General features: G+C 55.5%; 43 protein-coding genes and 2 pseudogenes. 16 read left to right on the top strand and 29 right to left on the bottom strand.

The annotated features are described in order from the left end of the window. Positions 1 to 114: 114 nt before the first annotated feature. On the bottom strand, positions 115 to 450 hold the full coding sequence (locus HY308_09365; protein ID MBI3898489.1) for a type VI secretion system tube protein Hcp: 336 nt from the start codon (positions 448 to 450) through the stop codon (positions 115 to 117). Positions 451 to 999: 549 nt separating this feature from the next. Here HY308_09365 and HY308_09360 point away from each other — a divergent pair. Together HY308_09360 and HY308_09355 are read left to right on the top strand one after the other, a co-directional pair. Next, the gene (locus HY308_09360) at positions 1,000 to 2,523 is read left to right on the top strand and encodes a hypothetical protein (GenBank protein MBI3898488.1); all 1,524 of its coding nucleotides are present in this window, start codon (positions 1,000 to 1,002) and stop codon (positions 2,521 to 2,523) included. Between the two features lie 426 nt (positions 2,524 to 2,949). Next, positions 2,950 to 3,720: an SDR family oxidoreductase gene (locus HY308_09355; protein MBI3898487.1), complete on the top strand. Its 771-nt coding sequence runs from the start codon at positions 2,950 to 2,952 to the stop codon at positions 3,718 to 3,720. Between the two features lie 168 nt (positions 3,721 to 3,888). Here HY308_09355 and HY308_09350 read toward each other — a convergent pair whose 3' ends face one another. Beyond that, positions 3,889 to 4,143: a hypothetical protein gene (locus tag HY308_09350; protein ID MBI3898486.1), complete on the bottom strand. Its 255-nt coding sequence runs from the start codon at positions 4,141 to 4,143 to the stop codon at positions 3,889 to 3,891. Positions 4,144 to 4,548: 405 nt separating this feature from the next. Between HY308_09350 and HY308_09345 the strand changes: the two genes are divergently transcribed. After that, complete coding sequence (locus tag HY308_09345) at positions 4,549 to 6,348, top strand: response regulator (GenBank protein ID MBI3898485.1); 1,800 nt, start codon at positions 4,549 to 4,551, stop codon at positions 6,346 to 6,348. A gap of 61 nt (positions 6,349 to 6,409) precedes the next feature. On the opposite strand, the gene HY308_09340 is transcribed toward HY308_09345, so the two are convergent. Together HY308_09340 and HY308_09335 are read right to left on the bottom strand one after the other, a co-directional pair. Then, positions 6,410 to 7,126 carry an HAD-IA family hydrolase gene (locus HY308_09340; GenBank protein ID MBI3898484.1) on the bottom strand — a complete coding sequence of 239 codons (717 nt, stop codon included), beginning with the start codon at positions 7,124 to 7,126 and terminating at the stop codon, positions 6,410 to 6,412. Between the two features lie 22 nt (positions 7,127 to 7,148). Continuing rightward, a pseudogene (locus HY308_09335) lies at positions 7,149 to 8,210 on the bottom strand (zinc-binding dehydrogenase). Positions 8,211 to 8,401: 191 nt separating this feature from the next. Here HY308_09335 and HY308_09330 point away from each other — a divergent pair. From HY308_09330 to HY308_09320, 3 genes are all read left to right on the top strand, one after another. Further along, positions 8,402 to 8,599, top strand: a complete 198-nt coding sequence (locus tag HY308_09330; GenBank protein ID MBI3898483.1) for a hypothetical protein — start codon at positions 8,402 to 8,404, stop codon at positions 8,597 to 8,599. 461 nt (positions 8,600 to 9,060) lie between these two features. After that, positions 9,061 to 9,930, top strand: coding sequence for a hypothetical protein (locus tag HY308_09325; GenBank protein MBI3898482.1), 870 nt, complete (start codon positions 9,061 to 9,063; stop codon positions 9,928 to 9,930). 2 nt (positions 9,931 to 9,932) lie between these two features. Continuing rightward, positions 9,933 to 10,343 carry a hypothetical protein gene (locus tag HY308_09320; GenBank protein MBI3898481.1) on the top strand — a complete coding sequence of 137 codons (411 nt, stop codon included), beginning with the start codon at positions 9,933 to 9,935 and terminating at the stop codon, positions 10,341 to 10,343. Here HY308_09320 and HY308_09315 read toward each other — a convergent pair. The 5 genes from HY308_09315 to HY308_09295 all read right to left on the bottom strand — a co-directional run bounded on the left by HY308_09315 (position 10,303) and on the right by HY308_09295 (position 16,505). Continuing rightward, positions 10,303 to 10,647, bottom strand: a complete 345-nt coding sequence (locus tag HY308_09315; protein ID MBI3898480.1) for a hypothetical protein — start codon at positions 10,645 to 10,647, stop codon at positions 10,303 to 10,305. The two genes, HY308_09320 and HY308_09315, sit on opposite strands and share 41 nt — an antisense overlap. Positions 10,648 to 11,204: 557 nt before the next feature. Beyond that, positions 11,205 to 11,693 carry a hypothetical protein gene (locus HY308_09310; protein ID MBI3898479.1) on the bottom strand — a complete coding sequence of 163 codons (489 nt, stop codon included), beginning with the start codon at positions 11,691 to 11,693 and terminating at the stop codon, positions 11,205 to 11,207. Positions 11,694 to 12,037: 344 nt separating this feature from the next. Further along, complete coding sequence (locus HY308_09305) at positions 12,038 to 14,494, bottom strand: PKD domain-containing protein (protein MBI3898478.1); 2,457 nt, start codon at positions 14,492 to 14,494, stop codon at positions 12,038 to 12,040. 98 nt (positions 14,495 to 14,592) lie between these two features. Beyond that, complete coding sequence (locus HY308_09300) at positions 14,593 to 15,879, bottom strand: Ig-like domain-containing protein (protein ID MBI3898477.1); 1,287 nt, start codon at positions 15,877 to 15,879, stop codon at positions 14,593 to 14,595. A gap of 32 nt (positions 15,880 to 15,911) precedes the next feature. Beyond that, entirely contained in the window at positions 15,912 to 16,505 is a 594-nt protein-coding gene (locus HY308_09295; GenBank protein ID MBI3898476.1) for a hypothetical protein, read from the bottom strand. Positions 16,506 to 16,892: 387 nt separating this feature from the next. Between HY308_09295 and HY308_09290 the strand changes: the two genes are divergently transcribed. Continuing rightward, positions 16,893 to 17,282: a VOC family protein gene (locus HY308_09290; protein MBI3898475.1), complete on the top strand. Its 390-nt coding sequence runs from the start codon at positions 16,893 to 16,895 to the stop codon at positions 17,280 to 17,282. 551 nt (positions 17,283 to 17,833) lie between these two features. Further along, positions 17,834 to 18,535 (top strand): YebC/PmpR family DNA-binding transcriptional regulator, encoded by a 702-nt coding sequence (locus HY308_09285; protein ID MBI3898474.1) that lies wholly within the window; start codon positions 17,834 to 17,836, stop codon positions 18,533 to 18,535. Positions 18,536 to 18,810: 275 nt separating this feature from the next. Here the strand turns inward: HY308_09285 and HY308_09280 are convergent, their stop codons facing one another. Next, positions 18,811 to 19,287 carry a KUP/HAK/KT family potassium transporter gene (locus HY308_09280; protein MBI3898473.1) on the bottom strand — a complete coding sequence of 159 codons (477 nt, stop codon included), beginning with the start codon at positions 19,285 to 19,287 and terminating at the stop codon, positions 18,811 to 18,813. A 239-nt stretch (positions 19,288 to 19,526) separates the two neighbouring features. Here HY308_09280 and HY308_09275 point away from each other — a divergent pair, with 239 nt between their 5' ends. Then, a complete protein-coding gene (locus HY308_09275; protein ID MBI3898472.1) occupies positions 19,527 to 19,916 on the top strand; it encodes a tautomerase family protein in 390 nt (129 codons plus the stop codon). A 203-nt stretch (positions 19,917 to 20,119) separates the two neighbouring features. Here HY308_09275 and HY308_09270 read toward each other — a convergent pair whose 3' ends face one another. From HY308_09270 to HY308_09260, 3 genes and pseudogenes are all read right to left on the bottom strand, one after another. After that, the gene (locus tag HY308_09270; GenBank protein MBI3898471.1) at positions 20,120 to 20,983 is read right to left on the bottom strand and encodes a serine protein kinase RIO; all 864 of its coding nucleotides are present in this window, start codon (positions 20,981 to 20,983) and stop codon (positions 20,120 to 20,122) included. Between the two features lie 500 nt (positions 20,984 to 21,483). Next, on the bottom strand, positions 21,484 to 22,839 hold the full coding sequence (locus tag HY308_09265; GenBank protein MBI3898470.1) for a HAMP domain-containing protein: 1,356 nt from the start codon (positions 22,837 to 22,839) through the stop codon (positions 21,484 to 21,486). Beyond that, a pseudogene (locus tag HY308_09260) lies at positions 22,836 to 23,543 on the bottom strand (response regulator). Before HY308_09260 ends, HY308_09265 begins: the two are co-directional and overlap by 4 nt. 197 nt (positions 23,544 to 23,740) lie before the next feature. Between HY308_09260 and HY308_09255 the strand changes: the two are divergent. Beyond that, complete coding sequence (locus tag HY308_09255; protein MBI3898469.1) at positions 23,741 to 24,688, top strand: hypothetical protein; 948 nt, start codon at positions 23,741 to 23,743, stop codon at positions 24,686 to 24,688. Positions 24,689 to 24,862: 174 nt separating this feature from the next. Here HY308_09255 and HY308_09250 read toward each other — a convergent pair whose 3' ends face one another. After that, the gene (locus HY308_09250; GenBank protein ID MBI3898468.1) at positions 24,863 to 25,297 is read right to left on the bottom strand and encodes a helix-turn-helix domain-containing protein; all 435 of its coding nucleotides are present in this window, start codon (positions 25,295 to 25,297) and stop codon (positions 24,863 to 24,865) included. A gap of 74 nt (positions 25,298 to 25,371) precedes the next feature. On the opposite strand from HY308_09250, the gene HY308_09245 reads away from it, so the two are divergent. Then, on the top strand, positions 25,372 to 26,253 hold the full coding sequence (locus HY308_09245; GenBank protein ID MBI3898467.1) for a methyltransferase domain-containing protein: 882 nt from the start codon (positions 25,372 to 25,374) through the stop codon (positions 26,251 to 26,253). 1,258 nt (positions 26,254 to 27,511) lie between these two features. Here the strand turns inward: HY308_09245 and HY308_09240 are convergent. After that, positions 27,512 to 28,924, bottom strand: a complete 1,413-nt coding sequence (locus HY308_09240; protein ID MBI3898466.1) for a hypothetical protein — start codon at positions 28,922 to 28,924, stop codon at positions 27,512 to 27,514. Positions 28,925 to 29,031: 107 nt separating this feature from the next. Beyond that, positions 29,032 to 29,514, bottom strand: coding sequence for a lipocalin-like domain-containing protein (locus tag HY308_09235; protein ID MBI3898465.1), 483 nt, complete (start codon positions 29,512 to 29,514; stop codon positions 29,032 to 29,034). A gap of 192 nt (positions 29,515 to 29,706) precedes the next feature. On the opposite strand from HY308_09235, the gene HY308_09230 reads away from it, so the two are divergent. Beyond that, a complete protein-coding gene (locus HY308_09230) occupies positions 29,707 to 30,612 on the top strand; it encodes a LysR family transcriptional regulator (protein ID MBI3898464.1) in 906 nt (301 codons plus the stop codon). A 661-nt stretch (positions 30,613 to 31,273) separates the two neighbouring features. On the opposite strand, the gene HY308_09225 is transcribed toward HY308_09230, so the two are convergent. From HY308_09225 to HY308_09200, 6 genes are all read right to left on the bottom strand, one after another. Beyond that, on the bottom strand, positions 31,274 to 31,945 hold the full coding sequence (locus tag HY308_09225; protein MBI3898463.1) for a DUF799 family lipoprotein: 672 nt from the start codon (positions 31,943 to 31,945) through the stop codon (positions 31,274 to 31,276). Then, a complete protein-coding gene (locus HY308_09220) occupies positions 31,942 to 32,307 on the bottom strand; it encodes a DUF4810 domain-containing protein (protein ID MBI3898462.1) in 366 nt (121 codons plus the stop codon). Before HY308_09220 ends, HY308_09225 begins: the two co-directional genes overlap by 4 nt. Next, positions 32,304 to 32,975, bottom strand: a complete 672-nt coding sequence (locus HY308_09215) for a CsgG/HfaB family protein (GenBank protein ID MBI3898461.1) — start codon at positions 32,973 to 32,975, stop codon at positions 32,304 to 32,306. The genes HY308_09220 and HY308_09215 overlap by 4 nt, the downstream gene beginning before the upstream one ends. Positions 32,976 to 33,209: 234 nt before the next feature. Continuing rightward, complete coding sequence (locus HY308_09210; protein MBI3898460.1) at positions 33,210 to 33,521, bottom strand: hypothetical protein; 312 nt, start codon at positions 33,519 to 33,521, stop codon at positions 33,210 to 33,212. Next, on the bottom strand, positions 33,518 to 33,919 hold the full coding sequence (locus HY308_09205) for a phage holin family protein (protein MBI3898459.1): 402 nt from the start codon (positions 33,917 to 33,919) through the stop codon (positions 33,518 to 33,520). The genes HY308_09210 and HY308_09205 overlap by 4 nt, the downstream gene beginning before the upstream one ends. After that, entirely contained in the window at positions 33,916 to 34,269 is a 354-nt protein-coding gene (locus HY308_09200; protein MBI3898458.1) for a hypothetical protein, read from the bottom strand. The genes HY308_09205 and HY308_09200 overlap by 4 nt, the downstream gene beginning before the upstream one ends. A 376-nt stretch (positions 34,270 to 34,645) precedes the next feature. Here HY308_09200 and HY308_09195 point away from each other — a divergent pair, with 376 nt between their 5' ends. Then, positions 34,646 to 35,848: an AI-2E family transporter gene (locus HY308_09195; GenBank protein ID MBI3898457.1), complete on the top strand. Its 1,203-nt coding sequence runs from the start codon at positions 34,646 to 34,648 to the stop codon at positions 35,846 to 35,848. Positions 35,849 to 35,970: 122 nt separating this feature from the next. On the opposite strand, the gene HY308_09190 is transcribed toward HY308_09195, so the two are convergent. Further along, entirely contained in the window at positions 35,971 to 36,762 is a 792-nt protein-coding gene (locus HY308_09190; protein ID MBI3898456.1) for a serine protease, read from the bottom strand. A 133-nt stretch (positions 36,763 to 36,895) separates the two neighbouring features. Here HY308_09190 and HY308_09185 point away from each other — a divergent pair, with 133 nt between their 5' ends. Then, the gene (locus HY308_09185) at positions 36,896 to 37,429 is read left to right on the top strand and encodes a transposase (protein ID MBI3898455.1); all 534 of its coding nucleotides are present in this window, start codon (positions 36,896 to 36,898) and stop codon (positions 37,427 to 37,429) included. Positions 37,430 to 37,605: 176 nt separating this feature from the next. Here the strand turns inward: HY308_09185 and HY308_09180 are convergent, their stop codons facing one another. Together HY308_09180 and HY308_09175 are read right to left on the bottom strand one after the other, a co-directional pair. Continuing rightward, positions 37,606 to 38,457: a hypothetical protein gene (locus HY308_09180; protein MBI3898454.1), complete on the bottom strand. Its 852-nt coding sequence runs from the start codon at positions 38,455 to 38,457 to the stop codon at positions 37,606 to 37,608. 733 nt (positions 38,458 to 39,190) lie between these two features. Next, the gene (locus HY308_09175) at positions 39,191 to 40,852 is read right to left on the bottom strand and encodes a cytochrome C (GenBank protein ID MBI3898453.1); all 1,662 of its coding nucleotides are present in this window, start codon (positions 40,850 to 40,852) and stop codon (positions 39,191 to 39,193) included. A gap of 751 nt (positions 40,853 to 41,603) precedes the next feature. Between HY308_09175 and HY308_09170 the strand changes: the two genes are divergently transcribed. Beyond that, positions 41,604 to 42,695, top strand: coding sequence for a fatty acid desaturase (locus tag HY308_09170; protein MBI3898452.1), 1,092 nt, complete (start codon positions 41,604 to 41,606; stop codon positions 42,693 to 42,695). 297 nt (positions 42,696 to 42,992) lie between these two features. On the opposite strand, the gene HY308_09165 is transcribed toward HY308_09170, so the two are convergent. The 4 genes from HY308_09165 to HY308_09150 form a co-directional block, all read right to left on the bottom strand. After that, positions 42,993 to 43,388 (bottom strand): MAPEG family protein, encoded by a 396-nt coding sequence (locus tag HY308_09165; GenBank protein MBI3898451.1) that lies wholly within the window; start codon positions 43,386 to 43,388, stop codon positions 42,993 to 42,995. 46 nt (positions 43,389 to 43,434) lie between these two features. Continuing rightward, positions 43,435 to 43,734 carry a hypothetical protein gene (locus HY308_09160; GenBank protein MBI3898450.1) on the bottom strand — a complete coding sequence of 100 codons (300 nt, stop codon included), beginning with the start codon at positions 43,732 to 43,734 and terminating at the stop codon, positions 43,435 to 43,437. A gap of 580 nt (positions 43,735 to 44,314) precedes the next feature. Further along, positions 44,315 to 44,896: a hypothetical protein gene (locus HY308_09155; protein MBI3898449.1), complete on the bottom strand. Its 582-nt coding sequence runs from the start codon at positions 44,894 to 44,896 to the stop codon at positions 44,315 to 44,317. 43 nt (positions 44,897 to 44,939) lie between these two features. Further along, positions 44,940 to 45,836: a hypothetical protein gene (locus HY308_09150; GenBank protein ID MBI3898448.1), complete on the bottom strand. Its 897-nt coding sequence runs from the start codon at positions 45,834 to 45,836 to the stop codon at positions 44,940 to 44,942. Positions 45,837 to 45,981: 145 nt separating this feature from the next. Between HY308_09150 and HY308_09145 the strand changes: the two genes are divergently transcribed. After that, complete coding sequence (locus HY308_09145) at positions 45,982 to 46,329, top strand: hypothetical protein (protein ID MBI3898447.1); 348 nt, start codon at positions 45,982 to 45,984, stop codon at positions 46,327 to 46,329. Positions 46,330 to 46,591 lie beyond the last annotated feature (262 nt).

Here is a 46,591-nt window from a genome sequence, read left to right as displayed (position 1 = left end):
TACTACCCCGCGCCATGACGGCGCTTCGTTACATTGTTAGGATCGCTACTTGATTCAGATCCCTAGCTTCACCGGGTGACACCGGTGGTTTTCTCCCTCCTTGGGAAAACAACTTCACGACACAGCCTCGTGTCGCACCAGCTTGTACTCCATATACACGTCAGCGCCCGACCCTGTGCCGGTCTTGGTGAGGTGGATAACGACGTCCTTGCCCGTCCCACAGCACGCCTCTAAAAAAATTTTCGAGGTCGATGAGTCCATCCATTTGTGGATTTTAATATCTGAGATGCGAGCGTTGGTTGACTCACGGTCTCTCTGGGTCGAGGTGGCGGACGTGATCTTACGGCTTGAGCCCCATTCGAACTGACGGATTGGAATCCAGTTTTTATGTCCGGCGGCGTCACTGGCATTCCCCTGCGTGATGCCCGAATAAAACATGAACATGGACATTTCGTTTTCTCCTTAGTGGTCGCAACAGCGAGTCGTCGACACGGGCGACGCTGCGGTTGCCTATCCTTATTGTTGAAAGCAAGCCGACGTGCGGCGAAGCCACATCTGTCGACTGCCGATAGCGGAAGGTTAGCGAAACCCGACGGTGGAATCTGGCACTCACTTCTCCCTGAAAAGTCCTTGTTGTAACGGCGCGCGGCCAGCGAAAAAACAACACGCGCGCCGAGCTATTTTTACCGGCGTCTCACTGATGTTCAAGTATTTCGAACGCAGGCAGCATGCGTGCACTCAAAGAAAGGGCTTAGCGCTTTATTTACGTGAAATCACTGATTCAATCAGCCCCACGAGACTGGTTATACTCCATGGCCATGCTAACCAGGTTTATCTTTTAGAAGCGCGGTAATCTCCGAGCCTCGGAACAACCGCCCGCCCTTCTCTACTCACCTTTCACCCACGTCTCGTCGAGTTCGCCGACAGCAAGCTGTCATTGCTGTCCGTTAAACACGAACGCGATGCGGTATTACAACCAACAACTCTGAGTACGGAGCTATGAACGGAAACTCCAACCTGAAGAAGTTACTCCACCGACTAAGCCGAGCGATTGCCACGGCCACCGTACTTTTCGTCGCCGCATCACCGCCGCCCGTGGCGGCAAACGATGTCGCGCCCGCCGCGGATCGCATTCAGCCGTACCCGAAAAATCCCCGTTACTGGCAATACCAGGGGAAACCGGTGGTACTGATTGGCGGCTCGAAGCAACACAACCTGTTTCAAATTCCCGACCTTGAAGCGCATTTGCAGCTGCTCGCCTCGGTCGGCGGCAACTACATCCGTAACAGCATGAGCTCGCGCGAAGACGGAAACGTTCAGCCGTTCGCGAAGCTAGCCAACGGACGCTATGACCTCGAGCGCTGGAACCCGGAATACTGGCGTCGATTCGAGCAACTGCTGAAGGTGACACAGCAGTTGGGCATCATCGTTCAAATTGAAGTTTGGGACCGATTCGATTATTCGCGCCAACAATGGGATGTGCAGCCGTTCAACCCGAAAAATAACGTCAACTACACCTACGCCCAATCGGGATTCGCCCAGGCCTATCCCGATCATCCGGGCGACGACAAGCAGCCGTTTTTCTTCACCACGCCCAAGCAACGGCATAACACCGTCGTCCTTCGGTACCAACAGCGGCTAGTCGACGAGATGTTGCGCCGCTCGTTGCGTTACCCGAACGTAATCTATTGCATGGACAACGAGACATCGGCCGATGAAGCCTGGGGTGCTTACTGGGCAGACCATATTCATCAGCGCGCGCAAGAAGCCGGCGTGCGCGCATTCGCCACCGAGATGTGGGACGACTGGAATCTGCAGGGGCCGCATCACCGCTACACGCTCGATCATCCGGAGCACTACGATTTTGTCGAGCTATCGCAGAACAATCATCAGAACGGCGACAGCCACTGGAACAACTTCCATTGGGCGCGCGACTACATCGCTGCCACGCCGCGGCCGATCAATAACGTTAAAACGTACGGCGCCGATAACGACCAGAACACGACCATTCATTACCGCTTCAAGCGCTGGTTGTTACGTTTGATCGGCCGTGCACCAACTATGAATACCTCGAGCGACTACGGCACCACGCAAGACGGCACTGAACGCTGGTGGCGCCACTTGATCGGCGGCGCAGCGGCGGTGCGTTTCCATCGGCCGACGGCGGGGATCGGCTTGAACGATGACGCGCAACATCACATTCGCAGCGCGCGCTTGTTCTTGAACGAATTCGACATGACGCGTTCCACGCCGGACGCCAAGTATGCGTTGCTATCGGATCGTAGCAACAACGAAGCCTATGCCACGCAAATCGAAGGCGAGGCGTACGCGGTTTATTTTCCGGACGGCGGCGACGTTAAGCTGGCGGTTTCTCCAACACAGACGTTCCATGTGAAGTGGTTGGAGATCTCCACCAGTCGTTGGACCGACGGAGCCGACGTCAACGGCAGCAGCGCTGTCCGGCTCAACGTACCGGGCGATGGCCAATGGCTGGCGCTGGTGAAAAAGAAGCGCTCGAATTAACGGGGACTTGGCGAAGCGAGCCGAACGTTAGTTCGGCTCGCGGCGGCGAGAAAGGTGTCGGAATGGAATGGCACTTACTTATATAGATTCACCACCATCACAGCAGCGTTCCCTCTCCCCTTGCGGGAGAGGGACAGGGAGAGGGGAAACCTTATCAACGTTATATCACCCCTCTCCCCGGCCCTCTCCCGCAAGGGGAGAGGGAGTGGTTGCGGATAGGGCTTCGGCTTTTGCTTAAGTGCCATTCGTGTCGGAATGATTAAAGTTTAAGCAATCAACTGGCTGTTTACTTATTAATCACTCCAACCACTTCTACTCTTTCATCCGTTGTGCGCGTTCGGTTGAATTAACAGCAAGAATCGGGTCGCGATCAGCACTGTGTAGTCGGCACACTACTCCCACACAATCGATAAAGAAGGAGTGGGAATGAAAGTACTTGCCGATAAGGTTGCTATCGTCACCGGAGCAAGTTCCGGCATCGGCCGCGTAACCGCCAAGCTGTTCGCGCGGGAAGGCTGCAAGATCATCGTGACCGCGCGTCGCCAAGTTGAGCTCGATACACTGGTCGAGGAGATCCAAGCAGCAGATGGCCAAGCCGTTGCCATTGCCGGCGACATAAGGGATGAGAACTTGGCTAAAGCTCTGGTTGAAACGGCCGTCGGCCGCTTTGGCGGTCTCGACGTCGCTTTCAATAATGCCGGTTCGATGGGTGAGATAGGACCCGTTTCCGCCGTGTCGCTGGCTGGATGGCGCGACACGCTTGATACCAACCTGACGAGCGCTTTTCTTGGCGCGAAGTATCAGGTGCCCGCCCTGATTGCGCGCGGCGGTGGTTCGCTCATCTTCACCGGCTCTTTCGTGGGCTACACCGTCGGCATGCCCGGCATGACGGCCTATGCGGCTAGTAAGGCAGGACTGATCGGCCTGATCCAGGTATTAGCAACCGAGTTCGGGCGGAAAGGCGTTCGAGCAAACGCCATTCTCCCCGGAGGCACTGACACGCCGGCGAACATCGCTAACGCGCCGGGCGCCGCCCGCGACGTGCGCACCTTTGTCGACGGTCTTCATGCCCTCAAGCGCATGGCACAACCCGACGAGATTGCACGCTCAGTGCTACACCTCGCGTCGGATGCATCAAGCTTCATCACGGGTGCAGCGATTCTTGTCGACGGTGGGGTGTCTATCAATCGAACTTGATTCGACAAACGAGTAACAAGGGATTGGCGTGCAATGTCTTACTTAAGGACGCCACGATTGTAGGATGGGCGTAGCCCATCAAGATATGACAACGATGGGCTGCGCCCATCCTAGCGGATATGCAACCAATAGATCGACCCACTCCTTTTTTAGTCCACCGTCATTGTTTCATATGCGTGCATGCCGCTGTCCGTTCAGCGGATAGACGGACGAGGCATCGCCGAAGGCGGTATCGAAATACGGATTCCGATACTTGTTGATCAACCCTTCGATGTGACTCGCCGAGTATTTATAGGGGAACGTTTTGGACCCGAGCAGCGTCTTCAGTCGTCGGCGATAGCCTTCTTTCAAGCTTTGGTGTTGTGCCGCGGTCCCGGCCAGTAAAGAGGTACAGATGAGACAAGCTCCGGATTGTCTCGGCATACTCCGCATCTCTGGCCGCTTCGCGTTTCATGTGCAATCGGGATAGTGCTTGAGTTCAGGGTGGAACCACCTTAGGCAATCACTGCGGCCATGGGAAAAATGTGTAGACATCACCTGACAATGCCTTAACCAACCTTGATAACGGTAGACCTGATTTGTAGCTGGTTCAAAATAAACCGCACTCGCAAGAAAGACCGCGTGCTGACTGATAGCACGACGTTTCCACTCCTACCGTATTCGCAGTCCGCGAATTGCTGTTTGTGCCGAACATGCCTCTAAGCTCGGAGCGATTAGCAATATCGGTAAGACAAATATTGGCAACGGTACATAGAGCCTAGCCGACTATTTATTAACGCTGTCGAGATCTATCCAACTTGAATCGTTTTAAGAAGCAGAGGTGCTGCCATGCAGGGGTCTGAGAACGATCGACATCACAATACCGAAGCACAAGTACCGAGCAGCACCCGCCGCTACCGCACTCTCAAGGAAGATCGGCGCGTCATGCGGCGAGAATTGCAAAATACCGTCGACGCGCGCGAGCTAAGCAATAATGAAGAACTGACGATCGCCAACAACCAACTGCAACTGAAGATGACTCAAGCGGTGGTCGAGCAAATGCCAGCGGCGGTGCTGGTGGCGGAGGCACCGTCCGGAAAATTATTGCTGAGCAACCGTCAGAGTGCGGCACTCTTCGGCCACTCGTTTCCGCCACCGATAGACACGCATTGGACCGGCGCCTACGTCGACTTCAAAGGGTTCCATGCGAACGGCCAAGCATACCAACCGGACGAATGGCCGCTCGCGCGCTCGCTCGCCACCGGCGAATCCATCATCGACGAAGAAATCGAGTTTGAACGCAACGGCGCGCGCGGCACGTTAACCATCAACGCCGCGCCGATCCGCAATCACGCCGGCGAAGTCATCGCCGCGGTTGCAACGTGCTGGGAAATCAGCGAACGCAAACGTACGGCGCAGGCACTGCGCGACAGCGAAGAGCGTTTTCGCCTGCTGGTCGAAAGTGCTCGCGTCGTTGCCGAGAACGCCAGTCGCGCCAAGGACGAATTCGTAGCGGTCGTCAGCCACGAGCTGCGCACACCACTCCATGTCATCAGTCTATGGTCGAGCATGTTGGCGAGCGACAAAGTGCCCAAGCAGAAGTGGGCTGAAGGTTTTCAAACGATCAATCGCGCCGTGCAGGCGCAACAACAGCTCATCGAAGACCTGCTCGACATCTCGCGCATGGCAATGGGCAAGCTGCGGTTAACCATGAGCGAGACGAGTCTCACCGAGGCGATCGAGGGCGCAATCCAGGCGACACTGCCGGCAGCGACAGCGCGCGGTATCGCTATCGAAACGACATTCGCGGACAACATCGGCCTGGTCCGCGCCGATTCGACGCGACTACAGCAGGTGTTGTGGAATCTACTCAACAATGCCATCAAATTCACGCCCGTCGGCGGTAACGTTCGAGTGCAATTACGGTGCGCGAACCGCGGCTTCCAAATCGAAGTCACCGATAGCGGCATCGGCATCGATCCTAAATTCCTATCGCAAGTGTTCGACCGCTTCCGTCAGGCGGACGTCAGCGCGACCACGCGCCAGCACGCCGGCTTAGGGCTAGGCCTCACCATTTCCAAGCAGTTGATTGAGATGCACAACGGAACGATCACTGTCACCAGTGAGGGCGAAGGCCGAGGCGCGACCTTCATCGTCTGGTTGCCGCAGGAAATCCAAGTGGGCAATGCGACGGAAGCGAAGCCGGAACACAAAGAGCCGGCGAATAAAGATATACCGCGCGCAGCAAAACATAGAAGCGGCCTCTCCGGCGTCGACATCCTGCTAGTCGAAGACGAGGCCGCCTCGCGTGACGCCGCCCGGCGTTTGCTCGAAATGCACGGCGCCCGCGTCCGCGCCGTGGAATCGGCGGTGCTCGCACGTGAAGCCTTTGCCCTCTGCCGACCTGACGTGGTCGTAAGCGATATCGCCATGCCGGGCGAAGACGGCTACGCCCTGTTAAAGGCAATCCGCGCCATCGAACGCGAGCACGAAGCGGCGCACGTTCCCGCCCTGGCACTAACCGCCTTCGCCCGCGACACCGATCGGTACAAAGCGCTGGATGCCGGCTTCGATGCGTATCTATCGAAGCCGACCGATGCTAACGAACTGCTGGCGGCTATTTCGAAACTGACCAAGATGGAAACTTGAGTCGTTCCTTAGCCTACGCCACGCGGAATTGCCGGCGTAGCTCAAGGGTGGAATGACGGTTTTATGCGGATCCGAGTAAGTTCGTGGCGAGCTCCGCCAGCGTCGAGTAGTGATAGTGCGGTGTCGTAATCGTTTGCGGGATAGGCGTGGCACCGAAGCCGTGCCGACGGCGGCGCTCAATCAAGCAGACGTGATAGCCCAGGCGTTTGGCAACACCGATATCGTGATACTGGCTTTGGGCGACGTGCAGATAGTCGTTCAACATGAACCCGTGAACGCTTTGCCTCCCGCGACAGTACGCGAACATTTGCGGATCGGGTTTGTTACATCCCACATCGCTGGCAGTAACCGCGTCATGGAAGGGCTGCCCCAGCGTCGTCGCCATATGGTCGAGCGCCCAGTTATCGGCGTTGGTAAGCGCGACCAGTCGATAGCTCGTCTTAAGCCGTCTTAACGCGTCGATCGAATCGGGAAAGGCGGGCCAATTGACGACCGACAATCGAAAGCGCTGCGCTTCGTCGTTCGCTATCGGTAACTCAAGCGTTGTTGCCATGTCACAGTAAATGGGTTCGAGCATTTGCGTAAACGACATGTTGGGTATCAGGCGATGCTGGGCGTCCTCTGCCTGGGCGAACGATTCTAAAATTTCACGATCGGTTAACTCGATAGCGACATTGTCCGCAATCGCGCGGATGCAATTAAGGATGCCCGTTTCAAAATCGATCAAGGTACCGATGACGTCGAAGGTGAGAATCTTGTAAGCGCGAGAAAAAGTCATCATTCGTCCCTAACGACTTTAGTTACGGTGTAACGACAATGTTGCCGAAATGGCGCTTGGCGAGAAACGCCGACTGTGCGTCTGCCTACTGTGCAAGTGGATAGGTCAACGCGCGTAACGGCGTTAGATCGCCGGCGTCGATATGAGCGACCAACTGCCGAAACTCGGTGGCAGTACCGTACGACGAGCCGATGAGCTCCAGGTGCTTCAAGTAAACTGTGCGCAAGTCCAGCGAGACGATCGGCCCAGCGATGGCGCCACAAACCACGTACCGCCCACCGCGGCGTAGCGCTGTCAGTAATTCAGCGAAGGCGCTGCCACCCACCACATCAGCAACGACATCCACCGAACCGCCGGCGGCCTCGCGCAATGCGCCGCCGAAATCCTTTGCATCTCGCGGAACGGTCGCGACCGCACCTAACGCGAGCGCTTGCGACTCCTTTCCGCGCGCTACGACCGCCACCGCCTTAGCGCCGCGCAACCTGGCGTATTGGAGGACGGCCGAACCGACGCCACCGGACGCGCCGGTGACGACGATGCGCTCGCCCGTCTTGAGACGCGCTCTGTTCAACAAGTGCAGTGCGGTTAAGTAGGCGATGGGAAAGGTCGCGAGATCGGCAAGGTCCATGTCCGTCGCCACCGACAACGCGTTGCCGTCGGGCACGACGCAATAGTCCGCGTAGCCGCCGTCTCGTTCCGAACCGAGATAATCGACGTCAGTCGGGTCCTCTGGATCGTTGAGATAAAGCGTCGGGTTTACCAACACCCGTTGCCCTACCCGAGCTCGATCAACACCGGCACCAACGGCGACGATGACGCCGGCGACATCGGAGCCCTGAATGCGAGGAAAACCTGACGCCTCCCGTTTCCAACCGGTCGCTGCACCGGGATCGTCTTCGCGGCCATAGCCACCGATGCGCAGCATGACATCCGAGTTGTTAAGTCCGCAGGCGGCGACTTTGACGAGCACCTCTCCCGCGCCCGGGCGCGGAACCGGAACCTCGACAGGCTGTAGTCGATCGATACCGCCGATCCCTGCCAGAACAATGGCGCGCATAGTTTTGGGCAAATCGCCGAGCGTCATCTCTCCTCCGATATTGATCCATCACCTGCGGCCATTCTGTTGTTCCCATTAAGCCGGGAACAATTGAAATAGATAGTCGGACACTTGACGTTTTTTCATGCATCAAGAAGCTGGAAAGGCTTACGAGGAAGAGGCGCGACGTCTGTTCGATACTTGCTGTCGTCGCACTAACGATAAGGTGAAAGATTTATTTGACTGAAGTCAGTTATGTTGCCGCCGATTCCGAACTTGGCGACGAGTATGGATTTCTCCAAATTCGACATCCCGAAAAGGATGAAACCATTAAAAAGCTCGCCGAACACCAACTAGATAAAGCAGCTAAAGGCGGCGTGCGGCAGAACAATTGCAACAGCGATATGGTCGCGATATCTCGCAATACGGCAACCTAAAAAAGATGCGTTATCAAAACATGTTCGCCGACCCGATGGATCGACCATGACGAAAAATATTTTCGCGTTTTTTCCTTAATGTAACGTGTCGGAAGCATTGCGCCGTAAAAGGTTTCGAAAACCTTCCGGCTTATACGATGACGGATCGAGTGAAGCTTGGAAGAGAGGATGCGCGCAATCTCTCGCCCTTCCAATTAGACGATATTTTTAGACGAGTAGTGACGAACCGCGCATGCGGGTCGCGAATGGCACTGCTCGGGGATGAACGACTAACTGGGGGTGATTGTCTGCATAGCCTTCCTCCCTGGTGTCCTTAGCTGATTCTTCTTAGTAATGCTCGCGCGATTCTATCTGCGGCGCCGCCGGCTTGAAAAGGCACCTTCGTTCATAGGAGCCACTAGCAGAACGGAAGTGCAACCAGGCAGAATGGCCGGCCACAATAACGACAAAGGGACTTTGCGATGTCTACCAGTGCGCCGGCCGCCGCCCAAGAAGAAAAATCCGAGAAGGTTAGGCTTTTCCGCATCACCGATATTCCCGACGTAATGGACACAAAGCTGGGCTGGAAGGTCGGCGCTCAGCTAATGCGCCGGTGGTTTGCAAATCCCGCCTACACGCTAACTCAAGACGAAAAGACAAATCGGGCCGATCCGCGCCACCTTTCGGCGTTTCACTTGGATGAACGCATCGTCACTATGAAGTGGGTGATGGGCTTCTCGCGCGTAAGTAGCGCTTATTATCAGCTGTTGAGTGGCTGGCAAACGCCAGCCGGGCTAGCGCAACTTAAGAGGCGGGTGATTGCAGCACAGCCGCCAATGATCCCGCTTGGCATGACACGCTGGCGCTTCGGCGATCTGTCGTTGCCTGGTAAGGATCTCGACAAAACGTTCCAAGTCAACGTCGCCGAGGTCGGATCCCTCCTGGATCCCCTCGACGATTTTTTTGGCGGCGTCGCGCGGGGACTTTTAAAAATTGCCGTAAGCGGATTAGTGACGCCGCTTAAAAACGGACGCTTTCAGGTTATCGTTGACGAAGTCGGGATCTACTTGCGGGACACCTACGACTTCAACGACGACAGCTACGATCTAATCTCACAGCCGCTGGGTTACTGGGGATTCCAGGGCGTCCAGCGTGACCTGCAACTACGCTGGGACATCGAGATCGACGAGCAATACGTCGACAAGGACGAGGCTCCCGTCGGCCGGTTCTACGCGGTCCAGAATGACGACTTCCGTCGCTACCGTGATAAATATGGCAAAGGCGGCGATTTCATTCTTTATTCAGACGTCCGTCGAGAGCGCCTGATAAAGCCGCTCGTATTGGAGATTTAACGATGGACAAAATCATGGTCGTGTTGTGCAAGCACAAAGGGAAGCTACTCATCATTGGGCTCGCCGTGTGCGCCGCCGTGTTTCTGTATCCTCGATCGCGGCTCGAATCGGTGGTCGCAAGCCCTGACGGAAGTTATCGGTTGGAATATTACGACGTCAGTCTTTTGCAGTGGTTAATGAACCGCGATAAGGCAGATCCCGGATTCGTGCGCTTGTATCGAAATTCGGGCAACCAATATATGGGCGAAAGCGAAGTGGTCGATTTCTTTCTAGGCGCAGATCCGATGTGGTTGATGGCACAGACAGGCGAGGTATCAGTTGGCCGCGATATCGTCTTCAAAGGTGTCCCGCCGGTAAATGCGGTTGGCGAAGTCATGAAGGTTCCAAATCCAACAGCGCCGGCTGCGGAGTAGCGGCTTTTGTGACATCGAGCGGTTCGGTGGTCAAAATTGGAACGCCGACCCACGAGCTGATGTTGGTTGTGGCGTCGTTGACGGCGTCGGCGACCGACCGACCGTGCGCGGCGTAATACTGGGCGAGCGCGGCGGCGAGTTGGGTGTAATACGTGACGTGAACGGTGGTCGATTTGCCAAGCGTGTACGGTGTCACTGCTCGCAGGACTTGCGGAGACTTGAGTGCAATCGCTACTCCCGATGCGTCTTCGGTGTATCGACCCTGACGAAGGCGGCAACGTCGTAACATCAGCATATCGCGCATGATTACAACCTGTCCTTGGTTGCAAAGGCGTTGCATGAAGGGCAGCGCGAAAGGCTCATTAACCATTCCAGCCATCGACCGGTGTCCTTATTGCTGACTGCCTGCCATACCCAATGGGTTCTGCAAACAGGGCAACGGATAGAAAAAAAAGTAAATATAATGCCGATTAAACCCAATAACATTCCACTAAAAATAAATATTGGTTGTAGTTTTGCAAAACCATAAAACATTGTGACCAAACCAACCAACATTAATAAAAATGAACTAACCAATTTCCACCATTGGCCACTTTTTCTTATGATCGAGCTTTCAAACATTGTTGGCTTGACCCATTTAATTAAGTCAAGGGAACCTCTAAAAATTCAAGGTGGGGTGGGCAACGTTGTTCTGCCCAAGCGTTTTTTTGAGATCCGCGTGGGCAAAAAATCGTTGCCCACCCTACGTGTTTGAATTTTTAGAGGTTCCCTCAATATAAATCAGCAACAAAATCGCGCACTGTTTTTCCACAATCATTAAACGGTAGCAACGTAGTAATTGAACAGACAAAAAATTGCCCATCATTCAACTGGCTTTGAATTTTCGAGCTGCAAATAAAAGCCAGTTTCAGTTTCATACAATGTCGAAGACCAGCTTCCCTTCTGAGTCACCCAGTCGCCAACATACATAGTCATATTCTTTATTTTCCCTATTTTTCTATTCGACAGGATTCTATGCAGCGTGCTGTCGGAATCTGTGTGAGTTGGCAGCGATCTAACTTTTGTCGGCACAGCTATCGTCGCTTTCGAATGAATTACCGTTACGTGATACTCGCCAACTTGGCGCCCGGCATCTTCGTCCAACAGTATTTCAGCGTCGGCGGGCAGCTTCATTCCCGTCATTGATTCCATCTTGACCACTTGCTGACGATTCGCGGTCGGATCTAAAGGCTTCTGAGTTTGCGCGTTGCAGCCGGCAGTAAATAGCGGAGTGATTATTAGAGCTATCGATAACGATAAGGTGGACAGATTCATTTTGTTGACTGAGACGCGAATTTTTAAATCTGCCACGATGGCGCTGCACTCACTTAAGGAAACCTCTAAATTCAAACATGTAGGGTGGGCAACGATTTTTTGCCCACGCGGATCCCAAAAAACGCGTGGACAGAACAACGCTGCCCACCCTACCTTGAATTTTTAGAGGTTCCCTTAAGAAATGCGTCATCCACCGCCGAACGGGCACGCGTGATTTTCGTGCGCACCGAGCGGGAACAGCTGGGGTGAGGTTTTGCATCAGCGATCGCAACCCATCCCCATCCTGTCCTTCCCCTTGAAGGGGAAGGGACCTGCTAATAAGTTCGCGCAGAAATGTTGATGTCCAACTGGTATTGGGTTAATTGATGACAGGGCCTAGATTATTGGTAACCGCCGGTAACGGTTTTTAAAATGAGTCCACCCGCTCCAACCGCCCACGCCGTGTCTTTATCCACCGCGGTGACGGATGTCAGGGAGCTTGCGGTACCTGGGTCCTGTCGAACCCAAATGGCACCGCCATCCTCGGTTTTAAAAATAACGTCAGTCCCATTAACCCAGTGGGATCCCACCGCCCAAGCTACGATCCCGCTAACATCGGAATTGGCGTTCTTCGCTACGGCAATAGACTTAAGGGTGTAGTTTTTTTCTAGGCTCTTGCCATCTATTTTGAATTGAATGCCGGTGCTGGTAGTTGTCGTTACAATCTTAACGATCGTCCCGTCAGAGCCCACACCCAAAACCGTATCCTTATCTATAGCGGCCATAGAATACATACCAGAGAACGGTACTCCTTCAGTCACTTCGATGGCCTTGCTCTCCCATTTCTGGTTCTCCAAATTTTGATCGCCGTTTTGCGTCTTGAAAATCGTGCCGTATCCCATCGCCCAAATAGTTTTCGCATCTACAACAGCGATGGCGACGAGAGGATCTGTCCCGATAATCTTCTCCTCTAACGCAAACGTGGCAATGCCATTGACAGTTGTCGTCGTAATTTTGAAAACCGCACTCGCATACACACCCGGTGACAACAGTTTCCTGCTAACTGCCCACGCCGTATTTGCGTCCACCGCAGTAATTGCACGCAAGGGGAGTTCTGGCATAGAGGTACTTATCCAGGTTGTACCGCCATCGGTAGTTTTTAGAATCTTGCCATCCCAAGCAAGCACCCACGCCGTACTCGCGTCAACAACAGCAACAGATACAGCAGAATTTTTAGAGGACTTATCGAGCTGCTCGGCTTTTTGTGGCACCCAAGCATTGCCATTGGGAGTCTTTAGAATCGTACCGTAGTCACCGACAGCCCAGACTGTGTTCAAATCGACGGCCGCAACGGAATTCAATCCTTTGCTGCTTCCGGAATTCTTGTGTTCCCAAATAAATGCGTTGCTGCCGTCATCTGTCGCTTTCAAAATTGTACTGTCTTTTCCGGCCACCCAGATTGCACTGGAATACACCGCAATCGCGCTTAAACTATCCGTCCCAACCTCACTCGTTGTGGCATCTTGAATGCCCAATACATTATTGGAATTGATCGTGATCTTGACAATCGGCGCCGGCGCTCCGTTCCACCCGTACCCCACGGCCAAAGCTGTATTGGCATTTATGGCGGCAATAGACGTCAACGATTTTCCGGTGGAGCCACCCTGTGGATGGAACGTGATGGTGCCATCTGGGGCAGTGTTTGAAGTGATATATAGGGCTCCGTACTCGCCGACGCTACCCACGGCCCAGGCCGTATTTGCGCTCACGGCGACAATGGAACTGAGGTCGGAGGTGATACCGTCAAATCTTCCAAGGCTGAGGGAAGCCCAAGATTTTCCACCATCTTCGGTTTTCAGGATCAGACGGTCTTGCCCATCCGACCCAACTGCCCAGGCAGTATTCGCATCTACCGCAGCAACGGAATAGAGGGTGCCCTGCGTATTAGAAATTTTGCTTTCCCATGGGCCACCATTAATAGTCCTAAGCACCACCACCCCACTGTCACTTTCTCCAACAGCCCAGGCCGTCTCTTTGTCGACGGCGGAAATGGAATGGAGCTTGAGATTGGGTTCAGCGGGCAGCGGAAGGGGTTGCGGTATCCAAGTGGAACCATCAATCGTCTTCAAAATGACTGAGCTGTTGTAATTGTTTCCTGTCGCCCAAGCTGTGTTTGTGTCCACCGCCGCAATGGATGTAACGTCGTGTGACGTACCCGATTTCTGAACCCTCCAATTTCTGCCTCCGTCCGTAGTCTTTACGATGGCCTTGTTAGTTCCGACGGCCCAGATAGTTTGCGGTTCGCTCCCTACGATTGCGGGTTTCACGATCGCAACACTTGCGAAATTCGTCGCTGTTGGCAGCGGATTCTGCACACACCAACCGCGACCCCTCTCACCACTGCAAGCGAGGTGCGACATATCACCGACTCTTGCGGGCTGGACGTTTACAGTAACCGCTAACGATGTTTGTTGATGGAAGGAATCGATACAGGTGACGCTAATTTGTTTGGGGCCTTCGTGTTCATAGAAGTGCTCTGCCGAAACAGCGTCTGAGCCTGGCGAAATTTCCTTCGCCGGTGTTTTTTCGCCATCGCCAAAATCCCAGGTGTAGCTGAGACCCTCTCCAGTGCATCGTGCCGAAAACGTTACGGAGGACAATGCGAACGGTTTGTCGTCTGATACCTTAAGGTCGGTCACGACGGGCGGCGGAGTCTGGCGCGCACCGTCACCACCACCACCGCCGCCACAGGAGGTGAGGAATAGCGAAGGGAGGATTGCAATGATTAGCGTGACTGCGTTTGTTATCAGTTTACGTGAGGCGGCGATGCGTCTGTGGACACAGAATGATGAAGTCACAAAAGCTCCCTATTGATTATTTATTACAAGCTATCCCAGCAACCTATTTCCCAATCAAGCGAGATGTAATCTGGGACTACGTTCACTGAGTGGGATTATCAATTGTTAATTGTTAATGGATTCGCTTTCGCCGCCCCACCGTGACCGAGCAAATTGGTGGCCTCAACATGTAAAGTCCAGTTGGCTCCATTGGGGTAGAGTTTCGAATTTACAGTGCTACGAGGATTGTTCAGGTTCTCAGGCAAGTCGAGAGGAAGAGGAAAGTGAGCGACGGAGTCCGGAAAGGTGAGGTAGAAGTCGACTTTCGTCAGGCCGACAATATCGCTGACCGTCGCACTCGCCGTGAACTCTCCGCTAACTGTACTGCCGGCCGCAGGTGAGATACTGGGAATCTTCGGCCCACCTTCGTCCAGTGGGGTGACTTCCTGCATGCCGAAAATCGGCTGCGTGCTGTCGTTGAATGCTTTGATCGGGTTCACTACGGCGGCGACACTCAACCCCGTGCGGTTACGCGTACCCTGGACCATCTGCAACATGGCGACAGCCATCTTGTGACGATAGACCTCGGCGTTCAGCGCAATGGTGCCCAGTGGGGGAATAGGTCCATTTTTGCCGACTCCATTTAACAGTCCATCGGTGACGAGATCATCAAACGCCAATTGCGCAAACGAGATCGAGTTATAAACGGTGTGATCGGCAATGTTTTGCGTCCGATTGGCGGTGAGCGTCCATTGCGAAACGGCGGCGGTCATGAAGCCATATTTCAGGCCATCGGTTAACGACGTCGACGCGTTTGCGGGGTTTGTGATATCGAGCGGTTCGGTGGTCAGAATCGGCAGGTCGAGCCACAAGCCGATGACCGTATTGGCGTTATTAATAGCGTCCGAGGCTGCCTGACCTTGCGCGACATAATACTGAGCGAGCGCGGCGGCGAGATGGGTGTAATACGTGACGTGAACGGTGGCAGATTTGCCGAGCGTGTATGGCGTCACTGCTCGCAGGACTTGCGGAGACTTGAGCGCAATCGCTACTCCCGATGCGTCTTCGGTGTATCGACCGCCGCTGGTGTTATCGGCGTTCTTACAGCGATCACCGGTAATTTCAACAAGAATGGGCTGCGAGGGGGCGTTAATCGTAATCGCATAGTTTCCGTTGTCGTCGGCGCAACCTTGCCCGAGGACGGCCGCTTCGTCCTTAGCACCGGTCGCGAAGGAATAGAGTGTCACTGTGCCGTTGGCAATACGCCCGTCGTGGGCGACGCCGGAGATTGTTGTGTCGGGCGCAACGGGGGCAACACCGTCGCCACCACCACCGCCACCGCACGCGCCGAGTAGGCAAGCGAACACGAGGCTAATAAGAATCGAAAACGATTGGCGTGCGGTCATAGGGCTAAGTCTCGACGAAGAATGTTGTTTGATTAAAAGTCGTAAAGGACGGCAAGACCCACGCTTGTCACTTGCGTGGTGTCGCCAAAGGGTTGCTCATGTTGAATGTGCAGACCGAGCGACCATTGCTCCGCCAACGACCACTCGGTGGTGGCGGACAGAACCGCGACGAAACCGGCCGGTGATTCCTCCGCAAACGATTGGTCAAGAAAACCATCGGCGCGAATCGTATGGCGATTGCTATGCGATTCGCTGACATAACCGACGCCGAAGCCGATCCATGGCCGCCAGTCGCCCGCCAGATTCCAGCGCCATTGCGTGGAGGCGTTTATGCCGGTGCGTTCGACATCCTGGCCGATATGGTCGGTCGACGGGGCCAACCGAAATTCTTGTTGATAGCCCTGGATGAGAAAGCGCTGAAGCCCTTTTGCCGGCGGAAGCACTAGTACGTTAAGGACACTGGTATCCGTTTCTTTGTCGGTTGGACCGTCGTTATCGTCGACCTTGTTCTGGGTCAGGGTACCCAGCCAGCCCACACGCCAGTTGTCCCCCCAATTTTTTCCAAGGACGCCGGCGGTCGCGGGCGCGCTAATTAAGCAGATGATAAGTATTGTGACGAAGCGCATGGCTCCCTACCTTTATTCTTGAGCTGAAAAACAATTGATGATTCCGCCGACGGTTTGGTACTGGATGGATTCCCAGCTCCGCTAGCATCGGCGAGTCGGTAACGCATAACGTGTTGGCGAGCGTAGTGACAGAAATAAAACTGAAGGCTGCTCCCTGCATTTCGCCATAGGGCTGAATTAAATCAAATCACAATCGAAGGCCGTACTTTCGTTCATCGGTCGTTGCCCTGTCAATTTTGATAAAAGTTTTACGCCTCATCCCCCTATTGTCTAAGTGATTATGTGCTGGGCTTCGAAGAATAAATTCAGAAAAAAATATGGCGGGATGTCTAAACGATCGACGCTTATTCGACTAACCAGCGAACCTAGCCAACTACGGAGGAAAACATGAACCCTGTCGTTCATTTCGAAATGCCCTACGACAATCGAGAGCGAATGGCGACGTTTTATCAGTCAACGTTTGGCTGGCAGACGCAGATGCTGGGTGAGGACATGGGCAACTATGTCGTTGCCACCACCGCGCAGTCGGACGCAAAACCGGGCGCGCCAGCGGGTGCCATCAATGGCGGCTTCTATCCGAAAAAGCCGGACTGGCCGGCGCAATATCCGTCGGTGGTTATCGCCGTTGCTGACATCCACGATGCCATGAAGAAAGTCACCCAGGCGGGCGGCAAAGTTTTGGGCGAGCCGATGGAGATTCCGGAGATAGGGCTATACGTTTCATTCCTGGATACCGAGGGCAACCGCAACAGTATGCTGCAGCCAAACGGGGGCTAAACGAATAACGGTGCTCGGTTCGCTCTGCTTCCGCCGTCACCCTCTCTCTCAGGGGGTGGGGATGGGTTTGACCCTTATATATAGATAGTAGGTATCATTCCGACCCCGGCTCGAATGGCACTACCTTAAGCAAATATCCCCTCTCCCCGCTTGCGGGGAGAGGGCGAGGGAGAGGGGCGCATGAAACATCGACAGTTTTACCTAACCCCCTCTCCCTAACCCTCTCCCCCGAAAAGCACGGGGGAGAGGGAATAGGAAATCGTCGGGTTAGGCCGGGGTGGGGGTGGGTTTTTTGCAGTAGCGACCACAACCCACCCCCATCCTGTCCTTCCCCCTGAAGGGGAAGGAACCTGCTAATAAGTTCGGGGCAGGTCAGTTTAGTAACATAGTCGAGTTAAGTAAGTGCCATTCGGGTTTGATCCTTATATATAGGTAAGTGCCATTCTGGCCCGACTCTATTTACTACCCGACCTCAGTTTTCCGCGCTGTCCTTTATACTATTCGCCGAAATCTTCACCGCAACGCAACGAATCAGGCGAGGGCTTACTAGTATGGGCGCACAGTGGAAAGCGAAAGGTCGGGAATCGGCGGCCAACGCAAAGGGTCGGCTGTTTACCAAGCTGGCAAAAGAAATCATGGTAGCCGCGCGCGCCGGCGCCGACCCGAACTTGAATTCGAAACTGCGCCTGGCCGTGGAGCAAGCGAAGAAAGGGTCCATGCCCAAGGACAATATCGAGCGGGCGATTAAGAAAGGTGCGGGCCTTGCCGACGAAGGAGTTAACTATACGAAGCTCATCTATGAAGGCTTCGCGCCGCACCGGGTGCCGGTCATTGTCGAATGTCTGACGGACAACGTGAACCGCACCGCCTCCAACATTCGCGTGCTGTTTCGCGACGGGCATCTGGGTGCCGAGGGCTCGGTGTCCTGGGATTTTGACCACCTCGGAATGATCGAAGCAACTCCCGAATCGACCACCGCCGACCCGGAAGTCGCCGCCATCGAGGCAGGTGCCCGCGATCTCGAACCGGCGGAGAACGGTGCGACGTTATTCCTTACTGATCTATCCGACCTCGACGCGGTAGCCCGTGCCCTACCGACACATGGATTTATCGTGCAGTCGGCGGAATTACGTTACCGGCCGAAAAATCCGGTGGCACTGAGCGACGCACAGCGCACGGAAGTCGAGGCGTTCTTAGAAGCCGTCGATGCGGATGATGATGTGCAGAATGTGTATCCGGGATTGGCGGGATAATTAATAGCGGCAGTCCTGAATGGCACTGACTTAAGAAATTTCACCGTCATAACAGCAGCGTTCCCTCTCCCCTTGCGGGAGAGGGACAGGGAGAGGGAGAGGGGGAACCATTAGCAACGTTATATCACCCCTCTCCCCGGCCCTCTCCCGCAAGGGGAGAGGGAGTGGCGGCGGATAGGCTTCGGCTTTTGCTTAAGTAAGCGCCATTCGCGGCGGTCCTGATCCATGGTTCCGTCGTTTTTCTGAAGCGATCACTTTGCTGCAACCCTTGCAGGTCACAGCACGAACTGCGCGCCGAGCTCGACGACTCGGTTCGGCGGCAACTTTAAATACGCGGACGGACTACCCGCATTGCGGAACATGGCGACAAACAATTTTTTGCGCCAATGCGCCATCCCTTTCGTTACCTTCAGCAAAATTGTCTCGCGGCCAAGGAAAAATGACGTTTGCATTGGCTCGAAGGACAAATCATTGCCGTTGTACTGATTGAGCACCGCCGGTACATCCGGCTCTTCCATGAATCCAAAATGGATTTCGACTCGAAAGAAACGCTGACTAAGGCGTTCAATCGAGATACGTTGCGACTCGGCCGCGCGTGGAATCGGCAAGACCGACACGGTTACGAGAACTACCCGCTCGTGCAGCGGAAACGCGAGCAACGTCACGACAATGCACGCCGCTACCGTCCAGACATACCGATGAGCCGCACCGATCCTGCGATTGAGTCGTTCTAAAATAAGAATTCGCGCCATCGACAACCCGCTCTATATCCACGCAGTCTAGACCCGAACGAATAAAAAAAGCGTAAAGAGCGGGTGATTAAACCATCAGCCAACCGCCGGAAAGTGAGTCAGATAGCCGTCTAATGGGGATCAACGTCAGCGTGTCGTTTTCCCGCAAATTAAGATTCCGCCGATGCGGTACGATCTCTATATTGTTAGAAGAACCACCTGTCCATCTTTCGTAGTTAGCGCAAGAAAACGGAGACACCGTGCCAGCCGCCACCATTGAAGTCCGAAAGACATACGCCGCGGATCGCGAAGTCGAGATCATCAACGCGGTACACGCCGCCATGATGGAAGGACTAAAAATTCCCGAATCGGAAAAGAACGTCCGTCTCATCGTGCACCCGCCACACCGATTTGCGGCGCCGTCGGACAAAGAGGATCTATTCACTTTTATCAGCATCGACTTGATCGTGGGTCGATCACTCGACGCGAAGAAGACGCTCTATCAGGCAATCGTCAGAAATCTTGAGCGCCTCGACATACCACGTAACCACGTCGAGATAGTGTTGCGAGACATACCGCTCGAAGACTGGGCCGTAAACGGCGGCGTTCCGGCTTCTGAAGTGGATTTAGGATTTGACCTGAAGGTGTAGAGCGAGCAATTAGTAAATATCCCCTCGGCCCCGAATAGCACTTACTTAAGCAATTTTACCGTCATAACAGCAGCGTTCCCTCTCCCCTTGCGGGAGAGGGAGTGGCGGCGGATATGATTCGGCTTTTGCTTAAGTCAGTGCCATTCCCCTCGCCCACCCCGGAAAACACGAGGGAGAGGGAATAAGAGACAACAAGCATCGACTCAATTCCCGTCGGCAAACCTTGCCTCATCGCGACCGCGCTCGCGCCGTATCGCTTCGTCGCGCGCATCGTCGATTGCCAGCATCACATCACCCACGTCAGCCGACATCTCGTCCTTGATGAAGCTCCCGGTGAGCTTAGTGTCAGGCGTCAGCTCTCCCTGGTCGAACAACGCCCACATCTCGGCGGCGTACTGAGTCCCCAGGAGTTCCGGTGCGAACCGACCGAGAGTATCGGTGATGTTCTTCACGTCGCGCGCCAGCATCGTAAACGCGTTGTTGTTGCCGGCGGCGTTCACCGCTTGCGGCAGATCGATGATGACGGGCCCGTGCGACCCGATCAGCACATTGAACTCGGAGAGATCGCCGTGGATCAGGCCGCTGCAGAGCATGCGTACGATCTGGCCGATCAGAAACTGGTGGTACGCGCGCGCCTGTTCCGGTGACAACTCCACTTCACCCAACCGCGGTGCGGTATAGCCTTCGGCATCGCTGACCAACTCCATGATCAGCACACCGCTGAAGAAACCATAGGGCTGAGGTACACGCACGCCCGCCGCCACCAATTGGTACAGCGCGTCGACTTCGGTGTTTTTCCACGCCGCTTCCTGCTCCTTGCGACCGTAACGCGTGGCCTTCGCCATGGCGCGAGCGTCGCGACTGCCACGCACCTTCCGCCCTTCCTGATATTGCGCGCGCTGCTGGAAACTACGCTGGCCCATGTCTTTATAAATCTTGGCGCAACGAATTTCCGATCCGCAGCGCACGACATAGACCGACGCCTCCTTGCCGCTTTTGAGCTGGCGCAACACTTCATCGACAATGCCGTCATCCAGCAACGGTTGTAGCCCTTCAGGTGTTCTCATCGTTACCACAGCGGAATTGAATGGGCCGCTACTTTACAGGGTTTAGGCTAGGTCTAACTAATAACTAAAGAGATCGGGGTGGAATGGCACTTAAGAGATTCCACCGCCATAACAGCAGCGTTCCCTCTCCCCTTGCGGGAGAGGGGGAGTCATTAGCAACGTTATATCACCCCTCTCCCCGGCCCTCTCCCGCAAGGGGAGAGGGAGTGGCGGCGGACACGTTTCGGCTTTTGCTTAAGGTAAGTGCCACTTCACTCCGACCCGAATGGCACTTATAAGCAAAAGCCGAAGCATATCCGCCGATACTCCCTCCCCTTCAGGGGGAGGGCCGGGGTGGGGGTGGGTTTTTTGCAGTAGCGATCACAACCCACCCCCATCCTGTCCTGTCCTTCCCCCTGAAGGGGAAGGGACCTGCTAATAAGTTCGGGGTGAGTCAGTTTAGTAACATAGTCGAGTTAAGTAAGTGCCATTCCACTCCGACCCCGGTAACGCTTTATCGCTTATCGTGGCAACCTCAGTATTGCTTCGAGGCCGCCGATCGAACGGTTGCGCAGGACCAACTCACCGCGGTGTGAATGCACGATATCGCGCGCAATGCTCAAACCCAGTCCGGCGCCGCCGGTTTCGCGACTACGTGACGGTTCGAGCCGGCAGAACGGCTCGAAGACTTGCTCCATCAAACTCTCTGGAATACCGGGACCTTCGTCGGCGACCACGATACTCAGCTGCGTCGCTGAATCTTCCACGCGAATCACGGGGCGCACGCCGTACTTGATCGCATTGTCGATGAGATTGGCGAGCGCACGTTTGAGTGCTATCGGCTTCACCGGATAAGGCGCGTACGCCTGCCCTTCGACCATCACCGATTGGCCCATTTCTTCACGATCGGCTTGCATGCTTTCGAGCAGCGCGTTGATATCCATCAACTGTAACGCCTCACCGTCGTACGCGGTCTGCATGAATTCCAGCGTGGCAGCGGCCATGCTTTCCATTTCGCCGAGGTCGCGTACGAATTTTTCTTTTAGCGTCTCATCGGTGAGCAGCTCGGCGCGCAAACGCAGCCGTGTGATCGGTGTTTTGAGGTCATGCGACACCGCGGCGAGCAGCCGTTCGCGATCCTGCAAATAGCCGCGCAGGCGCGACTGCATGGCATTGAACGCCTGTGCCGCCAAGCGCGTTTCGCGCGGTCCGGTTTCGGGTAATGGCGCACGGCGAAGGTCGCGACCGAGCCCGTCGGCCGCTTGGCTAAGGGCGGCGAGCGGGCGCGTGATCCAGCGCACGGCAATGAACGAAACCAGAAGAACGGCGGCCAACAAAATTCCGAGTGCCGCCAAGAGCCGCGCCGGCCAAGTGAACTGCTCCGGCGGAAGACGCTGAGTAAACACGACCCACTGACCATCACGCAACGGCAGTTGCACGGCAAACGCGGCGCAATGAGTTGTAGTCGCTGGGTAATGCGAAACATTCATTGATTCATCCGGATCGATGGCATCGACGTGCGTCACCGCAACGATGAGCCTGCGCTCGTCGGCAAGCGCGCGATGCAGCAACTGGCGCAAATGCGCGGCGTGGACATCGGTCGTTTCCGCCAGTCCCGGTGTCATTACTTCTGAGACGCCGAAGCTCGTGCTGTTGACGGCCCGCAAGACGACACCTCGTTGGTCGCGAGGAAGCGCCTCCAGGAGTTGCACGACATCGGCAATGCGCTGTGCCGTATGAAAGCCGCTTGCCTCGTAAACCACCGCACCGCGATCACGCAGCAATATGGCAGCGCTGATGAATTGCGCGGCGAGCAAGACGACGAGAAACACGACCATCAGACGTCCGAATAGCGATGCCGGGAACCAGCGCATCATGCGGACTCGGTCACGGTGGCGACCAGCATGTATCCGCCGCCGCGTACGGTTTTTATGAGTAACGGCTCGGCCGACGTGTCGCCAAGTCGCCGGCGTAATCGGCCGACTTGGACGTCGATGCTGCGGTCGAACGGCGACGCCTCGCGACCGCGGGTCAGGTCGAGCAATTGATCGCGGCTCAATACCTGGTTTGAGTGTTGCAGAAATACTCGCAGCAAGCGGTACTCGCCAGCGCTCAGCGGAACCAGTACGCCATCGCCCGCCGTGAGCTGGTGCGCAGCGGTATCGAGCGTCCAGTCGGCGAAACAAAGTTTCGAGTGCCGCGGCGGCAACCGCGATAACGACTGCCCGCGGCGCAGCACCGCTTTGATGCGCGCCAGCAACTCGCGTGGATTAAACGGCTTCGGCAGATAATCGTCCGCTCCCATCTCAAGTCCGACGATCCGATCGGTCTCCTCGCCACACGCGGTCAGCATGATGACGGGGATGCCCGATTGCGTGCGCAGGTTACGGCACAGCGTGAGCCCGTCTTCACCCGGCAACATCAGGTCCAGCACAACGAGGTCGATGTCAGCGCGCGTGAGGGCGGCGCGCATCTCGCGCCCATCGGCGACAACCGTGGCGCGCATACCATTGCGTTCGATGTACTCGCGCAACAAATTGCGGATCTCGGCATCGTCATCGACGATAAGGATATGGTCAGGTTGCACCGTGTGCTCTTTATACCCAAAAAGCCCGCATGGATCAGAAGAAATTTGTAACGCCACTGTAACAGGCACCCATCTGATGTTGTCCCGTTACAAAAACGGCGCTTTTCGTTATCCCGCCGTTACGCGCCGATGTTTTGATTGCGCTTCTCACTAACCCCTCGAAGAGAAACTGAATGAAGGCGCTAAATAGAATGAACGTATTTTCAAGCATTTTCGGAATAGCGATGACGGGTATCGTCGTCAGTCCGGGAGTGGTTTTCGCGGACGACACAGCGACGACGTCGGACACGCCCGCGAATCACGTTCAGCCTATGCAGGGTAATGACGCTGCGGTATCTGCCGGTGCCGACGATATGCTCAGGATTGCACCCCACAATACCAAAGTACTGTTCGAAAACGACCGAGTCCGGGTTCTAGAGACGCGCACGAAACCGGGAGAGAAATTGCCGATGCATTCGCATCCGCCGAGAGTGAACTATTTCCTGAACCCCCTGCAAGAACGAATCACCTACCAAGGAAAACAACCGCAAGAATACAGCTGGAAGGCCGGGGACGTAGCGTTCAGCGAAGCAGTCACTCTGGAAGTTGCAAACATCGGGACCACCGAAGGACGCAACATTGTGGTGGAGCTCAAGGAAACGGCGTCGAACACTGCCGCCAATCACGCGCAACATATGCACGATAACGACGCCACGGTACCCACCATGGTTGGCCAAGACGCCTTTGGCGCCATTCAGGAAATCGTCCGACTGCTGGAGGCCGACCCCAAGACCGACTGGAGCAAGGTCAATATAGAAGCACTACGTGAGCATCTCATCGACATGAACGAGATCGCGCTACGCGCCAAGGCGATCACACACAACGTCGATGGTGGCCTACAAATCGATGTGATCGGCAGTGGGCGCACACTTGCCGCCATCCGCCGCGTGATGCCGGCGCACGCGAGCCAGATGAACGGATTGCCAAACTGGCAGGCAACGACAAAACCGCTTCCGAGCGGGGTACGTTTGGTTGTCACCACCAGCAATCCCGACGATGTCAGCCACCTGCGCGGTCTCGGGTTCATGGGTTTGATGGTGAGCGGCGCGCATCACCAACTGCACCATCTTGCGCTGGCCAAAGGGGAACACGCCCATTAATTAATGCCCGTTTCGCTTTCGCGCCGGCAAAAAGCCGGTGCGAAATTGCGACAGAAAGCTAATCACTATCGGTATTCTGATCACGATGTCGTTCGTGCATCGCATCTCCGTAACCCTCCGGTTGCGTCACCCACCAGTCGCCATCGCTAACATCATCACTTGCCACTTCTGGAACTAGTTCCGCGGTGGCGGCGCCTTCTTCTTTTGCGCTCTACTCGTTCGAAACGCTGTGGCCCGCAGAATGCGACGGAAGGTAGGGCACTCCATGTGGCTCCGCGCGGGGCAAGCAGCGGCGTGCCGCAGGCCGTCGCGCATGGCGCTTAGTTTGCGGATCGTCGCGTCTAGCTCCTGCGCCTTGGCCGCGAGCATCTGCCGGTCGATGCGCGGCCGGCCGTCCGGCGCAAACATGAGCGCAATCTGATCGAGCGAGAAGCCGGCGGTGCGCCCCAGCGCAATCAACGCCAGCCGTTCCAGCACGCCGGGATCGAACAACCGGCGCAGGCCGCGCCGGCCGGTAGACGCGATCAGTCCCTTCTCTTCATAGAATCGCAGCGTCGAGGCTGTAACGCCGGCACGCTGCACCACCTCTGTTATGTCTAGGTCGCTCATTCGCTTGACCTCAAGTCGACTTGAAGTGGCATAGTGTAGCGCTCGATTCTTGAAAGCAAACAAAGGAGACGATCATGAATGTTACGCGCCAGACCGATTACGAGCAGACGACGCTTTGGAACGGCGTCGCCGGTCGCGCCTGGGTCGAGGCGCAGGAGTTGCTAGACCGGATGTTCAAGCCGCTGGAAGATCTGCTCGTCGACGCGGTCGGCGCCGGGCCTGTGCGCCAAGTACTCGACGTCGGCTGCGGTACCGGCAGCACAACGCGCGCCGTTGCGCGGCGCCTAGGCGCGAACGGCCGCTGCATCGGTATCGACATTTCGGAGCCGATGATCGCCGCGGCGCGCGCCCGCGCCGAACAGGAAAGTACGCCGGCTAGCTTCATCCTCGCCGACGCGCAGATCCACGCGTTCGAGCCGGCAAGCTTCGACAGGATCATTTCGCGCTTCGGCGTCATGTTCTTCGACGACTTCGTTCGCGCCTTTGCGAACCTGCGGCGTGCCGCGAGCGACGGCGCCGAATTACGGTTCATCGCTTGGCGGAGTCCGGCGGAAAATCCTTTCATGACGACGGCCGAGCGTGCCGCCGCACCGCTCCTGCCGAACATCCCCGTGCGCCAGCCGGACGCGCCGGGGCAGTTTGCCTTCGCCGACCGGAACCGCGTCCTCCGCCTACTCGACGAGAGCGGCTGGACCGAGATCGACATCCGGCCGATCGATGTTGCCTGCAGCTTTCCGGAGAAGGAGCTGGTCCGTTACCTAACCCGGCTCGGTCCCGTCGGCCGTATCCTTCACGAGGTGGACGAACCGACTCGCCGCCAAGTCATCGACACGGTTCGCACCGCCTTTAATCACTATGTGCACGGCGCTGAAGTCCGCTTCAACGCGGCCTGCTGGGTGGTCGGCGCCCGATCGTCGTCTGCAGCAGCTGCGCCGAAGGAAATGCAGAATTACTAAAGGAGCCAAACTACTAATGGGGCTAGGCGCGAATGGCACTTACTTAAACAAAAGCCGAAGCCTATCCGCCGATACTCCCTCTCCCCTTGCCGGAGAGGGAACGCTACTCAATGGCTCTACCTTAACGATTTTCAAGTAACGCCCCATTACCTCTTATTCCCTCTCCCCCGTGCTTTTCGGGGGAGAGGGTTAGGGAGAGGGGGTGAAAGTAAAACCATCGATACTTCACGCACCCCTCTCCCTCGCCCTCTCCCCGCAAGCGGGGAGAGGGGATATTCACTTAAGGTAGCGCCATTGGGAACGCTGCTGTTATGGCGGTGAATCTATTAAGTAAGTGCCAGTGCGACACGAGGCTGTGTCTGAAGTTGTCGTCCCAAGGACGGAGAGGACCACCGGTGTCACCCGGTGACGCTACGGGTCTGAATAAAGTGCGACCCTGACAACGTCACGAAACGTCGAGAGACGTGGGGCCGCGCGCGTGAGCAAACGACCCTCCTGGTAGCCACAAGCTGGGTGAGTGCGAGCGAGTTGGTAGGGCGAAGATATCTGAATCGGCGATAAAGATCGTAAACTTAGACAAGCGAAAGCGGCCAGAACATCGCGCTTGAACCAAAACGGTGAGGAGGCGGGAAGCCCATCTTGGCACTATGACTTCGTGACCCACACACCTCCCGGTCGAAAGCCGACGCCTAACCCGACATTACTTCACAACACGGAACGTGGAAACCCCGTATCGCTCCTCGACGTGAGGACAGTCAGCCGTGAGGTTGACCCATGGCGGTGCGGGCTTGGGATGTCCGAAGAAGCGAACGCCAGACGGTAATGGTCCGGATACGGGTTGAAACATCACCCGGCACAAAAGTGCGCCCACGTCGGACGGGTCTTACGTCGCAAGAGAGTTTGCGGAACCGACCTCGTGAGGAAAAGCAAATGACGGCCAGGGTATCGGCGGGTGCGTCCTCAACGTCTTTGACAACAAAGACGGATGACGGCGGCGAAGGCGTATTGCGAAGGTCACTCGAGGCTGAGTTACCGGGTCGGCTCATCACTGGCCTTTGTAAGATGCGAGCCGTGTGATGCGAAAGTATCAAGCACGGTTCTTGGAGGGCTGCGGACGGGCAACCGTCCGCGGCTACTCGACTTCAAAGTGCGGTGCCGCATGGATTGCCGATCGCGCTTACAGCGATGGGACAAAGATGCAGGAGCCGCTCGCACACGCAACTATACGAGCGGGATAACATCGCGAAAGAGGGCTTCGTCAAAACGGGCCCGATCGCGACGCAACCGACCACGCGCCTTCGGTGATTGGCGTGTCGCCGTTATTGAAACCTTCGACGAGGTCGAAAGGATTCACGACGGTCGCGGCGCTGTCGGCCTCAAAAAAGTCACGGTAGTGGACGCCATACACATCCGTTGACTTCGGATTGCGCGGCGTGAACCGGCTACTGTTCCATCCGGTTAACCAGGCGAAATCCGGAAACGAATAGACATGCACATTCGTGTGCGGATCGACCGGGCCGAGCCAACCGCGCGTGAGATAAACCGTAAAACTGCTGTTAACGCTCGCATCGAGATTCGCCATTATGAAGCGATAACTCGTCGCCACTTGATCGGCGCCGCCGGGACTATAGGGTGAGAACGAAAACTGCAATGTCGAATCGGGCGCGCCCATAATTGGGGGCGCAACAGCGGCCGGGAATGTAAAGTCGTAGCCCCGAGGAGCTTTGGAATAGTTGAATCCTTGGCGTACATCACTGCCGGTCTGATCCCATTGCGCAGCGACTTGGTTATAGCGATCGTCCGCTTGAAGTTGGCGACTGTCCAACGCGTAGTAAACGTTACTGGCGCTGCCGGTATTGACTGCCGCGTTGCCGATGCTAAGAACCTGGGGCGTCGCACCGAGACGAACACCGCCGCCTGTATTCATCATGAATGCGGGCGCTCCGGTGGCAGTAACAGTGTATATGCCGCCATTGGCGACAGCCCCGGTGGCGAAGTCGATCTCCGGCAGGCTCACCGTCGCGCCATCAATCGTTACGTTTCTGTTTATGTAGACAGTCGGCGCACTGCTGAAGCCGCTCGACCAATTGGTCGCGGCGAGCACATGCCGGCCTGGAATTAGGCCAATGGCATCGAATGTGTAGCTGTGGTGATCCGCGCTAAGAGAAGTTACGCCAAACAAATCGAGCCCAACAAATGTTGGATAGCTAACGTTGTTGGCTTTGACCGTACCATTAAATGTCCGCTTGTCCGAACAGTTTACCGAACGCCGCGTGAGCTCCCGCGTCGTCGCTTGAAATAGCTCGCCGACAGAACCGGTGCTGCTGGCGCAAACCGCCATTATCCCGTAACGATCGTCGCTAGCACCTACCGTAAATGTATAGGTGTAGGTATCGACGTGAGTGGTAGCGTCCGACGCAATCACCGGCGCTTTGGTTTGCCACGATCCGGAACCAATTTGGTAAGAGAACAGTACGTTGATGGAACTTTGCGGAACTCGAACTTCGAGTGTGACGGTATTCGACGGGCCGGAGGCGACATCGTCACCGCCGCTACTAGTACTACCGCTGTCACCATCACCACCGCCTCCGCAAGCGACGAGTAGCAATGTTACACCAACCGCGAGCACGGCCGATTTTAGATGGCTCTTATTCACTTCATGAATACGCATGACGCCCCCCCTCTATATCAGTTAATTTTTTTTACACCCGGATGTCGATTATACGAAATACCTAAAACTTTATGTCGTTTCTTTAACCGCCCGCCGCCGCTATCGCATCACTGCGGTACGCGTTGCCAAATGGAATAGGCAACCGTGCCGTTGCCCGATGCGCTGGCGGGCACTTGATAGGTCAAAGTGCCGTCTTTGAAGGTGTAATCGCGCACCTGTTGGGTTCCCTCCCAATTGGGAAAGACTGCCGTGTCGATCGTAAAAAGCAGTTGATGCTTAGCCGGATCAACAACGACTCGCCCGGTATTGGTGCTGGCCCCAAGGATCGCGGCGCGATATTCCTCGGCGGTACCGCTAGTCTTGATACCGGAGACGAACTTGGGTCTATTGGGTCGGAAAATCTGTATCGAGTAGCGCCCGTTCTGATCCACCATTAACAGACCGTTGGGATGCTCGCCGTAGTTCGTGGTGCGTGTTCCATCAGCATGGATTTCATAGGCCGATGCCATGATCCATGTGCCTTCTAACGAGAGGCTTTGGTCGGGTGCCGCCATCGCCGACGCTCCCATAACGAGTAGTGTCCCGGTCATGCTGACCGACGCAATGCGTTTGCAGGTATACGAATACCACATGATATTTCTCCGCGAAAAAATGTAATTACGAGTGATGATGTCGGCGTCGGATCCACAATCCTGCACGCCGCATTCATCACAAAACGATACACGGAGGAAATCCTTAACTAAATTAGCGGCCCGCGCACATAGTCCGTGCATAATTGCACAATGAACTCACCTGACTGGAACGATCTGCGGTTTTTTCTGGCGCTGATCGACGCGAGCACGCTGTCGGGCGCGGCCCGCGAACTCGGTGTCGAACATACGACCGTCGCCCGTCGCATCGACGCCCTCGAAGCACAACTGACAGTGCGTCTGTTCGATCGATTTCCGAAAGGCTGGTCGCTCACCGCAGAAGGCGCCGCGCTGGTTCCGCACGCACGTCGGCTCGAAGAGGAAATGCACGCCTTGATACGCGCCGCCGCCGGCTCGGCGACGCTGAGCGGCGTCGTTCGTATTTCGGCGCCGCCGGCGCTCACGGCGTATTTGCTGGCGCCGCACCTGCGAGACACGCTGCAACGCCTGCCGGATATCAAGATCGAACTACTGGGTGAACCGCGTGAAGCGGACCTGACACGGCGCGAAGCCGAAATCGCTCTGCGCTTCCGCCGCCCTACCGCGCCCGGACTCGTGGTGCGTTTGCTGACGACGATCCAATATAGCTTGTATGCACGCACACAATATCTGACCGAGCGTGCGCCTCCGCAATGGGAATTTCTCGGCTACAACGACAGCCTGCAACACACGCCGCAACAACAGTGGCTCGATAAGATCAGAGGTACGCGGCGTTATTGCTTGCGCACAAACGACCTGAGCACATTATTCCGGGCCGTTGCCGCCGGCATTGGCGTGACCGTTCTGCCGGATTACTTCGAACAACAATGTTCAGAATTGGTCCGCGTCGAATCGGAACCGTGCCCAGTGAAACGCAAACTCTGGATCGTCATGCACGAGGACGTGCGGCGTGCGGCGCGCGTGCGTATCGTCGCCGACGAAATTATCGCGCTGTTTAGCGTCGAACCGTGGCTCGGTTTGGTTGACGCCGCACCAGAAATTATTCTCAATAAAACATAAGGGCGCCCGCAGGCGTTCTTGTTATCTCCAACTTACCCGACTGCTCCGCTGCCCGCCGAGCGGCCGATCTCGATCTGGTCGTCATTGGCGTGATGAGTAATGCGGAAATAAAGGGAACGGAACCGAATGGCACTTACTTAACTCGACTATGTTACTAAACTGACCGACCCCGAACTTATTAGCAGGTCCCTTCCCCTTCAGGGGGAAGGACAGGATGGGGGTGGGTTGTGATCGCTACTGCAAAAAAACCCACCCCCACCCCGGCTGTTCCCGCCCAGTGCGCACGAAAATCTCGTGCGCCCGTTCGGCGGCGCGAGTGTCCACTGGACACTCGCGAAAGCTCCGCCTCACCCCCCTGAGGGGGAGGGAGTGGCGGCTGATACGTTTCGGTTTTTGCTTAAGTAAGTGCCATTCGGAACGGAACCGAATGGCGCTTACTTAATAGATTCGCCGCCATAACCGCAGCGTTCCCTCTCCCCTTGCGGGAGAGGGACAGGGAGAGGGGGACGCTTATCAACGTTATATCACCCCTCTCCCCGGCCCTCTCCCGCAAGGGGAGAGGGAGTGTCGGTGGATAGGCTTCGGCTTTTGCTTTAAGTAAGTGCCATTCGGAACGGAACCCCCACTCCTCCGGCAGTCAGATCACGCGTGCCGTGGACACTTATGGCATCCCATACTGGGGATGATGCGGGCCGTAAAGCAGGCCTCGGTTTTGATTCATTAGCTGCATATTGGCTAAACGCGCGACATTACGCCCGTTGTCCAATGAGTTATCGAGCGCTTGTTTCACGGCGGCATTTATAATGGCGCCGACAAGTCCGCCGCCTGAGTTGTTTCCACCGTCGTCCTGAGCGGCCAGCGTTCCTTCCCACAACGTTGTTGCCGTCGCGGTATCAACCAGTCGAGCGTTAGCCACCACCCTGGTAACACTGCTCAATAGCTGAAACTTCGTTCCATACTCTTTCAGCGTTATATACAAAACACTATCTGCCCCAATAACGTCTTTGATTTTACGCAGCGGCGCCTGGTGCATTTCGCCTGGGGTTGGCAGGCCGTTTTCCTTGAGCAACTGATCGACCAACACAACGGGGTACACGTAATACCCCATTTCCGCAATCGGCCGCGTGATAGAGGAAAGAAAGCTATAGGTACCTCTTACGTCGGTGGTCTCATTCAGCGGAGGAAGCACCACCATCGATCGCGGGAAGTGAGCACGGTAGTTCGTGTAGTCATAGGTCGGCTGAGTTACGCAGCCGACCAAGAGCCCTCCGACAAGCAGAACGTACAGGCCCTTCATTCGCATAAGTCGCACCTTCAGTGATTGTGTTTTCATTTTTTTTGAAGGTTGGCGATCAAGCGATCCATGAATACCGCTGATTCTGGAAAATTGGCTTTTTCCGTTGCGAACTCCTGACGGGCCGCATCCACTTTGCCGACCTGATAGTAAAGATACCCAAGTTGCGCGTGGAAACCGGGATGGGCCGGTTTATTCTGCGCGCGCGCTCGTTGGTAATCTCTTTCCATCTGTTCAATGGCGGCTTCCGGAGGAGTCTTACCGGGATCGTTGTACGTGTTGTAAACGACGTTCTCGTACCCGCCCCACGAGTAAATCGACGGTCGTGTAGTACACGCCGCCAATGACACCAACAACACGACTGCCAAGCCGCAGCGAAGCGCCCTATTGTGCTTTCTCACTGAACCGGCTTCCACTTTCCTTGTTCGATGCCTTCGACCAGGCGGTTAATGGCTTCACGCATGGCGAGATCTAACACCTTGCCGTTGAGCGTGGAGTCGTAGCCCGACCTGCCGCCAAAGCCAATGATTTCGCGACTATTCAATTCATATTCACCGGCACCTTGCACCGAATAAACGGTATCCGACGTCTGCACATCGACAACGTTAAGAATGACTTTTGTGTAAGCCACTTGTTTCTTACCACTACCGAGGATGCCGAACAACTGAACATCGCCGACTTCTTTTCGGCCGAATTCCGCAACGTCACCCGTTATCACGAAGTCGGCGCCCTTGAGCTTCTGCGGCTGGTTTTTTATGGACGCTTCGTGCGCCATTTCTTGCAAGTTATCGCGATCGACAACATGGAAGCGGCCGGTTTGGCTCAAGTGGCCGATTAAAATCGTCTTGGCCTGACCACCGAGACGATCAACGCCGTCCGAAAACAGCCCGCGCATGTAACTCGAGCGATTGTCGAACTTGCCAACCACCAAGGTGGCCTTTTGGCCAGTGTAGGGCGTATTCGCCGAGGCGACCTTTTCCACCTCGAGCGCACGATGCGATTCAGTGGCACACCCAACTAGGGTTACACCGAAGAAAACAAAGAGGATTACTGCACGAGCTTTTTTCATTTCACCACCCAGAATTTTAATTACGCGCGGGAAATAGTAGAGGCTTTTGGGCGACTCTGCCATGACTCAGAATAAGGCTTAAAAGTATCAGAATGGAAAATGGGCTACCACAAGCGACGCCGGACGCCAGCAGGAAATTCGCAATGGAATATCGGCATGTCCTTCGATTCATCGGGAATCGAATGCCAATGCTTTGAAAAGTTGCCGGGTACTAGGCAAGAACTTAAACATTGGTTATATCCTGCGCGAAACTGCTCGGCGTAGCAGTTTCGCGAACAGCTGCAGCGCGATCGGTAGCAACAATGCAATAACGACGTTCCGCAACGGAAACGATGGCGACGGGTTTTCCGATACCGGTTGACGGCGTTTGCGCCACCCCCATACGCCAACGACGGCCGCGGCCGCGACGCTGGCAACGACCAGATAAGCCGGCTGCATCTGGCTCGAAACCGTTTGCGACTTTGCTTGCGCGATCTGATCGCGTAGTTGTTGTTTCGATTGTTCGAGCTTGCGTTCGGCGAGCGCGATTTCCGAATTACGTCTCATGGAGAATCGGCCGGCGTTTTACGCAACTGGCGGCGCGTTGCTGGGAACAGGAGATTGCGGCTGAGCTTGAAGGCGACGAGAACGCCGCCGATCGCAAGCAACAAGTTCAAGCTGGCGACGCCCGCGAAAGCGGCGAGCCAACTCACGCCGAGCGAGACCATCCACAGGGCCAGCATCACCATGAGCGCGGTCCATGTGCCGATGATGGCGAATCCGACAACGATGCCGATGGCGACGAGCCACATCAGCGTGTGCCCCGCTTGGCGCAGCTCGAGCGTCGCTAGCTCGACGAAATTCGTTAGGACATCGCGCGCCGATGAGATGGCATTCGTGATCGCCGCGAATATTCCGCCCGCGGCCGGCGCTTCGGGCGAATCCGATTCGCGTTCGCTTTTCAACGAATCATCCGAGCAATGAGAAGGCCCACGGCAAATGCGACGCCGACCGCTTTGAGCGAGTTTTGTTGGATATAGACGCGCACATCGGTGACGAGTTTTTCTTTATCGATGTTGAACTCGTTGGCCTGCCCTTCCAACCAGTCGGCGGCGTTGGCCGTGCCGGCCGCGGCTTTGTCGACCATGTTATGCGCGAACTGGTCCGCGCGGTCGATGGCGGGCTTGGCCTCGCGCGCCGCATCGTTGGCGGCTTTGGCCACGCGATCGACGATGTCGCGCGCGGTTTGGGCGAGTTTATCGACGGCGTCTTCGACCGTTTCCTTAGTATCGGAGAGTGGAGGTGTCGGTTTCATGTCGTCTCCCTAGTGTCCCGAGTCATTAATTCGTTGAATAAATGTATCGCTAGCCACTCCCCTCTCCCCTTGCGGGAGAGGGGCCGGGGGAGAGGGGGGAACCTTATAACTTTCCCCTCTCCCTTGTTGTATTCCCACCTGGGTGCAGGAAAATCACCTGCACCCGTTCGGCGGCGCGAACACACGTTAAGTGTGTTCGCGAAAACCCCGCCTCACCTCCCGCATGGGGAGAGGGAGACGCAGCATCAAGCATCCGGGAATTCTTTAATGAATTAATGACTCGGGATACTAGGTGCTAACACTGTTCGGGCACAACCACGCCATTATCAGCAAAGCCGGCGCTTTGCCCAAGCCTCGCTATAATTTTAGTGGCGAAATGGCCCAATCGGGCCAACTACCAATAACTCGGTCAACCTTACGCATGCAAAACCCAGCCGACATGCCCACGGCAACAGAAATCACGCCGACCGCCACTCGCAAACCGCGCACCCGACCACGCGGCATCGCCGTCAACATTATCGCCGCCGTGGCACTGATTTATATCCTCGACTGGGCGCAAAGCTTCTTCGTCTCGCTGCTCGTCGGCATCCTCATCGCCTACACGCTGAACCCGCTCGTTACCGGGCTCAAAAAGCTGAAGATTTGGCGGCCACTCGGCGCAACGATCGTCATGATCGGCGTGCTGTGCGCACTGGTGTTCGGCGCCTATTCCATACGCGGGCAAGTGCAGACGATCATCAATCAATTACCGTCGGCGAGCAGCAAGATTTCCAATGGCCTCGCGTCCTTGCAGCAAAAACAACGACGCAACATGGCAAAGGTGGAAAGCGCCGCCCGCGCGCTGGAGAATGCGACGAACCCGACGAAACCGGTCGAAGCGCCGGATCCCGACGTGCCGCAAGTACAAGTCGTGTTCGAGCAACCGCCGATGTTCCGGCTGAGTAGTGTGCTGTTAACGAGCTCGGTCGGCGCCATCGGCGTGCTCGGGCAAATTGCGATGGTGATTTTTCTCGTGTATTTCTTGCTACTCGCGGGCGGTACCTTCAAGCGCAAGCTGGTGCGTCTCGCGGGGCCGTCGCTGTCGCATCAGAAGATCACTATCGTCATCCTCGACGACATCAACCAATCGATTCAGCGCTACACGCTCATGCTACTCGTCACCAACGTGCTACTCGGCATCGTAACGTGGATCGCGTTCACACTCATCGGCCTCGAAAACGCCGGCGCGTGGGCGGTTGCCGCCGGCGTGCTGCACTTGATCCCCTACTTCGGCCCCGCGGTCACTGCCGGTCTTACCGGCATGGCCGGATTCGTTCAGTTCAACGCGTTCTCGGACGCGATGCTCGTCGCCGGCACATCGCTCGCGATTGCGACCACCGTCGGTACGTTCGTGCAAACGTGGATGACCGGACACATGGCACGCATGAACTCGGCGGCGATATTTATTGCGCTGCTGTTCTTTGGTTGGCTGTGGGGTGTGTGGGGCATGCTGCTTAGCATTCCGATTGTTGTGATCGTGAAAGTTATTACACAACAGATCGAGCGGTTGCGGGCGGTGGCTGAGTTGTTAAGCGAGTAATTGCTTTCAACGCCAGTAAGATTTCTGCGGTACGCAAACAATTGGGGACAGACTTAATCCTAAACCATGGTCTGAGCTAACTTCATTTGCGTTTTTGGAATTGCGCCAGCGTGACAGATGCCTCAACTAGCACTAACGCTCGCCGCCAATTCGCGAATTACCGATGTTTTCCACACGTACCCTATGTCTCCATCCTTTGTGTCCCTCCCGGTATAAATCCCAAGGAACCTAAAACACGCTGACGTTCGTGTTTCAACGTTTTTACCAATCTGAATTGGATAACCCGGATGACGATACGCGATAACCGGAGCACCCGACAGCCCATTTGTGGTTCGACAATTGATCAAAAACATCGGCATACCGTCGAAGTCGAAGTTGATCTCGGTCGCAACGAACCCACTGATCCAGACCGCTATCGGCGGAAGCCCCGGACGCATTTCGCCACTCGCACCCAACCCTCTAGGGAATCCAACGACGTTTACAGGAGTGGCCGGATCGACGTTGAATTGCACTTCCCCCTTTCCGTCTAACGAATATTTATATGGTCTAATTCCGTCAACGGTCGGTAATGGAATAGCGACCAGGTCAACTTTGTCTCCGAGCACAGGATGTTCATACCAAAGCGGGTTTCCGTCCTGATCAAGAAGCTGGGCGATCGATCGGACCCAGGATATCTCAGTCGCATCCTTCGACACATTTGCTTGAAGTATCGCAATTTGATTCGGAACCCCGCCTGTCGACGACAACAATTTATTCGTCTGATGATGCTTTCCTGTGACGTTGTGTCTTGCCGTTATAAGTAATGGGCCAAGCGGCGCATCTACCACGAAGCCCGTTCCACTCGCAACAATAGTTCCGTCGAACAAGAGTTCGACGAATAGCGACTTTACCGAGAATAAATTTATCGACTGCATGTTACGTCAGCCTGGCACAGTGGTTGATGAACTGGGAATCCTGATTCAAGCGGTTATATCAGAATTCGGGTAACCAGTCTGTCGGTGAGCCCGGTAGGATGGGTGAAACCCATCAACAGGAAATCAAACGACGGTGACCGACTATCGCCGCGCTAATGTGCCAGGTGGAACATATTTCTTCACCGTCAATCTGGCCGAGCGTCACCGAACGGATCTGGTTGATCGGATCGATATCCTGAAACGAATAATTCGGGAGGAAATTAAGGCGCACCCGTTTACGCTCGATGCCATCGTCGTCATGCCTGACCATCTCCACGCACTGTGGACGTTGCCGGCCGGCGACAACGATTATTCCAACCGCTGGCGCCGGCTCAAGGCAACATTTTCAGCAACCTATCCACCGTATGAGCGACGTTCGGTAAGCCGTCAGTCAAAGGGCGAGCGCGGTATTTGGCAGCGTCGTTTTTGGGAACACCTAATCCGCGATGAAAAGGATCTTCAACGGCATTTCGATTACATTCATTACAATCCGGTCAAACACGGCTATGTGAAGCGCGTGCGCGATTGGCCGCATTCGACGTTTCATCGTCATGTGCGGGACGGCATTTATTCCGTTGAGTGGGCTGGCGGAACAGAACAGGAATTGGCGGTCGGTGAGTTTGAATGATGATGGGTTTCACCCATCCTACCGGGCTTTTTGTTTTTTACATTAGGGGGTTGGAGCTTAAGTAAGTGGCATTCGCGTCAGGCCCCATTGATATGGAGTCTGACGCCCTTGATATGTTGATAGCACATTAATGCGGATAAGCAGCGAGCCCACCGCGCGGGCTCGCTGTTTTACTTTTACCGAGTCTTAAATTCAATGAGCTCCACGCGTTCACCTTCGCTGCTGACTTCTAAAATAATTCCAACGCCTGGGGCGTAGTATTTATGCGCATACTTACCCGGCTCGATGGGCGTGTATTCCTTGGTGATCAAGCAAGTGTTGGCGCACGAGCTCGCCGGCACCTTGGTGCTGCCGGTCACCGAGACCACCTTTGCGACATCTTCGGCCACGCCCAGCGCGACCTCTTGGCGGTAAACCGTGCCGGGTTTCGGTATCGTGGCGACAAACAAACCGGGCTTGGCGTAGTCCCGGCCAACTTTGAAGGAGCCGCCAAGGTCGACCAGTTCCGCATCCGCCGGCGCATCGCCTTTGAATGTCTCGAAGTTTCGTACCAGCTCACCGCAGTACCAGACGTTGCCGTCCTTATCTTGTGTGTACCAATCGTCGGTGTCCTCATGCAGTTCACCGTTTCTTTCTACCTGGTCATGAATCATTAGGCAGGTCACTCCCTCGATCAATTTTGTTTTGTTGGTGACGGTCACCGTAATTTTTTCGGTGCGTCCTTGATATACCCAGCGGTTGCCGGGCACCAGCGGAAAATACTGATTGGGAGTGACCGAGTTGCCGATTTCCAGAGGATTAACGAAATTGCTCGGCTCGAAGTCGGGATCGTAAGGCGCTTCGCCGACGGCATTACAAAGATTCCGACGTTCTATCCGCTGTTGATCGCATAAGCCCCAAGCATCTTTATATCCGCTGCGCACCTCTTGTAGGCATTGTTGCTGTTCGGTCGTATCGGATAGATTGGTACAGCTGGAAATGGTCTTCCAGTAGTCAGCGGCGGCCTCGTAACGACAAGACTTCTGCATGGTTAGTGCGATATTGCTGCAAGATTTTTGGTTATCGCGAATCGAATTAAATTCGTTGTCATTTGCCAGCGCTGGTTGCCAGATGAGGAGATCGACCAGAGCTAACGTGGTTACAAATACTCCAGTTCTGCATTTCGCCAAGACAGGTATCTCGAACATTGCGCGTCCCTCCATTCATGTTTTGGTCAGGTTGCGTAATGATAGGGAGTGACCCTTGCAGGAACCTTGCCTGAAGGTTAGCAATCGGCAATGTTTGCTCGGCCGCTGTCTAATCAGGTGCGGCGTTTTGGCTGTTCGACTGACGGAGTTTTAGAAGAAGCTGCGTTTGCACAACTTTGGAAAGCGCCCCATTTAATTCATTTTGTTCCCACAGAAAGGCCCAAGCAGAGCGGGGCGTCTTTATTTGGAAGAACTACAAGACTCGCGTCATAGTGCTTTAAGCGATCCAAAAAGAATAAAAAGGGCCGGGAGTCAATGGCACTTAAGCGCCATCGACAACAGATGCCACGATTTGCTCCTCCCCCTTCAGGGAGGAGGTTGGGAGGGGGGTGGGTTTTATGGCAGCGATAACCGAGTAAAAAACCCACCCCCACCCCAGCCCTCCCCCTGAGGGGGAGGGAGCTAGAGCGTGCCGCGGCTTAAGTAAGTGCCATTCGGAACCAGACTCGATTTATACCCCCTTAGTTCTCAACAAGACGCCGACAAGACCGTCGGCGCCTCGGTTTCCGTTTTATTAAAGCGTCTTCAAAAACTCAAGAAGATCCGCCTTCTCCCAATCTCCCAACCATGTGCCGTACTCATGCCCCTTGTTTGAATTCCCGGGAAGGTGGGTATCAAACCGGAAATTGCCGGCAGAGTCGCGCACGTCGAACCCTACGCGTTGAGTGTCAAACTCTCGGGAGCCGGCATAAAACATTTGGATGCGTTGGCTCGACGGTTTTAACAACTCGGCGAGATTCGGCACTGAACCGTTATGCAGATAAGGCGCCGTTGCCCATATGCCATCCAGCGGGCGTGCCCGGTAGGCGACGATATTTTTCGGTTCATAGGGCGGCAAACCCGGGGCCTTGACGCGATAGCCAATCAATTCGGCCGTCTCCGCGGGCGTCAGCACAGGCTGGATTCCCTGGACTGCATCGGTCGAGGCCAGTCCGACGATGATGCTCAATAATACCGGTGCCGGTAGTTGAGACTGCCCAGTGTACGGAGCCGGCAAATAAGGCGCCAAGCCGCCCGTTGCAGCAGGACGCAACGCGATGTTCAGCGAGGCTAACGGATCGGTCCCCAGCTCCGACAACGGCGTCATGTGGGTTTCCACGAACTGCACGCCAAAATAATTTTCTGCCGCCGGCGTCATCGGGTACCGCCCCATGCTGTCGGGCAGCGCATGGCAGGATGCGCAATTTTTCGCATAAATCATGCGTCCGTTTTCGGCGCGCCCGTGGTCGATCTGGCCCAGGATGTCTTCCGGCCATTTGGGTGCCTTGAGGCGAGTCACCAGACGCTCAAGCTCGAAAAGCTCACGCCCGCGGGCGGTGGTCTTCCCTAACTTGCTGACGTCCTTTAACTCGACGCTGCCAAAGGTGCCCAACACCTCGCCGACATTGCGGCCAAACGGATTATTCGCGGAACCGTTCCATTGCACCCAATCGTGCTGCGGAGTGCTCCATAAAAACGGATAACTTACCGACGCATTAGGTTCGCGCTGGTTTTCAGGCGCGCCCAAATCGTCGACATACAGCTCGTTCATGATGTAACCAAAGGCATCCAGGCGGCCGTAACCATATACGTGGCTGGTGAGGTTGCGTGCCATAAAACCGGAATACTTCTTCTCGAATTGTTCCAGCTCGCTACGCAGAGCCGCGAATGCTGTCGGGTCATTCGATTTGGTAACGCGCCGAGCGAAGCGGTTAAACGTCGCATCGTCAACTACCGTCTTTTTTAACGCGCGCCCCAACTGCGTGACGAAGCTCTGGAAATCCGCCATGGTTGGCGCACCGTCGATACGCATCCGCACGCCTTTGAATTGGATGTCGTTGGTGTGACAGGCGCCACAGGTATAACCCATCCAGTCTTGCTTGCCTTCATTGCGCTCGATGGCAAATCCCACGGGCAAGCGGTCACCCTCTGGCGCACTAGCGTCGGCATAACCTGTCAGATACTTAAAGCGACGGATATAAGCCGGGGTACTGAACGGCGCCTTGCTATCGGGCTGCTCCAACGACAAAAACCAGGAGAGAGGAATGAGATAAGAACCTTGCGGAGTGTTGTAAAACCCTGCCCGATCCTGAGCAGACCAGCCTTGATCCAGATAGACGACCTCCGACTCACTCAATGCAGGCCTGGCCACCGCCAGCATCGCCACAAACATCAACCCTGCCTTTCTTGAAATCATATTTCCTCCCTTGTTTGAAATAACGAAACACAGTCACTAACACAAGAGAACTCTGCAAGCTCAGAGAACTCCCGACATCACCCTGATGCCTTGATTAATACCGATAGTATTGCAAGCGAACTAAAGGGGCCAGACTCGAATGCCACTTACTTAACCGCCATCGACAACAGATGCCACGATTGACTCCTCCCCCTTCAGGGGGGAGGTTGGGAGGGGGGTGGGTTTAATGGCAGCGATAACCGAGATCCCTGTTTCTAAAAAACCCACCCCCACCCCAGCTGTTCCCGCCCGGTGCGCACGAATATCACGTGCGCCCGTTCGGCGGCGCCAGTGTCCACTGGACACTGGCGAAAGCTCCGCCTCACCCCCCCGAGGGGGAGGGCGCTAGAGCGTGCCGCGGCTTAAGTGCCATTCGGGCCAGACTCGATTGGCACTTAACTTAATGGATTCACCGCCATAACAACGGCGTTCCCTCTCCCCTTGCGGGAGAGGAAGTACCGGCGGATAGGCTTCGACTTTTGACGGTATGTAGATAGAACATCGCTGCGGCTCATCGGCCGATAGTAGCGAGCGAGAGCTTTGCACTCGGCAACGCTCTTGTTCAGTGAGTGAAAGTGCCAGAAATAAGACCAGGTAACGCAACTCTGTTGACTGTGTCGATGGGTGTCGGCATCATCAAACGGCTGTGAGAAATTGCAGCGTCGTTTTCGCGGTTCCTGCCAATATGGATCATTGTTCATGGAGCGATAGCATGCGTACTCCCGAGCTGCCGATTGAGCAGACCAACGAATTTCGGATGTTGTTGCGAAATATCGAAGCAATCGACGATGTACGGTTGATCGAGGCGATTCCGAAGGAGTTGTTCCAACCGAAGGTGTGGCGCGGCATGCTGGGTGCTCTTGTCAGCGCGTGCGTTTATATCGGGGCGCTCGTGGGCGTGGCATACGCGCCGCATTGGCTCCTGATTCTGCCCTTGTGGTTGGTGGCCGGACTCGGCGCGTGGGGTCTTTTCTGCATCAATCATGATTGCGGACACAGCTCTTTTTCTCGCTCCCCCACGTTGAACAGTTTTGTGGGTCATATCGTGGTGTTGCCGTTGCTCTTCCCGCACCACGGCTGGCGTCACATGCATAACCTGCATCATCTACACGCGAATTGCCTGGAGCTGGACCCGGATTGGCGGCCCCGGACGCGGGCCGAGCTTAAGCATGTGACGTTATGGGATCGGTTGATGTACCTGACATCGCGCGGGTGGTTCTGGTGGATTGGAACCGTCAATTATCAATACCATTGCTGTCGTCCGGGCTTCCTGCCCAAACGCGAGGCGCGCAAGGAAGCCACGCGGTCGCTCGTTATCGTGGGGTTGTTCGCCGCCGTGTATTTGCCGGCGCTGGTTTACTTTACGGGTCCTGTCGGGTTGGTGCTTTACTTCCTTGGGCCGTGGCTCGCGTTTCACGCGTGGTTCAGCACGACTACCCTGATGCACCACACGACACCCGAGCTGCCGTTTCTGCCAATAAAATATTGGACCCGGAATGCGAGCCGGTTATTGCTCACGACCGACTACAACTACCCTAAGTGGCTGCACTTTCTGACTCACAATATCTCCGTGCACACCGCGCATCACGTGGCACCGATTATGCCGTTTTACAATCTGCCCCGTGCCAGGGAGGCACTAAAGCGCGCCTACCCGGGCATGGTGCGTGAAAAGAAGTTGAGTTTTCACCAGCTCTTCGAGATTGTCCGTAAATGTCATTTTTATGACCCGGTCCATGGGTACTATCTGACTCATCACGAAGAGCGAAGAACGCGCTCGGGCGAACCTCAGCACGTCAGTCTGTAAGGCGGGCGGTGCCGTGAGCGCCGGCGCCGCTTCAGGCGCGGCGCTACTAAAAGGTCTCAGAGTGGAATGGCACTTACTTATTAATAGATTCACCGCCATAACAGCAGCGTTCCCTTTCCCCTTGCGGGAGAGGAAACCCTTATCAACGTTATATCACCCCTCTCCCCGACCCTCTCCCGCAAGGGGAAAGGGGGTATCGGTGGATATGCTTCGGCTTTTGCTTGGGATTGGAATAAAGGGGATGCTTTTCAATCCATTGTTGCGAATAACGGGTAGCGTCCCCTTTTATTAAAAGGGTTAGGCATTGAGCCCGGTCAGCGACAAGATGATGCCCACAAGTGCCAGGATGAGAAGGAACAACGTGGGAAGCATTGACATCATGAAGCCAGTTCCGCGCTTTGACGGGTAGCTGACATACGCACGCCAGTAGATATGCCGCCCAATCACGTAGACAACGCCCAAGCCAGCAACCAAAGGAGTGGACCAATATTTTGCGGCCAGAAATAGCGCGGGAAGAAAGGCAATTAGGGTTTCCAGCGTGTTCATTTGAACGCGATACATACGCTCAAAGCCCTCGTGCCCGGAGACCGCAGGCGCCTTAAGGCCGGACTGCCTGCGTGCGCGTCCGGTCAGCGCGCCGAAGGAAAAAAATTGAAGCACCGCTATGACTGCGACCAACTCTACGTATTGCATTTCATCTCCTGACGATAGTGTTACGAACCAAAGCCTAACGGCTAGCTCACCCGCGCCGCGCTGTTTGCGGCGTCGGGTTGAGCGTATTATTGGGCGGTACCGTTTCAGAAGCGCATATTTTTTTGATTTTTAGCAATGCGACTAACCCAATAATTTGGGTAACAAAAATCGCGATGCTACTCCAGAAAACCCACTTCGAAAAACTTATAAAAGTTTGTGCGACTTCGGGTATTGGCCACACATCCCAGTTGAGCGTGTTTTTAAACGCAGGGTCAACTGTAAAGGCAGCTAAGCCACCTGTAATGACAAAAGATGTGGCGCAAAGTAGAAAATAAATTTTCTTCATTTTTCGTTATGCCCAACGACCAAGTTAAGCCGCCTTGCGGCACGATAGACTTTCAGGAAACAAATTGCCGCGACGTCCGCAAGGTCGGCTTGAACGCATAGTTAGGCGCCATGCCCCTACACCGTGATGCGGCCCGACAGCCACCCCTCCTCAAGATACAGCAAGAGGGATAAAGGGGACGCTACATTGTTGCGAATAACGGGTAGCGTCCCCTTTTTTTTCGTTGAATGACGTGCTGGGGTTGGCCGGGGACGATGTAGCGGGGTAGACGGGCCACGGATCGCTCTTGCGAAAAAATGACAGCGTAATCTTGGGTGGGGCAATTATCAATCGAGTCTGACCCTATTGATCTCTATTGATCTTTCGCGAACGACTTTACCGAGAGCAGCGGCGGCGTGAACAGCGTGCTTAAGGTAGTGCCATTGGGTAGCGTCCCCTTTATTTCCGCAGATAAGTTCATCAGATTGCTTAAACACGGATCAACGTTCCCTTTGATGTCCAACGCTGCCCTTGAGCGGCGCGGGCCACAGACACAGCAGGAAACGCGCCGTTGTCACACCGCGTCCGCTCGAAGGGCTTGTTATGCATTTGAGTCTTGATTTTGCAGTACTGCCAGCGTTTCTCTACCAAGCGGAGTCAGGCTCCAGATTGGTCCCGATTTTCCGGTAGAACACTGTACGACACCCATGTGCTCCATTTCGGAAAGGGCGGCTCGAACAATTTCCTTATCTAATTTCGTTTCTTCGGCAAGACCGCCTATGAATCGCCATGTGTATTTCGGATTTCCGAGCGCGGTTAAAACTGCTCGTTTTCCTCCATCAATGAGGCGTACATCTTTAGTTTTTACACGCTCTGGCTCTGGCTCGGTTTCTTTATCCACTACAGCCTGAAGCTTTTCTTTCATTTCTGCTTCGAATCCGCCTCCCTTAAATTTCTTGATTTTGTCTATGTTGGAAAACGCGAGCCCGATGGCGCCAGCCAAGATAGCGAGACCCATTTCCTTAGGTTTTTCCAAGAAGGCGAGAACAGAACTGACGACTAGCAATACGGTACCTGAAGCTAGGTTAAGGAGCATATTGGGTGTGTTCTCCTTCTTTAGAATGCATAACGTTTGACGTGAGCGGCACACAACGGCGCCGCCGATCTTGATGAAGCGCACCAACGTGCCCCGCCGTTGTGTGTCCGCTCGACGGAAGGGTTAGGCGTCACGATTTTGGCGAAGCTAGTTTGTCCTCATGCCGCAAAAAAGCATCGAGGGTCTCCTTCGCAAAGGCGTGTCTCGAACGAAAGGATGGATCTACGAAGCCGAGCGACTTTGTGATGAAGTCGGTACCGTACTTGAACCACTCGGGCTTCTGCAGGTGGTATGCATTCACAGCCGCACTAGCTTGTTGAACCGCTGCATCGACTTCGCGAAGTGTTGGGTATCGGGACTTGTCGAGGTCTCGTACTGCCTTGTCGTTCCAAGACTCGGAGACCTCAAGGTGCGGAAACTTCCACTTGGTGTAGGCAGCCAGCGACGCGGAATCAACCGGTCTTGAAAGAAGCGAGTCGGTGTCGCTTGCGGGCTGTGCGGGGGATGCTGCGGGCGGCGACACGACGGGAAGTTCAGGTGGGGCTGTTGGCGGAGAGGGGGATCTCAGAGCGGCAAGTTCGGAGCGTAGCCGGTCGATCTCGTTGTTCTTTCTGTCAATCTCGTTGATGTGAGCAGTTTCGAACTGCTCGCGCTCGGCTCGGATCAGACGTGACTCTTGAATCGTGAGCAGAGTCTGGCCCTCAATGGCACGGCGTTCGTCGACCAATCGCTTCTGCGTGATCTGCACGGCCCGGTAAACGACTCGCGCTGGATATGGGTAGAGAAAGATGTAGGCGGCAGTCGTAAGGAGCGGATAGAGGAGTCCGCGCAGCAGGAGTGACTGGATGTCAGGAAAGACTAGCGTGTCGATCAGCGCGAACGTCCTAGTGACGGATGCCGAGGAGAACAACACGACGAAGAACTTGTAGTTCCAAAGAGACCAGGAAATAGCGAACGTGCCTAGGAGTGGACTCGACAGTCGCTCCTCAATCTGTTGCCTCACAGACTTGGCTAGTTCCTCGACCATGTTGGTGGTCCTCCGGGGGTTCTTGGCTGACGCCTAACGAAACGAATAGCGTTTATCCGCCGCCCCGCCCACACCAAACCCTGTCGCAGTGGCATCGGCGGCGGATAAACCTTGTTGAACTAAACCGCCCACCCGGGCGGGGCTTATGGGGATTGTAGGTGCAACCGGTGGGTCGTCAATCGTCGAGACGGATCAACGGGTAGGATCAACCGCCGATCAATGGGTTGATGATTGTTACCTGGCAGGCGCGCTGGTGATCGACGTTGCGTTCGTGTGCCGCCAAACGGCAGCTTACGGATGTTTGGCACGACCCGGTTCATGGCGCCGTGTGGCACGCGAAGGGGGCGAGACGATGACGACCACGGACGTCGCATTAGGGCGGGGCACGCACGGTCGATCGTGCCGCGGTCGGTGCGATCGCTTCCCGGAAGACGAACTGTCCCGTGCGGCACTGCGGGCAACGGAGTTCGTCAAAGCGCGCGACCCGGCGTAGGAATGCCTCTATCGATTCGATCACGGCAGGTTCCGGCGCCGGCACGTTGAGCGCGTCACGCGCGATGGTGAGGTGCGTCTTCTTTTTAGCGGGCCCGAGCAAAGGGGATAAAGGGGACGCTACCCAATGGCACTGCTTTAAGCCCACCGCTTACGTCGCTGTTGCCGTCGGCGTAGCTGCGCCTGCAAGACGTGTCGCGGCTTCGTCAGTAGCCAATGCTGTTTCGGTCGTCGCTTAACGACACGCGGCTCCACCCGCTCGG

Source organism: Gammaproteobacteria bacterium, assembly GCA_016199745.1.
Lineage (GTDB): Bacteria > Pseudomonadota > Gammaproteobacteria > Acidiferrobacterales > Sulfurifustaceae > JACQFZ01.
The sequence above is the reverse complement of the archived record's forward strand: the minus strand, read 5'-3'. Positions and strand labels throughout refer to the sequence as shown.

Bases quoted from the DNA above. Each gene is read 5' to 3' on its own strand.
- HY308_09365 (MBI3898489.1), bottom strand. From the start codon at position 450: ATGTCCATGTTCATGTTTTATTCGGGCATCACGCAGGGGAATGCCAGT.
- HY308_09360 (MBI3898488.1), top strand. From the start codon at position 1,000: ATGAACGGAAACTCCAACCTGAAGAAGTTACTCCACCGACTAAGCCGA.
- HY308_09355 (MBI3898487.1), top strand. From the start codon at position 2,950: ATGAAAGTACTTGCCGATAAGGTTGCTATCGTCACCGGAGCAAGTTCC.
- HY308_09350 (MBI3898486.1), bottom strand. From the start codon at position 4,143: ATGCCGAGACAATCCGGAGCTTGTCTCATCTGTACCTCTTTACTGGCC.
- HY308_09345 (MBI3898485.1), top strand. From the start codon at position 4,549: ATGCAGGGGTCTGAGAACGATCGACATCACAATACCGAAGCACAAGTA.
- HY308_09340 (MBI3898484.1), bottom strand. From the start codon at position 7,126: ATGACTTTTTCTCGCGCTTACAAGATTCTCACCTTCGACGTCATCGGT.
- HY308_09325 (MBI3898482.1), top strand. From the start codon at position 9,061: ATGTCTACCAGTGCGCCGGCCGCCGCCCAAGAAGAAAAATCCGAGAAG.
- HY308_09320 (MBI3898481.1), top strand. From the start codon at position 9,933: ATGGACAAAATCATGGTCGTGTTGTGCAAGCACAAAGGGAAGCTACTC.
- HY308_09315 (MBI3898480.1), bottom strand. From the start codon at position 10,647: ATGCGCGATATGCTGATGTTACGACGTTGCCGCCTTCGTCAGGGTCGA.
- HY308_09300 (MBI3898477.1), bottom strand. From the start codon at position 15,879: ATGACCGCACGCCAATCGTTTTCGATTCTTATTAGCCTCGTGTTCGCT.
- HY308_09295 (MBI3898476.1), bottom strand. From the start codon at position 16,505: ATGCGCTTCGTCACAATACTTATCATCTGCTTAATTAGCGCGCCCGCG.
- HY308_09290 (MBI3898475.1), top strand. From the start codon at position 16,893: ATGAACCCTGTCGTTCATTTCGAAATGCCCTACGACAATCGAGAGCGA.
- HY308_09285 (MBI3898474.1), top strand. From the start codon at position 17,834: ATGGGCGCACAGTGGAAAGCGAAAGGTCGGGAATCGGCGGCCAACGCA.
- HY308_09280 (MBI3898473.1), bottom strand. From the start codon at position 19,287: ATGGCGCGAATTCTTATTTTAGAACGACTCAATCGCAGGATCGGTGCG.
- HY308_09270 (MBI3898471.1), bottom strand. From the start codon at position 20,983: ATGAGAACACCTGAAGGGCTACAACCGTTGCTGGATGACGGCATTGTC.
- HY308_09265 (MBI3898470.1), bottom strand. From the start codon at position 22,839: ATGATGCGCTGGTTCCCGGCATCGCTATTCGGACGTCTGATGGTCGTG.
- HY308_09255 (MBI3898469.1), top strand. From the start codon at position 23,741: ATGAACGTATTTTCAAGCATTTTCGGAATAGCGATGACGGGTATCGTC.
- HY308_09250 (MBI3898468.1), bottom strand. From the start codon at position 25,297: ATGAGCGACCTAGACATAACAGAGGTGGTGCAGCGTGCCGGCGTTACA.
- HY308_09245 (MBI3898467.1), top strand. From the start codon at position 25,372: ATGAATGTTACGCGCCAGACCGATTACGAGCAGACGACGCTTTGGAAC.
- HY308_09240 (MBI3898466.1), bottom strand. From the start codon at position 28,924: ATGCGTATTCATGAAGTGAATAAGAGCCATCTAAAATCGGCCGTGCTC.
- HY308_09235 (MBI3898465.1), bottom strand. From the start codon at position 29,514: ATGACCGGGACACTACTCGTTATGGGAGCGTCGGCGATGGCGGCACCC.
- HY308_09230 (MBI3898464.1), top strand. From the start codon at position 29,707: ATGAACTCACCTGACTGGAACGATCTGCGGTTTTTTCTGGCGCTGATC.
- HY308_09225 (MBI3898463.1), bottom strand. From the start codon at position 31,945: ATGAAAACACAATCACTGAAGGTGCGACTTATGCGAATGAAGGGCCTG.
- HY308_09215 (MBI3898461.1), bottom strand. From the start codon at position 32,975: ATGAAAAAAGCTCGTGCAGTAATCCTCTTTGTTTTCTTCGGTGTAACC.
- HY308_09210 (MBI3898460.1), bottom strand. From the start codon at position 33,521: ATGAGACGTAATTCGGAAATCGCGCTCGCCGAACGCAAGCTCGAACAA.
- HY308_09200 (MBI3898458.1), bottom strand. From the start codon at position 34,269: ATGAAACCGACACCTCCACTCTCCGATACTAAGGAAACGGTCGAAGAC.
- HY308_09195 (MBI3898457.1), top strand. From the start codon at position 34,646: ATGGCCCAATCGGGCCAACTACCAATAACTCGGTCAACCTTACGCATG.
- HY308_09190 (MBI3898456.1), bottom strand. From the start codon at position 36,762: ATGCAGTCGATAAATTTATTCTCGGTAAAGTCGCTATTCGTCGAACTC.
- HY308_09180 (MBI3898454.1), bottom strand. From the start codon at position 38,457: ATGCAGAAGTCTTGTCGTTACGAGGCCGCCGCTGACTACTGGAAGACC.
- HY308_09175 (MBI3898453.1), bottom strand. From the start codon at position 40,852: ATGATTTCAAGAAAGGCAGGGTTGATGTTTGTGGCGATGCTGGCGGTG.
- HY308_09170 (MBI3898452.1), top strand. From the start codon at position 41,604: ATGCGTACTCCCGAGCTGCCGATTGAGCAGACCAACGAATTTCGGATG.
- HY308_09165 (MBI3898451.1), bottom strand. From the start codon at position 43,388: ATGCAATACGTAGAGTTGGTCGCAGTCATAGCGGTGCTTCAATTTTTT.
- HY308_09160 (MBI3898450.1), bottom strand. From the start codon at position 43,734: ATGAAGAAAATTTATTTTCTACTTTGCGCCACATCTTTTGTCATTACA.
- HY308_09150 (MBI3898448.1), bottom strand. From the start codon at position 45,836: ATGGTCGAGGAACTAGCCAAGTCTGTGAGGCAACAGATTGAGGAGCGA.
- HY308_09145 (MBI3898447.1), top strand. From the start codon at position 45,982: ATGGGGATTGTAGGTGCAACCGGTGGGTCGTCAATCGTCGAGACGGAT.